The sequence below is a fragment of the Curtobacterium sp. MCSS17_008 genome (assembly GCF_003234185.1).
In the GTDB taxonomy this organism is placed as follows: domain Bacteria; phylum Actinomycetota; class Actinomycetes; order Actinomycetales; family Microbacteriaceae; genus Curtobacterium.
On record NZ_QKSM01000002.1, the window covers coordinates 224,686 to 281,430 of the forward strand.

The following is a 56,745-nucleotide window of genomic DNA, read 5'->3' on the forward strand; positions in this document are numbered from 1 at the left end:
CTCCGCGGACGTTCTTCAACTACTTCCCCAGCAAGGAGCAGGCGCTCCTCGGCGACGACCCCACCCTGCCCCCGGGGCCGGCTCTCGACGACTTCCGCGCCGGTGGGCCGACCGGTGAGCTCCTCGCCGACCTCGGCGCGCTGCTCGTCCACGCGACCGAGGAGCTCGTCGACGAACGGGACCTGCTCTCCGAGCGGCAGCAGGTCCTCCGCGCCGCGCCCGAGCTGTTCAGCAGGCGCATGGCGTCGATGAAGGAGTTCCAGGCAGAGATCGAGGACGCCGTGACGGCGCGCCTGGCGGCGACCGAGCCGGACTTGGCCGTCGAGCGGGACGCGCTGCGGCGCAGGGCACGACTGGCCTCGGTGGTGTCGCTCGCGGCGCTCCGACACGCGTGGTGGGAGTGGTCGGACGGCACGACCGAGACCCTCCTGGTGGACGAGCTCCGGCGGTCGTTCACGGAGCTCGAGGCGCTCGTTTCGCGTTCGCTCGTCTGAACCTGTATAGTCGTCTCCCGTGCCGCTCCGGCAACGGAGGGTCCGCCGCCTTAGCTCAGTCGGCAGAGCGATTCACTCGTAATGAATAGGTCGTCGGTTCGATTCCGACAGGCGGCTCGACAAGAAAGCCCCGTTCGCAACGGTCTCCGGACCGGAGCGAACGGGGCTTCTTCGTGGTGCAGGTGCCGCCAGCAGTACGTCCGGAGCGAGCGGTGCACAGCAGGCGGTCCGGTGCGCATCGCCGTCGCGAGCGCGGCGACCCGGTGTGGTGGTCCGAGCACCCACCCGGGCGGCAGCGGGGCCGCCTGGTAGACAGGAGCCATGACGGTTCGCTGGGGAGTCATCGGCACGGGCGGCATCGCCCACTCGTTCGTGGCGGACTGCACCGCCGCGGGGATCGAGTTCGCCGCGGTGGGGAGCCGCACCCTGGAGGGGGCCGAGGCGTTCGCCGCTGAGCACGGCATCGCCCGGGCACATGCCTCCTACGAGGACCTGGTCGCCGACGACGGCGTCGACGCGGTGTACGTCGCGACGCCGCACTCCCGCCACGCCGAGGACGCCCTGCTCGCGATCGCCGCGGGCAAGCACGTGCTCGTCGAGAAGGCCTTCACGATCACCGCGGCCGAGGCGCGGCGGGTGGTGGACGCCGCGCGCCGTGCCGACGTGGCCGTGATGGAGGCGATGTGGACGCGCTTCCTGCCGCAGATGACGATGATCCGCGAGCTCGTCGCCGAGGGGCGCATCGGTCGTCCGCGCGTCGTCGAGGCGACGCACCACCAGGCCCTGCCGACGGACCCGCACCACCGCCTCAACGACCCGGCGCTGGGCGGTGGCGCGATCCTCGACCTCGGTGTGTACCCGATCTCGTTCGCCGTCGACGTCCTCGGGGTGCCGACCGCGGTGGCGGCGGCCGGCACGCTGAGCGAGCAGGGCGTCGACACGCAGATGGGGATCGTGCTCACGCACGAGGGCGGCGCGCAGTCGATGGTGCACTTCGGGCTCGACCTCCGGAGCCCGAACACCGCGTCGATCATCGGCGAGGACGGTCGCATCGACCTCGACGCGACCTGGTACACACCGACCACGTGGCGACTGCGAGACCGGGACGGCGTCGTGGTCGAGGAGTTCGACGCGCGTGAGGAACGCACCGGCTACGCGCACGAGGTCCGCGCCTTCGAGACGCTGATCGCGTCCGGCACGCACGAGGGCGGCGCGATGGACCCGGAGGAGACGATCGCCGTGATGGCGGTGATGGACGAGGCCCGCCGTCAGGTGGGCGTCCGCTACACGGCCGACCAGGACACCGTCGACGACCCGGTGGACTGACCGGTCCCGCCGGGCGCGGTTCCGGTCTGGAGGCTCCTCCCGCAGCCACGTAGGATCGTCGCGATGTCCGACCAGCAGCCCACGTCGAAGTCCGTTCCCGCGCGCCTCCGCGGTGCGGTCGCTGCCGCCCGTCGGTCCGCGGCCCGACGTCCGGTCCCGTGGATCGCCGGCGGCCTCGCGGGTGTGCTCGTGCTCGGATCGGGTGGCGCCGTCGCCGTCGCGGCAGCGACGATGCCGTCTCGTCCGGTCGCGGCCCCGTCGACCAGTGCCGCCCCGCGCACACCCGCGAGCACGCCCCGTGCGACCCGGACGCCGAGCGCGGCACCGACGGCCGACGCGCGCGCGGTCCCGGACGAGACCACGGGGCCGAAGGCACTCTGCACCTGCACGATCGACGACGCCGCCTCCGCCGCCGGGCTCGGCTCCTTCGAGGGGTTCGTGATGGACGCCGAGACCGGCGAGACCCTGTTCTCGAAGGACGGGGACGAGGCGGCGCAGACCGGCAGCGTGATGAAGACGCTCACGAGCGCCACCGCGCTCGCCGTCCTCGGTGGCGACCACCGGATCCCGACGACGGTGACGAGGGAAGCGGACGGCACGATCGCGCTCGTCGGGCACGGCGACGCCACGCTGTCGGCCGGCGGCGGCACGGTCTACCCGGGCGCGCCGACCCTGGCGCAGCTCGCGCAGCAGGTGAAGGCGCAGCTGGGGGACGCCCCCGTCACCACGATCGTCGCCGACGACAGCTACTGGGACGACGCCGACGCGTGGGACCCGACGTGGCCCGAGAACGAGCGCACGATCGGCTACCAGCCGCGGGTCACGGCGCTGATGGTCGACGGCGACCGCGCGAACCCGTCGGCGGCGACCTCACCCCGTTCCACCGACCCGGTCGGTCGTGCCGGCGCGGCGTTCCGGACCGCCCTGGCGGACGCCGGGGTGGCCGGTGCCGCGGACGCACAGGTCGTGCAGCGTGCGACGACGAGCACCGACACGATCGCGTCGGTGTCCTCGCAGCCCGTCTCGACGCTCATCGGGCAGATGATCCCGAACTCCGACAACACGCTGGCCGAGATGCTCGCCCGCGTCTCCTCGAAGGAGTCCGGCGCGGGTGGTTCCGCCGCGTCGCTCACCGGCGTCTACCAGGACGCGCTCGCCGGGTACGGGGTCGACCCGGCCGGCATCGCGATCAAGGACGGCTCGGGGGAGAGCGCCGCGAACGCCGTGTCGCCGTCGTTCGTCGCCCACCTCATGGTGCGGGTCGCCGCTGGCGAGGAGGGACTCGGCGTGCTGTCCGAGTCGCTGCCGGTCGCCGGGGTCTCCGGCACCCTGGCGAGCCGGTTCACCGGGGCGAACGCGGTCGCGCGGGGCAGGGTGCACGCGAAGACCGGGTGGATCGACAGCGCCAACACCCTGGGTGGCTGGATCGACGCCGCGGACGGCACGCGCCTGACCTTCGCCTTCTACGCGATCGGGTCCTCGCGAGCGGCGGCGCTGCCCGCGCTCGACGCGGTGACCGCGGCCACGTACTCGTGCGGTGGGGACCTCACCTCGTCCTGATCACCACCCGGTCCTGAGCCCCACCCGGTCCTGACCCGAACGTCGTCCGGAGGGTGAGGGTGCAGGATGGATGCATGGCCAGGGCACTGCTCATCGTCGACGTCCAGAACGACTTCACCGAGGGCGGTGCGCTCGGGGTGACCGGGGGCGCTGCCGTCGCGAAGCGCATCAGCGCCTTCCTCGGACGGCACGCCGACGAGTACGACCTCATCGTCGCCTCGCGGGACTGGCACCACGGCGACGACGACAACGGCGGGCACTTCGCCGGTCCCGAGGGACCCGACTACGTCGACACGTGGCCCGTGCACTGCGTGGCCGGGACACCGGGCGCGGACTACCACCCGGACCTCGACACGAGCGTCGTGGACGTGCACGTGTTCAAGGGGCGTGGCCGACCCGACTACTCGGCGTTCCAGGCGAGCACCGACGACGGCACGACGCTGCCGGACCTGCTGGCGGACCGCCGGGTGGTGACGGTCGACGTCGTCGGCATCGCCACGGACCACTGCGTCCGGGCCTCGGCGCTCGACGCCCGTGCCGCCGGGTACGACGTCGCCGTGTACGAGGACCTCGTTGCCGGCGTCGACCCGGACCGCAGCGCCCGTGCCCTGGACGAGATCAGCGCGGTCGGCGGACACGTCGACCGCAGCGACATGGACGAGGGGCTCGCGAACCCCGGAGGAGCAGTACTGTGACCACGACCGAGACCACCACCAGCGGCACCACGACCAGGGTCGCCGACGAGCACGTCTCCGTCGCCGACGTCCCCACCGGGCTCTTCGTCGGCGGGGCGTGGCGGGCGGCGAGCGGCGGCGCGACCTTCCCGGTGCGCGACCCGAGCACGGGCGAGGTCCTCGCCGAGGTCGCCGACGCCACCCCCGAGGACGGCATCGCCGCGCTCGACGCCGCGGTGGCCGCCCAGGAGGGCTGGGCTGCCACCGCGCCGCGGGAGCGGTCGGACGTCCTCCGCCGGGCGTTCGACCTGGTGCACGAGCACGAGGACGATCTCGCGGCACTGATGACGCTCGAGATGGGCAAACCGCTCGCCGAGTCCCGGGGCGAGGTCGCCTACGGCGGCGAGTTCCTCCGGTGGTTCTCCGAGGAGGCAGTGCGCATCTCCGGCGACTACCGCACGAACCCCGAGGGCACCGGGCGCGGCATCGTCCTGCGCCGCCCCGTCGGGCCGGTGTACGCGATCACACCGTGGAACTTCCCGCTCGCGATGGCCACCCGCAAGATCGGACCCGCACTCGCCGCCGGGTGCACCGTGGTGCTCAAGCCGGCGGACCTCACCCCGCTGACGACGCTCTTCCTCGTCGACCTGTTCCGCCGCGCCGGACTGCCCGACGGCGTGCTCAACGTCGTGCCCTCGTCCGACGCCAAGGCGCTCTCGGAGCCGATCATCGCCGACCGACGCCTGCGCAAGCTCACCTTCACCGGGTCGACGCCCGTCGGCTCGGCGCTCCTCAAGCAGGCGGCGGACAACGTCCTCAGGACGAGCATGGAGCTCGGCGGGAACGCCCCGCTGCTCGTGTTCGACGACGCCGACCTGGACGAGGCGGTCGCCGCGGCCATGCAGGCGAAGTTCCGGAACGTCGGCGAGGCATGCACGGCGGCGAACCGTTTCTTCGTGCAGGAGGGGATCGCGGACGCGTTCACGGCGGCCCTCAGCGCGAAGGTCGAGGAACTCCGGGTGGGACGCGGCACCGAGGAGGGCACGACGCTCGGTCCGCTCATCGACGACCGCGCCGTGGACAAGGCCGCCGGGCTCGTCGACGACGCCGTCGAGCGGGGCGCCCGCCTGGTCACCGGCGGGGAGCGCGTCGACCGTCCGGGCACGTACTACGCGCCGACGGTGCTCGACGAGGTGCAGCCCGGGTCGGACATCCTGACGACGGAGATCTTCGGGCCCGTGGTGTCGATCACCCGGTTCGCCACCGAGGACGATGGCATCCGGCTCGCCAACGACACCGAGTACGGGCTCGTCGCCTACGCCTTCACGACGGACCTCCGTCGCGGCCAGCGCCTCGCGGAGCGCCTGGAGACGGGCATGCTCGGCCTCAACACGGGGGTCGTGTCGAACGCCGCGTTCCCGTTCGGCGGCGTGAAGGCCTCCGGGCTCGGGCGCGAGGGCTCCCACGAGGGCCTCGAGGAGTACCTGGAGTCGGTGTACGTGCTGACGCCGGACCCCTTCACCGCCTGACCCCCGCAAGACGCAACGTGGGCGGATCCTCGCAGCGCTATGTCGCTGCGAGGATCCGCCCACGTTGCGTTTCGCGGAACGGGCCGGCCCGACCTGTCGCGGTCAGACCAGGAGCTGGTGCTTCGCCAGGTCCCGGTACAGCGGGGTGGACTGGACGAGCTCGGAGTGCGTGCCCGTCCCGATGACCCGGCCGTGCTCGAGCACGACGATCACGTCGGAGTCCACGACGGTGGACAGCCGGTGCGCGATGACGAGCAGGGTCCGGTCTGACGCGACGGCGTCGATCGCCAGACGCATCTTCTGCTCGTTCACCCCGTCGAGTGACGACGTCGACTCGTCGAGCAGCAGGATCGGGGGAGCGGCGAGCAGCGCCCGGGCGATCGCGAGCCGCTGCCGCTCACCGCCGGAGAGCATCACGCCGTCCTCGCCGACCTGTGCGTCGAGACCGCGCGGGTCGCGGTGCAGGACGTCGCCGAGGTTGACCGCCTCGAGCACCCGGACACAGTCGTCCTCGGAGGCGTCGGGGGAGCCGAGCAGCAGGTTCGCCCGGATCGTACCGGCGAGCACGGGGGCGTCCTGCTCGACGTACCCGATCTGCGCGCGGAGCTCGGCACGGTCGAGCCCGCGGACGTCGACGCCGCCGAGCCGGATCACGCCGGAGGTCGGGTCGTAGAACCGCTCGATCAGAGCGAGCGTCGTCGACTTGCCGGCCCCCGAGGGGCCGACGAGCGCGACCCGGGCGCCGCGCGGCACCCGGAACGAGACGTCGTCCAGCACCACGTCGTCCGCCGGGGCGCCCCCGTCGACGGCAGCCGTGCCTCCAGACCGGTCGGGACCGTCCGCAGCACCCGCGGCGCCGTCGGCCCCCGAGGCGTCGGCAGCCCGCGCGTAGCGGAACGTGACGTGCTCGAAGGCGATGGCGTCGTCGGTCTCGGTCGCGGCGGCGACCCGGACGGCGTCGTCGTCCTGGTCCTCGGTCGGCAGGTGCAGGATCTCCTCGATGCGGCCGAGGGCCCCGAGCGCCTGCGCGACGGCGACGGCGGCGCCGAGTGCCTGCCCGAGCGGCATGACCATCATGAAGAGCAGCAGGATGAACGTGATGAGCGTCGCGATGGTGATCTGGCCCGCGGCGACCTGCGCCCCGCCGACGCCGAGCACGGCGATGAAGGCGACCTGCATGACGATGCTCGCGACCGGTACGACGAACGCGGACATCTTGGCGATGTCGAGCCCGCGGCGGTAGGCCTCGGTGGCGTGCGCGTCGACCTCGGCGACCTCGCGGCCGGTCGCGCCGGCTGCGCGGATGGTGCGGACCGCGCCGATGCCCCGCTCGACCGCGGCGGTCAGGTCGCCGACCTTCTCCTGCGCGCGCTTCGACGCGACGCGGATGCGCCGGCTGAGGCCGCCGACGACGACGATCGCGACGAGCACGATGACGACCGTGATGCCGAGGAGCAGCGGGTCGATGACCGCCATCGCGATGATCGCCCCGACGAACGTGAGCGCTCCGCCGATCGACTCGATGAGCCCCTGCGTGAGCACGGCACGCAGCAGCGTCGTGTCGCTGCCGACGCGGGAGACCAGGTCACCGGTGCGGCGCGTGTCGAACTCGGAGATCGGCAGGTTGAGGATCCGGGCGATCAGCTTCCGGCGGGTGGAGAGGACGACCCCCTCACCGGCGCGCTGGAGCAGGAAGTGCTGGATGCCGTTGAGGAGCCCCGACACGATGACGAGGACGACGAGCGCCCAGACCAGGATCGAGAGCGTCTCGCCGTGCTGCACGGCGGTGACGACCTGGTTGACGAGCAACGGCTGGGCGAGCGAGGCGCCGGCGCCGAGCACGCTCAGGACGATGATCACGGCCATCGCCGGCTTGTTCTCGAACAGGTAGGTCAGCAACCGACCGAAGCTCGCGCGGGGGCCGTCGGTCTTCTTGGGGCGTGCGAAGGGGAGGCTCATCGTTCCTGGTTCCTGCCGCCCGTGCGTGAGGTCGCGGCGGCCACCGTCCAGTCTCCCACCGTCACCCGGCCGCGCGGTGCGTGGACGACGGACGGACGGGAGGCGCTGCACCTGCTGGTGCGGTGCCTCCCGTCCGTCGGCGGTCGCGTCCGTGGCGCGGCGTCAGGCGCGCACGTCGGCCGGCGCGGCGTCGGGCGATCCGGCGGCGTCGGCCTCGTCGAGGCCGGCGCTCTTCGTCTCGCGCACGAACAGCAGCGCGACGAACGTCACGACCGCGGCGATCGTCAGGTACAGGCCGACCAGGAAGATCGTGCCGTCCGGCTGCCACAGCGCCAGCGCGATCGTCGGCGCGAGCGACGCTCCGAGGATCGACGCGACGTTGTACGCGATCGCGGAACCCGTGTACCGGACGTTGGTCGGGAACAGCTCGGGCAGGAGCGCGCCCATCGGCCCGAAGGTCAGGCCCATCAGCGACAGGCCGACGATGAGGAACGTGACGACCGTGATCGGACCGGTGGACGCGGCGAACCAGAACTGGAACGTCAGGCCGAACAGGGCGATGCCGATCGTGGTCGGGATGAGCGTGCGACGGCGGCCGTACTTGTCCGCGAGCCAGCCGGCGATCGGCGTGAAGATGCCGAAGAACACGACGCCGATCATGAGCAGCGTGAGGAACTCGCCCCGGCTGTAGCCGAGCCCGACCTTCGGCACGAGCGGACCGGCCTCGGCCCCGGTGGTGCCGTAGGACAGCGTGAAGGTCGTCATGAAGTAGAAGAGCACGTAGGTCGCGACCATGCCGAAGGTGCCGACGATGAGCGCCTTCCACGAGGTGCGGAACACCCGGCCGAGCGGCACCTTGGCGACCGAACCGGACTCCTGCACGCCGCGGAACACCGTCGACTCGACGAGCTTGAAGCGCACGTAGAGCCCGACGAGCACGAGCACCGCGGAGAGCAGGAACGGGATGCGCCATCCCCACGCCTGGAAGTCGGCGTTCGGGGTGCCGTCCGCGCCGGCGGGCATGGCCGCGTTGATCGCGATGAACAGGCCGTTGGCGAGCAGGAAGCCGATCGGGGCGCCCAGCTGCGGCATCGAGCCGAACACGCCGCGCTTGCCCTTCGGAGCGTTCTCGGTCGCCAGCAGGGCGGCGCCGGACCACTCGCCGCCGAGCCCGACGCCCTGGGCGAAGCGCATCACGGCGAGGAGCACGGGCGCCCAGATGCCGATCGCGTCGAACGTCGGCAGGCAGCCGATGAGGAACGTCGCCGTGCCCATCACCAGCAGCGATGCGACGAGGGTGGCCTTGCGGCCGACGCGGTCACCGAAGTGGCCGAAGACGATCGAGCCCACCGGCCGGGCGAAGAACGCGAGCGCGAAGGTGACGAACGACGACAGCTGCGAGGCCGTCGGGTCCTCGTTGGGGAAGAACAGGGTGGGGAAGACGAGGACGGCGGCGGTCGCGTAGACGTAGAAGTCGTAGAACTCGATGGAGGTACCGACGAGGCTGGCGACGATCACGCGGGAGCGCGGGTTGCCGGTGGGCTTCGTGGCGGCTGGTGCCGGTGCGGCGGTCATGTACGGGGGACTCCGGAGGGAGCGCTCTCATCGAGCGCGGCAGTGTGCCGAAGCTGCGGACACCGGTCGGTCGCGCGGGGTGGCGCGTGCTCGGACCGGGTGCGTTCGGTGGGTGGTGGACCGCTCGTGACGGGACCCACAGCTTACGACACCCGTCGCTCAGCTGGAAATCAGCCGGGAGGCACGTGGCACCGCCCGCGTGCGGCGGACGGTCCGTCAGCTGGCCGCGCCCGCCTCGAGGTGCGCCGGCAGCTGATGTCCCATGCGGTCGCGCTTGGTGTCGAGGTAGCCGGCGTTCTGCGCCGAGACGCCCACGACGAGCGGCACGAGCGCCGACACCGCGATGCCGTGGTCCTCGAGCTGGCGGCGCTTCTCGGGGTTGTTCGACAGCAGCCGCACCCGGGAGATGCCGAGGTCCGACAGGATGCCCGCGGCGCCGCCGTACTCGCGGGAGTCGGCCGGCAGCCCGAGCGCGAGGTTCGCGTCCAGCGTGTCGAGCCCGTCCTCCTGCAGGCGGTACGCCTTGAGCTTGTTGATGAGGCCGATGCCCCGACCCTCCTGCCCGCGCAGGTACACGACGACCCCGCCCTCGGCCGCGATGGTGTCGAGCGCCGCATCGAGCTGCGGCCCGCACTCGCACTTCAGCGACCCGAAGGCCTCGCCGGTCAGGCACTCCGAGTGCACCCGCACGAGGGCATCGTCGCCCGGCATGGATCCGTCGGGCAGCGCGGCGATGATCGCGACGTGCTCGGCGCTCGTGACGAGGTCGCGGTAGGCGCGCATCTCGAAGGTGCCGTGGGTGGTCGGGACGTTCGTCGCGACCTCGAACTGGACCGGGCTGCCCGGGGTGGGGGAGGTGAGTGCGTCGGTCATGGGGTGCTCCGGTCGTTCTGCGCCTGGTCGGCTCCTGCTGCTGCAGCGGTGGGCGTCGCCCCGTCGGTGGGACGGGCGGTGCCGGTCCGGGCGCGGTGGGGTCGGGCACGGACCAGGAGGTCGGGTCCCAGGCTGGTGGTCGATGTTACGTCCAACTGGTGGCGTTCGCCGATGCTTCCCACGCCGACGTCCCCGATGGCGACGCGGGGGCCGCCGAGCAGCACGGGGGCGAGGTACACCAGCACCTCGTCGACCAGGCCGGCTGCGATGAGCGCGGAGGCGACGGTCGGGCCGCCCTCGACGAACACGGAGTGCACGCCGTGGTCGCGGAGGGTGCGCAGGGACGCGGCGAGGTCGTGCCCGGGCAGCGTGAGGACCCCGCGCGGGTGCCGTCGGACGGCGGCGGCGTCGGGGACGGGGCGGTCGCCGACGACGACGGGGAGCGGCTGGTCGGCGAGCAGCTCGCCGGCGTCACCGCGCGCGGTCAGACTCGGGTCGTCGGCGAGGACGGTGCCGGTGCCGACCAGGATCGCGTCGTGCGCGGCCCGCTGCTCGTGCACGTGCTGACGGGCAGCGGCACCGGTGATCCACCTGCTCGTGCCGTCCGCGGCGGCCGCGCGACCGTCGAGGCTCGACGCCCACTTCACGGTCACCCAGGGCCGCCCGGCCCGGACGGACAGCAGCCATCGTTCGAGGAACGCCTCGGCCTCGTCGGCGAGCACCCCGGACACGACGTCGACACCAGCCGCCCGGAGCCGGTCGGCCCCGCCGTGCGCGTGCTCGCCGGGGTCGTCGACGGCGTAGACGACCCGTCCCACGCCGGCCTCGACGAGTGCGACCGCGCAGGGGCCCGTGCGGCCGACGTGGTTGCAGGGCTCGAGGGTCACGACCGCCGTGGCGCCGCGGAGCTGCTCGGCGGGGACCTTCGCCATCGCGTCGACCTCGGCGTGCGGGGTCCCGGCGCCCTTGTGCCAACCCTCGGCGAGGACCGCACCGGTGGGGGAGAGGACGACGGCGCCGACTCGGGCGTGGTCGCCGACGGCAGGTCCGAGCGCGGCGAGCTCGAGCGCACGACGCATCGCCCGGACCTCTGCCGGGCGGGCTGCTGGGACGGGCTTGTTGGTCACGCTCCGACACTACCGACGGCGCGTCGGTGACACGTCACCGTGCTGTCCCCCCTCAGCGAACGACGCGGCCGGCCAGTCCAGGTCGGACGCCGGGGCGCCGTCGGCGCGGCGGCGCCCGGTCCAGGCGGACGTCGGCCCGCCGTCGCGCGCGGGGATGCGGGCGGTGCCGGTGCCGGTGAACGAGAACCCCGCCGCTCGCGCCACCGCGGCGGAGCCGACGTTGCCCTCGTAGCACTCCCAGGACACGTCCGGGGCGCCCTGGGAGAAGGCCCACCGGACGACGAGCTCGACGGCGTCGTGCACGAGGCCCTCGCCGCGTGCGGACGGCGCGAGCCAGAAGCCGAGGTCGCGGTGCTCGGTGCGGAAGGAGACGACGCCGACGAGCCAGTTCGAGCCGGTCCGTCGGATGCCCCACGTGTACTCGCGGTCCGACGCCCAGCCCGGTCCGACCAGCGCGTCGACGAAGGTCTGCGCGTTGCGCTCCGTGTACGGCGTCGGGACCGTGGTCCACCGGACGACGTCGGGGTCCTGGCACCCTTCGGTGATGGCCGCCGTGTCGGACCGGGTGGGCACCTCGAGCCGCACCCGGTCCGACGACAGCGTGACGGGGAGCACGGTCAGCCGCGGGCGCGGGGCACGAAACCGATCCGGTCGTACACGCGGGCGAGGGTCGCCTGCGCGATCGACTCGGCACGCTCGGCCCCGACGGCGAGCAGCCGGTCGAGCTCGGCTGGGTCGTCGAGCAGCTCGAGCGTCCGGGCGCGCACCGGCTCGAGCTCGGCCACGACGGCGCCGGCCACGGCGCCCTTGAGGTCGCCGTAGCCCTTCCCGACGAACTGCTCCTCGAGCGACGCGACCGGGGTCCGCGTGAACGCCGACAGGATCGCGAGCAGGTTCGTCACACCGGGCTTCGCCTGGCGGTCCGCCCGGATCTCGCGCTCGGTGTCGGTGACGGCCGAGCGGATCTTCTTCGCGGTGCGCTTCGGGTCGTCGAGCAGGCGGATGAGGCCGTTGTCGGACGCCGCGGACTTGCTCATCTTGCTCGTCGGGTCCTGCAGGTCGTAGATGCGTGCGGTCTCGGTGCCGATCTGCGCCTTCGGCACGACGAAGGTGTCGCCGAACCGCGAGTTGAACCGGGTGGCCAGGTCGCGCGTCAGCTCGACGTGCTGCCGCTGGTCGTCACCGACCGGCACGACGGCGGTGTCGTAGAGCAGGATGTCCGCGGCCATGAGGATCGGGTACGTGAAGAGCCCGACCGACGCCGCCTCGGCGCCCTGGCGTGCCGACTTGTCCTTGAACTGGGTCATCCGGCTCGCCTCGCCGAAGCCGGTCAGCGTGTTGAGCACCCAGGCGAGCTCGGCGTGCGCGGGGACGTGGGACTGCACGAAGAGCGTCGACTTGGTCGGGTCGATGCCGGAGGCGATGTACTGCGCGGCGGTCGCCCGGGTGCTCGCACGGAGCTCGGACGGGTCCTGCGGCGAGGTGATCGCGTGCATGTCGACGACGCAGTAGATGGCGTCGTGGTCGTCCTGCAGGTCGCGCCACTGCATGAGCGCCCCGACGTAGTTGCCGAGGTGGAGGGACCCGGCCGAGGGCTGGATGCCGGAGAAGATGCGCGTCTTGGTCATGGTGGTGTCCTGGTCGTGCGGTGCGGTGCGGTGCGGTGTGGTGGAGGGCTGGTCAGAGCTCGTAGTCGACGACCACGGGGGCGTGGTCAGACCATCGCTGGTCGTAGGCCGCGGCGCGGTCGACCGTGTACTCCGTGACCTTGGCCGCGAGCTCCGGCGTGGCGACCTGGTAGTCGATGCGCCAGCCGGTGTCGTTGTCGAAGGCCTGTCCGCGCCACGACCACCACGTGTAGGGGCCGTCGACGTCACCGGCCTGGTCACGCCCGACGTCGACCCAGCCGAGGCCCGGTCCGGTCGACCCGTCCGCGCCCTCGACCTGCTCGCCGTCGGCACCGAAGAACCGCGAGAAGTAGGCACGCTCGCGCGGCAGGAAGCCCGCGCGCTTGACGTTGCCCTTCCAGTTCTTGATGTCGCGCTGGTCGTGCCCGACGTTCAGGTCGCCGACGACGACCGCGAGCGGGTTGTGCGCGCGGAGGGCGGGCAGCCGCTCGGTCATCGCGTCGAGGAACTTCCACTTCTCGTCCTGCTTTGGGGTGTCGACCTCGCCCGAGTGGACGTAGCAGGACACGACCGTGACGGTGGTGCCGTCGAGCTCGTAGTCGGCTTCGATCCAGCGGCCGGCCGAGTCGAAGTCGGACGGCCCGAGCTCGACGCGGTGGATGTGCGCGCGGTGCCGCGAGGCGATCGCGACCCCCGCGCGGCCCTTCGCCGTCGCGGGGTCGTGCACGATGTCCCACTCGTCGCCGAGCAGCCCGGCCAGGTCGTCGGTCGAGGCACGCACCTCCTGCAGGGCCAGCACGTCGACGTCGCGGGTGTCGAGCCAGTCGCCCATGCCCTTCCGGAACGCGGCGCGGACGCCGTTCACGTTGACGGATGCGAGGCGCAGGCGTGTCATGCCGACCACCCTACCGACGCTCGCCGACGGGTCCGACGCGGCAGTGCCGTGCTGTTCCGAGGTCGGTGGAGCAGCAACTGTCGGGTGCGGGCCGGCGGCCCGACGTCTTCTGCTCCACGACGGCCGTGGCCGCCCGCTACGACGGACGGGAGGCACGGTGCCAGCTGGCACCCCTCCCTCGCAGGCTCGGTCGGCGCGGCCCGCGTGATGCTGGCGCGTCACCGCTGAGCGGGCCGCGCCCGTCCGTCAGCGGGTCGCGCGACGCGACCGGTGCGCTCAGGCCGCGTCGTGGTCCGTCTGCAGGAACTCGACCAGGCTGTCGGCGGTCGTCTCGGCGTCGTCGCCGCTCACCGTCAGCGTGACCTCGTCGCCGTTCTCGATGCCGAGCCCGAGGAGCGCGAGGATGCTGCCCGCGTTGCCGGACTTGTCACCCTTGGCGATCGTCACCTGGTGGCCGGACGCCGTGACGGTCTGGACGAAGAGGGACGCGGGGCGGGCGTGCAGACCGGACGCGCTGGCGACGGTGACGGTGCGGGTGGCTTCGGACATCGATGGACTCCTGTCGACGGGTGGTGCGCTCATGCTAGCGAGCGCGTGGTGGGCGGTTCCGGGGACGGCGGCGGTCAGTCGCGACCGGGCCAGAGGACCTCGGTGCCGGCGGCCTCGACCTCGCGCACGAGGTCGGCGTTGACGCCGGGGTCGGTGATGATCGTGTCGATCGCGGCGAGCGGCGCGACGCGTCCGAACTCCTCGCGACCGAACTTCGTGTGGTCGGCGAGCAGGATGCTCCGGCGCGCGGACTTGATCATCGCGCTCTTCACGGCGGCCTCGGCCATGTTGTGCGTCGTCAGGCCGCGCTCCGGTGTGATGCCGTTGATGCTGAGGAAGGCGACGTCGACACTGACCATGCCGATGAGCTGGTGCGTCCACGTACCGACCCCGGCGAGCGAGTCGCTCCGGATGTTGCCACCGAGCAGGTGCAGGTCGATGCCGGCACGGTTGGCGACGGCCATGGCCACGGGCAGTGAGTGGGTCACGACGGTCAGGCCGCGGTCGGTGGGGAGCATCTCGGCCAGGCAGATCGTCGAGGTCCCCGCGTCGATCATGACCGAGCCGTTCTCCGGCAGCTCGGCCAGCGCGGCCTCGGCGATCACCATCTTCTCCGCCTGGTTGATGCCACCGCGGTCGCCGACGCCGGGGTGCAGCGTGATGCGCTCAACGGGGATCGCGCCACCGTGCGCCCGTCGGACGAGACCGCGGCGTTCGAGGCTCGTCAGGTCGCGACGGATGGTCTCCGGGGTCACCTCGAGGAGCTCGGCGAGGTCCTTGACGTCGACGCGGCCCTGCGCGCGGGCACGCTCGACGATGCGCTGGTGGCGCTCTGGTGCGTACATCGGACCTCGTCGTCTCGGGTCGGACCGGGTCGGGGCGGTCGGGGCAGAACGGACATGCTCGGGCGCGATCGCGGCGGATCTGTCCGGATCAGTTGGTCCGTCAGACGCAAACGGGCATCTGTTTCTGCATTTTTATCCCCGGATGTGTTTGTTTGTCAACGCGGATCGGGGTATGGTGCTGCCAAGCCGCACGGGCGTGGTCCGTCCGTGCCGCTGCGCACCGAACGAACCACCCCCACCGTCAGCGCGTGGAGATGAAGGAGTCTCGAATGTCCGAACTGCTCGGCACCGGCGTCGGCCGTGGCGTCGCCAACGGCCCCGTGCTCCGCATGGCGGACCCGCTCGGTGAGCCGTCGAAGGACGCGCTGACCGGCACGGCGGACGAGGCGAAGCAGGCGGTGGCCGAGGCGCTGGCCGCGGTGGCGCAGGACCTCACCGCGCGCGGGCAGCTCGCCGGCGGCGACGCCCAGGCTGTGCTCGAGGCCCAGGCGCTCATGGCGAAGGACCCGACCCTCCTCGACGACGTGCACGCCCGCATCGACGGCGGCACCAACGCCGAGCGCGCGGTGTTCGAGGCGTTCAACCAGTTCCGCGACCTGCTCGTCGGCATGGGCGGCTACATGGGGGAGCGCGCCGCCGACCTCGACGACGTGGCCCAGCGCATCATCGCGAAGCTCCGCGGCGTCCCCGTGCCGGGCGTGCCCGAATCGGCCACCCCGTTCGTGCTCGTCGCGCGTGACCTCGCCCCGGCGGACACCGCGCTGCTCGACCTCGACAAGGTGCTCGCGCTCATCACCCGCGACGGCGGCCCCACCTCGCACACCGCGATCCTCGCCCGCGCCAAGGGCATCACCGCGATCGTCGGTGTCACCGGCGCGGACGACCTCGCCGACGGCACCGTCGTCGTCGTCGACGCAGCCGCGGGCACCGTCGTCACGGACCCCTCGGCCGAGCTCGTCGCCGACGTGGAGCGTCGCATCGCCGAGCGCCTCGCCGCCGCAGCGGCGCCGCTCACCGCCGGCGCGCTCGCCGACGGCCACACCGTCCCGCTGCTCGCGAACCTCGGCAGCCCCGCCGACGCCGCGGGCGCCGTTGCTCTCGGTGCGGAGGGCGTGGGGCTCTTCCGCACCGAGTTCCTCTTCCTCGACTCGCCCACGGCACCCACCGTCGAGCAGCAGACCGAGTCGTACCGCCAGCTGCTCGAGGCCTTCCCCGGCAAGAAGGTCGTCGTGCGGGCCCTCGACGCCGGTGCCGACAAGCCGCTGCCGTTCCTCACCGACAAGGACGAGGAGAACCCGGCGCTCGGCCGTCGCGGTCTGCGGGCCCTCCGCAACCACGAGGAGGTCCTGCGCGACCAGCTCACGGCGCTCGCGCAGGCGGACGCCGCGACCGAGGCCGACCTCTGGGTGATGGCCCCGATGGTCGCCGACGCCGAGGAGACCGAGTACTTCGTCACCCTGGCCCGCGAACTCGGCATCCGCACCGCCGGCGTCATGGCCGAGGTGCCCTCGCTCGCGCTCATGGCCGAACAGGTCTTCGCGAACGCCGACTTCGTGTCCATCGGCACGAACGACCTGACCCAGTACACGATGGCCGCCGACCGCATGCTCGGGACCGTCGCGTCGTACCAGGACCCGTGGCACCCCGCCGTCCTGCGCCTCGTCGCCCAGCTCGGCGCGGCCGGAGCCGAGGCGGGCAAGGCCGTCGGCATCTGCGGCGAGGCCGCGGCCGACCCGCTGCTCGCCGTCGTGCTCGTCGGCCTCGGCGCCACCACCCTGTCCATGACCCCCGCGGCCCTCGCCGACGTGCGCGCCGAACTCGGCCAGCACACGCTCGAGCAGGCCCGCGAGATGGCGAAGGCGGCACTCGCCGCGAGCACCGCGGCGGCTGCCAAGACCGCCGCGGCAGCTGCGCACGCCGCCTAGCCGCAGCACCACAGCAGCACCCAACCCACCAGCACCACAGCAGCACCGAACACCCCCTCCACCACTGCAGCACTCACAGAAAGCCAGGCACATGACAACGTCGTCCGTTGCAGCGCCCGACGCTCCCGCGAAGTCGCGGGGCGGCGCACGCGTCGCCGTCCAGAAGTTCGGCACGTTCCTCTCCGGCATGGTGATGCCCAACATCGCGATCTTCATCGCGTGGGGCCTCATCACCGCCTTCTTCATCGAGACCGGCTGGACGCCCGTGGGCATCCTCGGCGGCTTCGGCGAGACGGACGGCGTGGCGAACGTCGGTCTCGTCGGCCCGATCCTGACCTACCTCATCCCGCTCGCGATCGCGTTCCAGGGCGGCCGGATGGTCTACGAGACCCGCGGTGCGGTCGTCGGCGCGATCATGGCCATGGGCGTCATCCTCGGCGCCGCCGGCACCGTGATGATCCTCGGTGCGATGATCTGCGGCCCGCTCGGCGCCTACCTCATCAAGCAGCTCGACCGCATCTGGGACGGCAAGATCAAGCCCGGCTTCGAGATGCTCGTCAACAACTACTCGGCCGGTATCCTCGGCTTCGGTCTGGCGCTGGCCGGGTTCTTCTGGCTCGCCCCGGTCTTCAAGGCCATCGCCGAGGGCCTCGGCGTCGCGGTGGAGTTCCTCGTCAACAACTCGCTCCTGCCGCTCGCCAGCGTCATCATCGAGCCGGCGAAGGTGTTCTTCCTCAACAACGCCATCAACCACGGCGTGCTCTCGCAGCTCGGCGCGCAGCAGGTCGAGGAGTCGGGCAAGTCCATCCTGTTCCTGCTCGAGGCGAACCCCGGCCCGGGTCTCGGCATCCTGCTCGCCTTCACCTTCTTCGGTGTCGGCATCGCCCGCTCGACCGCGCCGGGCGCGATCCTCATCCAGTTCTTCGGCGGCATCCACGAGATCTACTTCCCGTACGTGCTGCAGAAGCCGGTCCTGTTCCTCGCGGTCATCCTCGGTGGTGCCACCGGCGTCGCGACGAACGTGGCGTTCCAGTCCGGCCTCGTCGCCCCGGCCTCCCCGGGGTCGATCTTCGCGGTGCTCACCGCGACGGCGAAGGACAGCTACGTCGGCGTCATCCTCTCGGTGATCCTGTCCGCTGCGGTCTCGTTCGCGGTGGCGTCCTTCTTCCTGCTCGCCAGCCGCAAGCGTGACCTGGCGAACGGCGGTGGCGACATGACCGCCGCGATGGCGAAGCTCCAGGCGAACAAGGGCCGCGAGGCCAACGCCGCGACCGCCGGCCTGCTCGGCAACAACTCCCCGGCCAACGAGGAGGAGGCCGAGGCCTCGCTCGGCGGGGTCGGTTCCGGCACCGCCACGGCGACGCGCGTCGAGAACGTCGTCTTCGCCTGCGACGCCGGCATGGGCTCGAGCGCCATGGGCGCCAGTGTCCTGCGCAACAAGGTCAAGAAGGCGGGCATCGAGGGCGTCACGGTCGTCAACAAGGCGATCGCGAACCTCGACGGCACCGAGGACCTGATCATCACGCAGGAGGAGCTGACGGACCGCGCACGGCAGAAGAACCCGAACGCGCAGCACGTGTCGGTCGGCAACTTCATGAACGCGCCGCAGTACGACCAGGTCGTCGACCAGCTCAAGAACCAGTAACGAAGTGCAGTATCGGAGGGGGTGGACCACGGTCCGCCCCCTCCACCACGTCCTCGATCAGCAAGGAGAACCCCCGATGCCCGTCCTGCAGGAGAGCCAGATCCGCATCCACACCGAGGACACCGCCCCGACCAAGTCGGAGGCGATGAAGGAGGCGGCCGAGATCCTCGAGGCTGCAGGCGCGGTCACGGCGGACTACTACCCGGCCATGCTCGAGCGCGAGAAGAGCGTCTCCACCTACATGGGGAACTTCCTCGCGATCCCGCACGGCACCAACGACGCGAAGGACGCCATCAAGTCCTCGGCGCTGTCGTTCATCCGCTACGCCACGCCCATCGACTGGGACGGCAACCCCGTGCGCTTCGTCGTCGGCATCGCCGGCGTGAACAACGAGCACCTCGACATCCTGTCGAAGATCGCGATCGTGTTCTCCGACGAGGACGAGGTCCAGAAGCTCACCGACGCGGCGGACACCGCCGCGATCCTGTCGATCCTCGGCGAGGTCAACGAGTGACCGGGACCGCCGTCCACTTCGGCGCCGGCAACATCGGGCGCGGCTTCGTCGGGCTCCTGCTCCACGAAGCCGGCTACGAGGTCGTCTTCGCCGACGTCGCCGCCCCGCTCATCGACGCGCTCTCGGCCGCCGACTCGTACACGGTGCACGAGGTCGGCGCCGGCGCGCAGGACCACGAGGTCACGGGCTTCCGTGCCGTGAACAGCGCGCAGGACGAGGCCGGCGTGATCGCCGAGGTCGCCGCCGCCGACGTCGTCACGTGCGCCGTCGGTCCGACGGTCCTGAAGTTCATCGCCCCGGTCATCGCGGCCGCGCTCCGGCAGCGTGACGCCGACGCCGCGCCGCTCGCGGTCATGGCGTGCGAGAACGCCATCAACGCCACCGACCGGCTCCGCGAGTTCATCGTCGACGCCCTGCCCGCCGAGGACCGCGACGCGGCGCTCGCCAAGGCGGTCTTCGCGAACACCGCGGTCGACCGGATCGTCCCGGCCCAGCCCGAGGGTGCCGGTCTCGACGTCACCGTCGAGACCTACTACGAGTGGGCCATCGACCGCACCCCGTTCGGCGGGAACGAGCCGGAGATCCCCGGTGCGCACTACGTCGACGGCCTCGCCGCCTCGATCGAGCGCAAGCTGTTCACGGTGAACACCGGGCACGCGACCGTCGCGTACCACGGCTTCCTCGCCGGGGCGGACAAGATCTCGGACGCCATCGCGATCCCTGCCGTGCGGTCCGAGCTCGAGTCGGTGCTCGCCGAGACGAGCGACCTGCTCGTCCGTCGCCACGAGCTCGACCCCGAGGTGCACCGCTCGTACGTGCAGGCGATCATCGGCCGGTTCGAGAACCCGCACCTGCCCGACACGGTGACCCGCGTCGGTCGTCAGCCGCTGCGGAAGCTGTCGCGCGACGAGCGCTTCGTCTCGCCGGCCGCCGCCCTCGCCGAGGACGGCACCGAGCCGACCGCGCTGCTCGACGCGATGGGTGCCGCGCTGCGCTTCGACGTCGTGGACGACGAGCAGAGCGTGGAGCTGCAGCAGCTGCTGCGTTCCGACCGGTCGGACGCCGACGTGGCGACCGAGATCACCGGGCTGGGTGCGGAGCACCCGCTGCACGCGGCGTTCGCCGACCGGGTGCGCGCAGCCCGCAGCTGACGCGACCAGAGGACGGACGGGAGGCGCGGTGCCGGTTGGCACCGCGCCTCCCGTCCGTTGTGGGGGCGGGCCGCCCTCGAGACGCCGCGCTCCCGGCGAGACGCGGTCAGATATCGCGGTGTCTCGCCGACCAAGGGGCGTCTCGACGAGCGGCCGGCGTCGCGCCGCGGTGCTGGCCCGACCTGGGGACCGGCGCCGCCGACGGCGTACCGTCCACCCCATGACGAAGCACTGGGTCGCCTCACGGTTCGGCGGCAGCGAGGTCCTCGAGTACGTCGACACCCAGGTGCCCGCGCCCGACGGCGGACAGGTCACGATCGACGTCCGCGCCGCCGGCATGAACCCCGCCGACACGAAGCACACCCGGCAGGGCGACCCCGCCGACCTGCCGATCCCGGTCGGGTACGAGGTGTCCGGCGTGATCAGCGCGATCGGCCCGGACACCGAGATCGCCTCCGGCGGGGGAGCGGTCGGCGACGAGGTCCTCGCCTTCCGCGTCGAGGGCGGCTGGGCCGAGCGCATCACCGTTCCGGCCGCGGACGTCTTCGCCAAGCCCACTTCCCTCGACCACCCGCAGGCGGCGAACCTGTTGCTCGCCGGCACGACCGCCGCCGACATGATCCGCGTGACCCGCGCCGAGGGGCGTGACACGGTCCTGGTGCACGGGGCCTCCGGTGCGGTCGGCGTCGCCGTCCTCCAGCTGCTCCGCCCGCTCGGCACCCGTGTGATCGGCACCGCCTCCGAGCGCAACGCCGAGACCGTCCGTCACTTCGGCGGCGAGTGGGTCGCGTACGGCGACGGTCTGGAGGCGCGCATCCGTGACCTCGCACCCTCCGGCATCGACGTGGCCCTGGACTGCGTCGGCACGGACGAGGCGGTCGACGTCTCGCTGGCACTCGTGGCCGACCGCTCGCGCATCGTCACGATCGCGGCCTTCGGCCGCGCGCAGCAGGACGGCTTCCCTGCGGTCGGCGGCAGTCAGCCCGAGAGCCAGGCCTTCCGCGACTCCGTGCGGCAGCGGCTGATCGACCTCGCGGCGGCGGGGCAGCTCGAGGTGCCCGTGGCGCGCACGTACCCCTTGTCCGAGGCGAAGGTCGCCGCCGAGGTCCTGGAGTCGCAGCACCCGGGAGGGAAGCTCGCGCTGCTGCCGTGATCCGCCCCGGTTCTGGTTGACTCGTGGCGTACGTCGCACGACCGAGACCACGAGGGGGAACACGTGAGCGACCACATCCAGTCCAGCCAGCCCTACCCGAGCGCGCCGCAGCAGCCGCACCCTCCGGCGGGCGGGGAACCACCGCGCTGGGCGCCGCGGTACGGAGCGTCCTTCGGGCAGGCGCTCGGCCGCTTCTTCGGCAAGTACGCGACGTTCTCCGGACGGGCGAGCCGCAGCGAGTACTGGTGGGCCTACCTGGTCGTGACAGTGGTGCCGGTCATCCTCGTGACCATCGCGCTCGTCCACCGCTTCTCGACCATCCAGTACGACACCGTCGACTTCGGCGACGGTCAGGTCTACCGGACCTCGAACGCACCGAGTCCGCTCTTCTGGGTGCTCATGACGCTGCCGGCGCTCTGCCGGCGCTCTGGTGGCTCGCGACGATCGTGCCGACGCTCGCACTGGGCTGGCGCCGGCTGCACGATGCCAACCTGCCCGGTGCGTTGTACCTCATCGCGCTCGTCGTCGGCATCGTCGGGATCGTGTTCGGGCTGCTGCCGTCCAATCCGGAGGGTGCGCGGTACGACCGACCGGAGAGCGGACGATGACGAACGACCAGACGCCGCTGTGGGGGCAGCCGGAGCACCCCGGCACCCCAGACCAGCAGTCACAGCAGCATGGGCAGCCGTACGGGCAGCAGCAGCCGGACGCGCAGCAGCAGCCGTACCCGCAGTTCGTCCCGACCGCGCCGATCCCGCGCGACGCCAGCGGCGCACCGCCCCTCTGGGCGCCCTGGTACGGCGTCGGGTTCCTCGACGCGTTCACGCGGTTCTGGAAGAAGTACGCCCGGTTCGACGGCCGCGCCAGCCGGAGCGAGTTCTGGTACTGGATCCTCGCCAACGCGATTGTCACGGTGATCCTGGTCGGTGGGTACACCGCCGGCATGATCGCGTGGGTGGCCTCGTCCACCACTGTCGACGAGTACGGCCGGTCGTCGTCCAACGGTTCGTTCCCCGTCGTCGGCGTCCTGTTCCTCGGCCTGTTCGTCCTGTGGTGGCTCGCGACGATCGTCCCGACCTTCGCCCTGGGCTGGCGTCGCGTGCACGACGCGAACCTGGCAGGACCGTTCTGGCTCATCTCACTCGTGACCGGCATCGCCAGCATCGTGTTCGGCGTCCTGGAGTCGAACCCCGCCGGCGCGCAGTACGACCGTCCGGACGAGCGGCTCCGGGGTGTGGGAACACCGTTCGTGGACGACGGCACGGGGCCGAGAGGCTGAGGGACGGAGCACGGCGTGCGCTCCGTCCGAGTGGGCCGCTCGTGGTGTCCCGGACGCCGCGGCTGGCTACCGATATGTTGGTGGTGACCGGCCACCCGGACCGGCCTGCAGTACAGCACACACAGCTCCCGAGGGGGACCCCATGACCAACGCCCAGCCGTACCAGCCCGCCGCCCCGGCCACGGACCGCTACAACGTCCTCGCCATCGTCGGCTTCATCCTCGCCTTCGTGGTGAACATCGCCGGTCTGGTGGTGAGCATCATCGCTCTCGGGCAGGTCAAGCGCACGGGCGAGCGCGGCCGGGGGCTGGCGCTCGCCGGCGTCATCATCTCGGCGATCTCGCTGCTGTTCTCGGTCATCTCGATCATCGTCGTGATCGTGGCCGCGGGCAGCGCCGGCATGTCCAGCGGCTACTGAACCGCGTCACGCACCTGACGACGCAGAACGGCCCGCCCCTGTGGGGCGGGCCGTTCTGCGTGCTCGGGGCGGATCAGACCACGCGGAGGCGGACCAGCGAACCGTCCACGACCAGGTCGCGCACCGTGACGGACGGATCTGCCGTACGGAAGCGGAGCGCGCCTCCCGGCTGGTCGAACCAGGGCTGTACGAACGTGACCGTGACCAGGAACGGGCGGTCGACGACGTAGCGGTGCACCTCGGGTGCCGCGGCCACGTGCGGCGGCAGCGAGCGCTGGGGGAGCGGGGTGTCGAGCGGGTGCAGCAGGTACCCGTCCGGTCCGCCGACACGGTCGACCGGCACGCCGGCCGGGATCTGGATCGTCAGGCCGTCCGGGCCGGACTGCGCGACCTGCTGCGCGAGCTGCGGGTACGTCGACGCGGCACGGTCACGGAGCCCGTCGAGCTCGTGGCGGGGGATGTCCCGCGGTGCCGGGAACGCACGGTTGAGGAACCGGCGGAGCATCTCCACCGCGTCCTCCTCACCACGGGCGGCGGCGAGGCGTCGCGCGGTGCCGTAGTCGACGACCTCGAGCGCGAAGTCTCCGCGCGTCTCGGTCGGGACGATGCGGAGCGCGCCCTCGACGGGAGGCTCGGTGAGCGCCTCTCCGGGGAGCTGCACGTAGCGGGTCGTGTAGCCGAGCTGGTCGAGGATGGGGCGGGTCTCCGCGAACGTCATGGGCGCGAGCCTACCGGCCGCGACCGTGCTGTTCGCCGAGACACCGCCGCACGTCCGGCGGACGGGCGGATCACGCGCCGCCGCGCATGATCGCCTGCTTGACCTCGGAGATCGCCTTCGTCACCTGGATGCCGCGCGGGCAGGCGTCGGTGCAGTTGAAGGTCGTGCGGCAGCGCCACACGCCCTCCTTGTCGTTGAGGATGTCGAGCCGCACGTTCGAGGCGTCGTCGCGGGAGTCGAAGATGAACCGGTGCGCGTTCACGATCGCCGCCGGACCGAAGTACTGCCCGTCGGTCCAGAAGACCGGGCACGACGAGGTGCACGCGGCGCAGAGGATGCACTTCGTGGTGTCGTCGAACCGGGCACGGTCGGCGACCGACTGCACGCGCTCCTTGCCCTTCTCCGGCTTGCTGGACGCCTGCAGGAACGGCTGGACCTCGCGGTAGGACTGGAAGAACGGCTCCATGTCCACGACCAGGTCCTTCTCGAGCGGCAGGCCCTTGATCGCCTCGACGTAGATCGGCTTCGACACGTCCAGGTCCTTGATCAGGGTCTTGCAGGCCAGACGGTTGCGACCGTTGATGCGCATCGCGTCCGATCCGCACACGCCGTGCGCGCAGGAGCGGCGGAAGGTCAGCGATCCGTCCTGCTCCCACTTGATCTGGTGCAGCGCGTCGAGGATGCGGTCCGTCGGGAGCATCATCACGTCGAAGTCCTGCCAGCGCGGCTCGTCGTCGACGTCCGGGTCGAACCGGCGCACGATGATCGTGACCGGGAACGATCCGGGAGGGGCGCTCTGCACGGTGTCGGTGCGCGGGCTGTCGGAGACCAGGGTGTCGGTCATCAGTACTTCCTCTCCATCGGCTCGTACCGCGTCACGACGACGGGCTTCCAGTCGAGCGTGATGTGGTCGTCGGCGAGTGACGAGTGCGGGTCGCCCGTCAGGTACGCCATGGTGTGCTGCATGTAGTTCTCGTCGTCGCGCTTCGGGTAGTCGTCGCGCATGTGACCGCCGCGGCTCTCCTTGCGGTTCCGCGCGGAGAAGACGACGACCTCGGCCAGGTCGAGCAGGAAGCCGAGCTCGACGGCCTCGAGCAGGTCGGTGTTGAACCGCTTGCCCTTGTCCTGCACGGCCACGTTCAGGTACCGCTCGCGCAGCTGGTGGATCGTCTCGGTCATCTTCGCGAGGGACTCGTCGGTGCGGAACACCTGCGCGTTCTTGTCCATCTCGTCCTGCAGCTCCTTGCGCAGGACGGCGATGCGCTCGGTCCCGGTGGAGGCACGGAGCTGGTCGAGCATGCCGCGGACACCGGCCGCCGGGTCCTCCGGCAGGGGGAGGAACTCGGCGGTCTGCACCCACTCGGCGGCGTTGTTGCCGGAGCGCTTGCCGAAGACGTTGATGTCGAGCAGCGAGTTCGTGCCGAGGCGGTTCGAGCCGTGCACGGACACGCAGGCGCACTCGCCGGCGGCGTAGAGCCCGGGGACGACCGTGGTGTTGTCGTACAGGACCTCGGCGTTGGTGTTCGTCGGGATCCCGCCCATCGCGTAGTGCGCGGTCGGCATGACGGGCACCGGCTCGACGACCGGGTCGACGCCGAGGTAGGTGCGGGCGAACTCGGTGATGTCCGGCAGCTTCGTCTCCAGCACCTCGGCCCCGAGGTGGGTGCAGTCGAGCAGCACGTAGTCCTTGTTCGGGCCGGCACCGCGTCCCTCCGCCACCTCCTGCACCATGCAGCGGGCGACGATGTCGCGGGGCGCCAGGTCCTTGATCGTCGGCGCGTACCGCTCCATGAAGCGCTCACCCGAGGCGTTGCGGAGGATCGCGCCCTCACCGCGGGCGCCCTCGGTGAGCAGGATGCCGAGGCCGGCGAGGCCGGTCGGGTGGAACTGGAAGAACTCCATGTCCTCGAGCGGCAGGCCCTGGCGCCACACGATGCCGACGCCGTCGCCGGTCAGCGTGTGCGCGTTCGAGGTGGTCTTGTACATCTTGCCGAAGCCGCCGGTCGCGAAGATGACGGCCTTGGCGTGGAAGACGTGCAGCTCACCGGTCGCGAGCTCGTACGCCACGACCCCGGCGGGCTGCTGCCGGGTGACCCCGTCGTCACCCGTGACGTCGACCATGACGAGGTCGAGCGCGTAGAACTCGTTGTGGAACTCGACGCCGAGCTTCACGCAGTTCTGGAACAGCGTCTGCAGGATCATGTGTCCCGTGCGGTCCGCCGCGTAGCACGCCCGGCGGACGGGGGACTTGCCGTGGTCACGGGTGTGGCCACCGAAGCGTCGCTGGTCGATCTTGCCCTCGGGCGTCCGGTTGAACGGCAGGCCCATGTTCTCGAGGTCGATGACGGCGTCGATCGCCTCCTTCGCCAGGATCTCGGCGGCGTCCTGGTCGACCAGGTAGTCACCGCCCTTGATCGTGTCGAAGGTGTGCCACTCCCACGAGTCCTCCTCGACGTTCGCCAGGGCGGCGGCCATGCCGCCCTGGGCGGCGCCCGTGTGGGAGCGCGTCGGGTACAGCTTCGAGATGACGGCCGTCTTCGCCTTCGGGCCGGCTTCGATGGCGGCACGCATGCCGGCACCGCCCGCGCCGATGATGACGATGTCGTGCTGGTGGTGGTGGACGGTGGTCTCGCTCACTGGGGCCTTTCAGGGTGGGTCAGCGCGCCGGCGGGGTGGTCGCGGCGTGCCCGTGGGTCTCGTTGCGCGGTGCTCGTGGTCCGGCGTGACCGCGCTGCTACTGCGCGGGGCAGAACGACGGCAGGTCGGCTGCGGCGGCGCCGGCGGGGCACGGGTCGAACGTCCAGCAGACGAGCAGGCCGAGCACGATCAGCGCGACGCAGGCGATGAGCACCGCGAGCAGCAGGGTCTTCCGCACGCCGGGCTTGGCGACGTAGTCGTTGATGATCGTCCGCATGCCGTTCGAGCCGTGCACGAGGGCGAGGACGAGCATCAGGGAGTCCCAGATCTTCCAGAAGGGGTTCGCCCACTTGCCGGCGACGAAGGCGAAATCGATCTGCTTGACGCCCTCACCGGCGACCATGTTCACGAAGAGGTGGCCGAAGATCAGCACCACGAGCAGGACGCCCGAGGCGCGCATGTAGATCCACCCCCACTTCTCCCAGTTGGTGGTGCGGCGGGCTGCGGAGGCCGAACGGGGCGCCTCGACGGTCTGCGTGGTCATCTGCGTGTCCTTCCCTTCGCCTACTGGAAGTCCGCGACGAGGTTCATGAGCTGGCGGGGGAGGAACCCCGCGATGAGGACGGCCCACACGACCATCACGATCCAGAACATCGCGCGCTGGTACTTCGGGCCCTTCGACCAGAAGTCGACCAGGATGATCCGCAGCCCGTTGAGCGCGTGGAAGACGATCGCCATGACGAGCGCGATCTCACCGAGGTTCATGATCGGCGTCTTGTACGTACCGATGACGGCGTTGTAGGCCTCGGGGGACAGCCGCACGAGCGCGGTGTCGAGGACGTGCACGAGCAGGAAGAAGTAGATCGCGACACCGGTGATGCGGTGCAGCACCCACGACCACATGCCCGTGGAACCGCGGTAGAGGGTCCCCTCGAGCTTCCGGGAGGCGCGGGGCGCCTCGATCGTGACGCGCGGTTCGACAACCGTCGTCCCGCCTGCGGTCTGCTCGGCCATGAGCTCGCCCTCCCATAGGACGGGCTCGCCCGATCGGCGAGCCCTTGCCGTTCGTGTTCGTGTGGAACACGACCCATCCTATGCGCGTGCGCTGACGTTCTCGTCCCACCCGACACGGAGGCTGCGAGGAGCGGCCGGCGGAGCGCCGATCGTGCGGGCCGTCTCGTGGTGCGCCAGGAGCTGGTCGCCCACCGCCTCCCACGTCGTGCCCTCGACACGGAGCCGTCCTGCCGAACCCATGCGGGAGGCCGCCGCCGGGTCCTGGACGAGTCCGAGCACGGCACGACGGAGCCCCTGCGGCACGTCGGGGTCGTACAGTTCGCCGTCGAGCCCCGGGGCGACGAGGTCGACGGGACCGCCGGCAGCGGGGGCGACGACGGGCAGGCCGCTCGCGTGCGCCTCCTGCAGGGTCTGCCCGAAGGTCTCGGCCGGACCGGTGTGCACGAAGACGTCGAGCATCGCGTACGCGTCGGCGAGGGCCTCGCCGCGCAGCGGACCGGTGAAGGTCACGTCGAGGTGGCGCAACCGGCGCTCGAGGTACGCCCGCGACGGCCCGCCGCCGGCCACCACGAGCCGGATGCCGGGGACGCCGCCGAGCTCGGCGAGCCGTTCGACCTCCTTCTCCGGCGCGAGCCGCCCGACGTAGCCGACGATCGTCTCACCGGCCGGTGCGATCCTCCGACGTGCGGCACGGACGTGCGCGGACCGGCGACGGTCCGGGTGGAAGAGCACCGTGTCCACCCCCCGGCCCCAGCGGGCGACGCGCGGCACACCGTCCTCGGCGAGCATCGAGGCGGTCGCGCTCGACGGGGCGAGCGTGAGCGACGCCCCGGCGTGGATCCGTCCGAGGATCCTCCGCACCAGCGGGACGGTCGCGGTCAGGCCGTTGCGTCGGGCGAAGCCGGCCACGTCGGTCTGGAAGACCGCGACGGAGGGGATGCCGAGCCTCCCGGCCGCCGTGATGGCGCGACCGCCCAGCAGGAACGGGCTCGCCGCGTGCAGCAGGTCGGCACCGGAGGCGGCGAGGATCGTGTCCAGCACCGGGTGGGGGAGCGCCACGGGGAACTGCCGGTACGCGACCGCGGGCACCCGGTGCACGTCGAAGGAGCGGTAGCGCTCGACCTGGGTCTTCGACCGGAACTGCGCGAGTCCCGGGGTGTCCGGCGCGATGACGACCGCGCGGTGGCCACGGCGCTCCAGGTGGTCGAGGACCGCCAGGACGCTGGTGGTCACGCCGTTGAGGGTGGGCAGGAAGCTCTCGGTCACGACGGCGACGGTCCGCTGGGACGTGCCGCGCTCCACGCTGCGTGCGCTCATGGTGCTGCCCATGGTCCGCGCGCGCCGTGACCGGCCGGGGCGGTCCCGGTGAACGGCCGGCACGCAGGCGGTGAACTCGGCGGGGGTCGCGGGGCCTGCCCGCTCCGCGCCGGTCGGGAGGCTCGGAGCGGCTCCGACGTGCACCCCGCGGCCCGTCCTGCACCGCCGCCGCCCGCGGCGTGCGGAGTTCCGCAAGCGACGTGCGGCGATCGTGCGGGTGGCGTCCAGGTCGCGTCCGGACGCACCGGTACGGTGAGCGGGTGGCAGACGCACTCGAGGACTTCTACGCGATCATCCCGGCCGGCGGCATCGGCTCCCGGCTCTGGCCGCTCTCGCGCGCGGACGCGCCGAAGTTCCTGCACGACCTGACCGGTTCCGGCACCTCGCTCCTGCGGCAGACCTGGGACCGTCTCGCACCGCTCGCCGGGGACCAGCGGATCATGGTCGTCACCGGTCGGGCGCACCGAGCCGCCGTCGAGGCGCAGCTGCCCGGCGTCGCCGACCACAACGTCGTGCTCGAGAGCGAGCCGAAGGACTCGACGGCCGCCATCGGCCTCGCCGCGGCGATCCTCCGTCGTCGCGAACCCGACGTGGTGATCGGGTCGTTCGCGGCCGACCACGTCATCGGTGACGCCCGCGGCTTCCGACGGTCGGTGCGCGAAGCCGTCGCCGCCGCACGGGCCGGGTACGTCACGACGATCGGGATCACCCCGACCGAGCCGGCGATCGGTTTCGGCTACATCCACGCCGACGGCGAGGCGCTCGGCATCGACGGCGCCTCGACGGCGCACGCGGTGCGGTCGTTCGTCGAGAAGCCGGACCTGGACACCGCCCGCGCGTACCTGGAGGACGGCTCGTACCTGTGGAACGCCGGCATGTTCATCGCGCGTGCCGACGTGCTGCTCGCCGAGATCGGCCGGACCAAGCCCGAACTGCTCGCCGGCATCGAGGAGCTCGCTGCGGCGTGGGACACCTCGTCACGCGGAGCCGTCGTCGACGCGATCTGGCCCGGACTCGAGAAGATCGCGATCGACTACACGGTCGCCGAACCGGCCGCGGCCGCCGGTCGCATGGCCGTCGTGCCCGGCGACTTCGACTGGGACGACGTGGGCGACTTCGCTTCGCTCGCGAAGCTGCAGTCCGGCGGGCGGGCGAACAACCTCGCCGTGCTCGGCGACGGCGCGCGGATCCTCGCCGACTCGTCGAGCGGCATCGTCGTGGCGCACAGCCAGCGGCTCATCTCGCTCATCGGGGTCGAGGACATCGTCGTCGTCGACACCCCGGACGCGCTGCTCGTGACCACGAGCGAGAACGCGCAGCGGGTGAAGGGCGTTGTGGACGCGCTGAAGATCAGCGGTCGGGGCGACGTGCTCTGACGCGACGGCACCGGCTGGTGCCGACGCGCTGTCCACGACTGCGGTCATGGACGTGACGTGCGCCGCAGTCGTCCGGTGATGTTCCAGTCGAGGGGAACAGCAACGACTCGGGGGAGTGCTCATGGGGGACATCGCGTTCGACGCGGACGAGGCGAGGTCGGCGGCGCGGGTGGCGCGTCGGGCGGCCGAGACGCTTCGTGGGCAGGCTGGCGCTCGCTCCGGAGCGGTCGAGCCGGGACTCGAGGACTTCGAGGGCTCGTACGCCGAGCGGTTCCGGAGCGCCGCGGTGATCGAGGCCGAGGACCGGGCGCGGCTGGCGGGGGTACTGGTCGACCTCGCCTCCCAGATCGGCTCCGCGGTCGCCGCTGCTGAGCGTGAACGGGAGCGGCAGCGTGCCCACGCGGAGTGGAAGGCACGTGACGCCGACCGGAAGCGGGCGGCGACCGCGGCCAAGGCCTTCGCCGGTGCTGCAGGTCGATCAGCCGTCGACGCGTGGGAGAGCTTCACCGACCCCGAGCCGTCGACCGAACCCGAACCGCGGCCGGAGGTCGACGCCGAGTTCCGGGGACGCGAGCGTGCGCGCTACGGCGACGGGGCGAGTGGTGGCAGGAGCTCTGCCGATCCGAGCAGGCTGCAGGCCTTCGTCACGACGACCTCCGGACTCGACACGACCGCGACGGCCGAGTCCGAGCACTTGCGATCAGCATGGGCGTCGTTCCGGTCCTCCTGCGCCTGGGTCACGGTCGACCGCGCGAGCATGCCGGCGGGCTTCGAACGGTACGTGCGCGAGAACGACGAGGACCGGAGCTGGATCGGCAAGGTCGCCGACGCCTTCGAGGCCGCTGGCGGCGGGGGATCGCCGTCGAACGTCGCCCTCGACATCGCGGCGACAGGGCGGGGCGGCACCGGCCCTCCAACGGCTGTTCGCGGACGACCTGACCGCGGCAGAGGTCGCGGAGCGATGGGCCGCACTCGGGCTGACGAAAGCCGATGCCGGCGTGTTCGACGGACTGCCGACGAACGTGCTCTCGCGACTCGGGAACCTCGAGGGTGTTCCGTACTGGGCGCGGAGCACGGCGAACGCCCTCGTGCTGAACCAGCGACTCGTCGATGTGGAGCGCCAGATCGAGCAGCTGGAGGGGACAGTCGCATCGGCGGGTGACGGCTCACGGGCGTTGGCGCGGGAACTCACAGGACGAGTTGCTCACCGGGACGCGAACTCAGTGACCCGGTTCGACGAAAGAGGAGGCACATGAACGCACGACACCTTGCCTGTCGCACCCTCGCGGCGACGGCGGCGCTACTGGCAGTCGTCGTCGTAACCGCCGGATGTGCCGGGCAGCAGCGTGATGCAATACGACCGACCGAGAGGACGTCTTCCGTGGACGCAGACACTGCGAAGCGAACGATGATCAACATCGTCGATCAGACGACGGCCGCCCTCGGCGGCGAGTGGGAGACGCGGACGTCTCCCGACTACGTCGAGAGCTGCCAGCTGTCGAGCGACGAAGAAGGAGCCCGGTGGGTGTACCGAGTTGCTCGTGCAGAGTCCGGTGACGCCGAGGCGGATGCTGCTGCTGCCTCCGACGTCTGGAGGTCCGCCGGTATGACCGTGGACCGACTCGCTGACTCCAAGGGGCCGGCGATGGTCGCTCGCGGCGGCGATCGCGTCGAGACGATCCGTTTCTTCGCCTTCCCCGGCAACTACAGCATCCAAGCGCTCTCGATGTGCTTCGCTGGCGACGCAGACGAGATCGAGGAGCAGCAGGCCGACGAATGACTCGCGATCTCGGGTTCGTGGTGTCCTGGCCGTGCCGGATCAGGGTGCTCGACGTCGCGAGCCTTGTCGTCGTCCTCGCGCTCGCGGGATTGAGCACCGGGTGCGCGTCCCGAGTGGTCGAGACGAGAACGGCAAGCGCAACGGATCCGACCTTGGACGCAGTGACCGCGAAGCAACAGATGGTCGACGCTGTGGACGACGCCACCGGGCTCCTCGGCGGGGAGTGGACAGCGCGCACCGGACCGGATGCACCGGAGCGGTGCACGCTGCCCGACGGGGAACGCGGAGCGCACTGGAGGTACCTGACCGGGAGCACGATCGAGGGGCGGCCGGAGGAAGACGGCACGGCGATGGCAAACCACTGGCGTTCGCAGGGCATGAGCGTGACCGTGCGCGACACGAGCACCGGGCCAGTGGTGTTCGGCGGGGGAAGCAGGAAGATCGCATCCATCAGCTTCTACGCGGTCTCCGGCAACTCCACGGTCCAGGCCGTGTCGCTGTGCTTCCCCGGTGACGCCGACCGAATGGCCGAGGACGACGTCGACGAGGTCGACTGAGCCGAGGTATGAGCCGCCGGAGAGTCTCGAGAGGATACGGATGTCTGCCGAGCTGATTGTGCGGCGCCTGACGAGCGTGGCCCTGACACCCCTTGCGCTGCTGATCCTCATCAGCGGATGCACTCGACACCCTTCGGCAGGCGAGACGCCATCCGGATACGGAAGGGCGGCCCAGGTGGACCCCGAGACTGCTCGGCGGAAAATGACCGAGCTCGTCGACAGGACCGCGTCGGAGCTCGGGGGCGAGTGGGTCACCACGCAGGGTCCGGACTACGTCGACAGCTGCACACTCCCCGACGGCGGAGAAGGAGCCAACTGGGTCTACCTGGTCACCAGGACGGATGAAGGTGGCAATCCGGACAACGACGCTGCGACGGTCACGAGGTCCTGGCAGTCCGCGCGCATGACCGTCCAACGAGTCGCGGATCCTGACGGCCCGCTCGTCGTCGGACGAGGTGGAGCGTCGACCGCGCTGATCGATCTGTACGCGTTCCCTGGGAACTTCACCTTGGAGGCCGAATCGCTCTGCTTCCCGGGGAGTGCCGACGAGATTGAGGAGGAGCAGAGCAGCGGGTCGTAGTCCGGCAGGTGGCGACCGTCCGCTGGTGCTTCCGCCAGAGATCGACGGACGGATCGTTGCCGGGAACGATGCGGCGACACCCGGAATCCCTGAGCCTCCCATCGAGCGTCACCAGGAACTATCCGAGCGCTTCCCCTCCTTGATCGGAGATCGATGAACGGCACCACCTCGAGGACGACTCGCCGCTCCGCCTCCGGCACCGTCGTCCTGCTCGCGCTCGCGGGACTGCTGAGTGGCTGCGTCTCCAGCGCGCCCGATGCAACGGACCGACGAACGGCGTCCGACCCGGATGCAGCGATCGCGAAGCAACAGATGGTCGACGCAGTGGATGACGCAACCCGACTCCTGGGCGGGGACTGGAAGCCGCGTACCGGCCCGGACTACGCCGAGGACTGCGTCCTGTCCGACGGTGAGCAGGGAGCGCAGTGGCGGTACCTCACGGGGAGCTCGCTCGCGGGCAACCCGTCCGAGGACGGCGCCCGGATGGCGGAGCACTGGCGCGGGCAAGGGCTGAAGGTCATCGTCCGTGACCCGGACGACGGGCCGGCGGTGTTCGGGAGCGGCGGTGAGCAGATCGCTTCGATCAGTGCGTACGCCTACTCCGGCAACTACACGGTCCAGGCGGCGTCGCTGTGCTTCCCCGGCGACGCCGACCGCATGGCCGAGGACGACGCCGACGAGGCCCCGCAGCCGTGAGCCCCGGTGGCGACGGTGTGACCCTTCCGTGCACGATCGCTGAGCCGGACCGACGGGTGTAGCGCTCCACCACGAAATCCCCGGATCGTCCCCCGGGCCGGCTCCCCGGGGGACGTCGGCGTTACGGGCGCGTTTCGTCGGGGTCGCGATCGGGTAACTGATCCCAGCAGTCCCTCAGGGGCGTTCTGTACCGGCCCGACGGTCGTGTACTGTCGCCACGATCGCCCGGAACGCACGTGGTCCGGGCACCGCTCCCCGGAGGAACCAACCCGTGACATCTCGTACCCGTCAGGTCGTGCTCAGCGGCCTCGCGCTCGCCGGCAGCATGGCCGTCCTTGCCGGCTGCTCGGCCGCCCCGTCCGAGGACTCGTCGGCGAAGAAGACCGACTTCCGCCCCTGCATGGTCTCCGACGCCGGTGGCTTCGACGACAAGTCCTTCAACCAGCTCGGTTACGAGGGCATGCTCGACGCGGCGAAGGAGCTCGGCGCCGACACCAACAAGGCCGAGTCGAAGGACCCCACGGTCTACGACTCGAACATCGAGCAGCTGGTGAACCAGAACTGCAACATGATCATCACGGTCGGCTTCAACCTGGCCGACGCCACGAAGAAGCAGGCGGCGGCGAACCCGGACACCGAGTTCGCGATCATCGACGACAACTCGATCGACGCCGACAACGTCAAGCCGATCACCTTCGACACGTCGCAGGCGGCGTTCCTCGCCGGCTACGCGGCTGCGTCGTACTCGAAGACCGGCGTCGTCGGCACCTTCGGCGGCATGCAGATCCCGACGGTCACCATCTTCATGGACGGCTTCGCGGACGGTGTGGCGTACTACAACGAGCAGAAGGACGAGGACGTCAAGGTCGTCGGCTGGAACGTCGAGACCGGCAAGGGCTCCTTCACCGGCGGCTTCGAGGCGGGTACCCAGGCCAAGTCGGTCGCGCAGACGCTGCTCGACCAGGACGCCGACGTGATCCTGCCCGTCGGTGGCCCGATCTACCAGTCGGCCGCCGAGGCGATCAAGGACGCGGACAACGGCTCCGTCCTCATCGGCGCGGACAGCGACCTCTACGAGGCCGACCCCCGCTACAAGGACATCGCCTTCACCTCGGTGATGAAGGGCATGCGCCCGGCGGTCAAGGACGTCGTCGAGCAGGCGGCGGACGACAAGTTCTCCAAGGAGCCGTACGTCGGCACCCTGGAGAACGATGGCGTCGGCATCGCGCCGTTCCACGACTACGAGTCCAAGGTCGACTCGGGTCTGCAGGACGAGCTCGACGAGATCACGTCGGGCATCATCGACGGCTCGATCACGGTCGAGACGCAGTCGAACAAGTAGTCGGGTGAACGCGGGCGGGGGATCGATCCTCCGCCCGCGTTTCCGCGCGTCCACCGACGGGTGACGCGCTGACCAACAGGAACGCAGTAGACAACATGAAGCTCGAGCTCCGCGGGATCACCAAGCGGTTCGGCCCCCTGGTCGCGAACGACCACATCTCCCTCACCGTCGAACCCGGTGAGGTGCACTGCCTCCTGGGCGAGAACGGTGCGGGCAAGTCCACCCTGATGAACGTGCTCTACGGCCTCTACCAGGCGGACGAGGGCGAGATCCTCCTGGACGACGTCGTCCAGGACTTCGACGGCCCCGGTGACGCCATGCGCTCGGGCATCGGCATGGTGCACCAGCACTTCATGCTCGTGCCGGTGTTCACGGTCGCCGAGAACGTCATGCTCGGTCAGGAGCAGACGACCTTCGGCGGACGCCTCGACCTTGCCGGCGCCCGCAAGCGCGTCCGCGAGATCAGCGACCGCTTCGGGTTCGACGTCGACCCCGACGCCCGCATCGAGGACCTGCCCGTCGGCGTGCAGCAGCGCGTCGAGATCATCAAGGCGCTGTCCCGCGACGCGAAGGTCCTGGTCTTCGACGAGCCGACGGCCGTCCTGACGCCGCAGGAGACCGACGAGCTGATGGGCATCATGCGCCAGCTCCGCGAGGCCGGCACGGCGATTGTCTTCATCACGCACAAGCTGCGCGAGGTGCGCGAGGTCGCCGACCGGATCACGGTCATCCGCCTCGGCAAGGTCGTCGGCGAGGCCTCTCCGACCGCGACGAACAACGAGCTCGCCGCGCTCATGGTCGGCCGCGCCGTCTCGCTCGTCGTCGACAAGACGCCCGCGTCCGGCGGCGAGGACGCTCTCGTCGTCGAGGGTGTCACCGTCACCGACCCGTCCGGTGTCGTGCTCGTCGACGACGTCTCCTTCACCGTCCGTCGCGGCGAGGTCCTCGCCATCGCCGGCGTGCAGGGCAACGGGCAGACCGAGCTGACCGAGGCGATCATCGGGCTCGAGCCCGTGCACGCCGGGCGGATCACGCTCGACGGCAAGGAGCTCACCGGTCGCACGGTGAAGCAGGTCCTCGACGCGGGCGTCGGCTTCGTGCCGGAGGACCGCAAGGAGGACGGGCTGGTCGGCGAGTTCACGATCGCCGAGAACCTCATGCTCGACCGCGCCGACCACGACGAGTTCGTCCGCGCCGGCACCATCCGTGCGGCCGAGCGCGACGCGTTCGCCGACGAGAAGATCGCCGAGTTCGACATCCGCACGCCGTCCCGCACCACCGCCGCCGGTCGGCTCTCGGGCGGCAACCAGCAGAAGATCGTCCTCGCCCGCGAGCTGAGCCGTGACCTGCGGCTGTTCGTCGCCGCGCAGCCCACGCGCGGCATCGACGTCGGCTCGATCGAGTTCGTGCACAAGCGCATCGTCGCCACCCGCGACACCGGCGTCCCGGTCATCGTCGTCTCCACGGAGCTCGACGAGGTCGTGGCGCTCGCCGACCGGATCGCGGTCATGTACCGCGGCGGCATCGTCGGCATCGTCCCCGCGGACACCCCGCGCGACGTCCTCGGCCTCATGATGGCAGGGGAACTCCCCGAAGGAACGGAGCTGGCAGCGTGAGCACCCCCACGCCAGACAACACGCAGCCGGCGACCCCGGCCGAGGCGCCCACCGACGACCGACTGCAGGACGTCGAGGGCACTCCGCACCTCATGACGGACTCGGCGGAGGACACCGAACGCCGCGCCGCCGGCGGTGACCGCTGGAGCACGGCGCTGCAGAGCATCGTCAACGGTTCGGTGCTCGTGACGGTCCTCGCCGTCGTCCTCGCCCTCGTCGCCTGCGGCGTCCTGATCGCCGTGACCGACGAGAACGTGCGCGCCGCCGCCGGGTACTTCTTCGCGCGGCCCACCGACACGTTCCAGGCGGTCGGCACCGCGGTCGGTGGCGCCTACGCGTCGCTGTTCCAGGGCTCGGTCGTGAACTTCGGCGCGAGCTCCTTCGCGCAGGCCATCGCGCCGATCACCCGGTCGGTGGACTACGCCGTGCCGCTGATCGCGGCGGGCCTCGGCATCGCGCTGTCGTTCCGCGCAGGCCTGTTCAACATCGGCGGCCAGGGCCAGATCCTCATCGGCGCCGCGGCTGCCGGTTGGGTCGGCTTCTCGTTCGACGGCCCCGCGGCGATCCACATCCCGCTCGCGGTCGTGGCCGGCATCGTCGGCGGTGCGGTCTGGGGTGGCCTGGTCGGTGTCCTCAAGGCCCGCACCGGTGCCAACGAGGTCGTCCTGACGATCATGCTCAACTACGTGGCGCTGTACCTCGTCAGCTACCTGCTGCGCACCCCGGGTCTGCTGCAGGCGCCGGGCAGCTCGAACCCGATCTCGCCCGCGACCGATGAGAGCGCGGTGTTCCCGGCGCTGTTCGGCCCGCGGTACGGCGTCGACCTCGGCTTCGTCGTCGCGCTCATCGCCGTCGTCGTGGTGTGGTGGCTCGTCAACAAGTCGTCGCTCGGCTTCCGGTTCCGCACCATCGGCGAGAACCCGCGCGCGGCCCGGGTCGCCGGCATGAGCGTCCCGGCGCTGACCATCTGGGTGATGGTGATCTCCGGCGCGCTCGTCGGCATCGCCGGCGCGTACCAGGTGCAGGGTGCCGTCACCTCGGGCTTCACCTCGGGCATCGACGCGGGCATCGGCTTCGACGCCATCACGGTGGCGCTCCTCGGCCGCTCGAAGCCGTGGGGCGTGTTCTGGGCCGCGATCCTGTTCGGCGTGCTGAAGAACGGTGGCTACGCCATGCAGGCCGCGAACGACATCCCGATCGACATCGTCGGCGTGATCCAGGCGCTCATCGTCCTGTTCATCGCCGCCCCGCCGCTCGTCCGCGCGATCTTCCGCATCCCGCAGCCGGGTGCGCGTCGCCGCGGTCGTGCCGCGAAGAACTCCCGGAAGGCGGTCGCCGCATGAGCACCACCACCACAGCGGCGCCCGCGCCGGCACTGTCCGACCGCCCGGTCGAGACGACCCGCAGCTGGAAGGCCCCGATCGCGTTCGGCGTGTTCACGCTGCTCGCCCTGCTGTTCTTCGGCGTCCTCCACCGCCCGGGCGACACCACGTTCCGGCTGGCGAACGGCGGTGACTTCTTCGCGCTGCCGAACGTCCCGCTGCCCGCGACCGGGACCGGGATCGTCGTCATCGTGCTGCTCGCCCTCGCGACGGTGTACGCCGTCCTGGAGGTCCGCGGCGCCCGCAGGATCCCGCTCTGGCTCACCGCCGTCTTCGCGATCGTGTTCGTCGTCGGCTTCCTGACCTGGTCGGCCGCGGGGGACACCGTCCCGGTGCCCGGTCTGCTCGTGGGGGCCCTGGGACTGAGCGTCCCGCTCGTGTTCGGTGCGCTCGGCGGCGTCATCTCGGAGCGCGTCGGCGTCGTGAACATCGCCATCGAGGGTCAGTTCCTCGCGGGGGCGTTCACCTCGGCGATGATCGCCTCGCTCACCGGCTCCGCGTGGGTCGGTCTCGTCGGTGCCCTCGTCGCCGGCGTGCTCGTGTCGTTCGTCCTCGCGGCGTTCAGCATCAAGTACCTGGTCGACCAGGTGATCGTCGGCGTGGTCATCAACGCGTTCATCTCGGGCCTGACCGGCTTCCTGTACTCGCAGGTGCTGTCGCCGAACGAGCAGACGCTCAACGTGGGCGTGCGCTTCCCGCGGGTCGAGATCCCGGTCCTGCACCAGATCCCGGTCATCGGTCCGGTGTTCTTCGAGCAGACGGTCGTCGTCTACCTGGCGTACGTCGCGGTCGCGGTCGTCACCTTCGCGCTGTTCAAGACCCGCTGGGGCCTGCGCCTCCGCGCGGTCGGCGAACACCCGCAGGCGGCGGACACGGTCGGCATCAACGTCGCCCGGACGCGCTTCTGGAACGTGTCGCTCGCCGGCGCGATCGCGGGCCTCGGCGGTGCGTACTTCACGCTCGACGCGGTCGGCCCGTTCACGAAGGACATGACCGCGGGCGCGGGCTACATCGCCCTGGCCGCCGTCATCTTCGGGCGCTGGGACCCGATCCGCGCGACGCTCGCAGCGCTGCTGTTCGGCTTCGCGTCGAACCTGCAGAACATCCTCGGTGCCATCGACTCGCCGGTGCCGAGCGAGTTCCTGCTCATGCTGCCCTACGTCGTCACGATCTTCGCGGTCGCCGGCCTGGTCGGGCAGTCGCGGGGACCGGCCGCCGCCGGCAGGCCCTACGTCAAGAGCTAGGCCCGCCGTCCCCTTCCCATCACCGCAGGGCACCGGTGTACGCGCTGGACACCGCCTGTCGCGGGTGTTCGACGAGCGAACACCGGTGTCCTGCCGCAACGTTCCGAACCTGACCGGACCGGACTGGAGGCACGACCTGTGACCGACACCAACGCCGACGGTGACCAGGGGGTCACCGACACCACCGCGGCGGACGCGACCGGGAGCCTCCCGGCCGACGACGTGGACTGGGGCGCCCTGCGGGACGCCGCGACCGCCGCGATGCGGCGCGCCTACGCGCCGTACTCGTCGTTCCCGGTCGGGGCGGCTGCCCTGACGGACGACGGCCGCATCGTCTCCGGCTGCAACGTCGAGAACGCCTCGTACGGGGTGACCCTCTGCGCGGAGTGCTCGCTCGTCTCCCAGCTGCACATGACCGGCGGCGGCAAGCTCGTCGCGTTCACCTGCGTGGACGGCGACGGTGCGACGCTCATGCCCTGCGGACGCTGCCGGCAGCTCCTCTTCGAGCACTCGACCGAGGGCATGCTGCTCGAGACCGTCTCCGGGATCCGCACCATCGACGAGGTCCTGCCCGACGCCTTCGGGCCCCGCACCCTCGCCACCTACCAGCAGGAGCACTGATCACATGTCCGTCGAGCCCTTCGACACCGTCGACCTCATCCGCACGAAGCGCTCGGGCGACGCCCTGGGCACGCCCGAGATCGACTGGCTCGTCGACGCCTACACCCGCGGGTACGTCGAGGATCCGCAAATGGCGGCGCTGGCGATGGCGATCTTCCTCAACGGCATGGAGCGTCGGGAGATCAAGGACCTGACCCTCGCGATGATCGCGTCGGGGGAGCGGATGTCGTTCGGCTCGCTCGGCAAGACCACGGTCGACAAGCACTCGACCGGCGGTGTCGGGGACAAGATCACGCTGCCGCTCGCGCCGCTCGTGGCGTCGTTCGGCGTCGCGGTCCCGCAGCTCTCCGGACGCGGGCTCGGTCACACCGGCGGGACGCTCGACAAGCTCGAGTCGATCCCCGGGTGGCAGGCGTCGATCTCCAACGACCGCATGATGCAGGTCCTCTCCGACGTCGGTGCGGTGATCTGCGCCGCGGGGTCGGGACTGGCACCCGCCGACAAGAAGCTCTACGCGCTGCGCGACATCACCGGCACGGTCGAGTGCATCCCGCTCATCGCGTCGAGCATCATGTCGAAGAAGATCGCGGAGGGCACGGGCGCGCTCGTGCTCGACGTGAAGTTCGGCTCCGGCGCCTTCATGCCGACCTACGAGGCGTCGCGGGAGCTCGCGCAGACGATGGTCGACCTCGGGAACGACGCCGGCGTCGCGACCTCGGCGCTGCTCACCGACATGGAGGTCCCGCTCGGGCTCACCATCGGCAACGCGCTCGAGGTCCGCGAGTCGGTCGAGGTGCTCGCGGGCGGCGGGCCGTCCGACGTCGTGGAGCTCACCGTCGCCCTGGCGACCGAGATGCTCACGCTCGCCGGACTGCCGGACGCGGACCCGGCCGCGGCGCTGGCCGACGGCCGCGCGATGGACACGTGGCGGCGGATGATCGAGGCGCAGGGCGGCGACGCGTCGGCGGACCTGCCCGTCGCACGGGAGCAGCACGTCGTCACCGCGTCGGAGTCCGGCGTGCTGGTGCAGCAGGACGCCCTGCCGTTCGGCATCGCAGCGTGGCGCCTCGGCGCCGGTCGTGCCCGAGCGCAGGACCCGGTGCAGGCGGGCGCGGGCATCGAGCTGCACGTCAAGCCGGGCGACACGGTGACCGCGGGCCAGCCCCTCTGGACGCTGCACACCGACGAGCCGGCGCGGTTCGAGCGGGCGCTCGAGTCGCTCGAGGGTGCGTGGGCGGTCGGCGACGCGGCGGAGACGCGCCGGCCGATCGTCCGCGAGCGCATCACGGGCTGACCCCGCCACGCGCGGACGGAGGCTCCCCACACGACCGTGGGGAGCCTCCAGCGCGTCCGGCACCCCGTTGTCCAAAGGCCCCTGCGCGGAGTCGGCGACCACCGATAGCCTGGACCGCATGAGCGCCGACGCCCCGACCTACCGCCTGCCCGACGCCGGGGCGGTCATCGACGACCTGCCCAAGGTCTCCCTGCACGACCACCTCGACGGCGGTCTGCGTCCCGCGACGATCCTCGAGCTGGCGGACGAGGCGGGCATCGAGCTGCCGACCACCGACCCCGGTGCGCTCGGGCAGTGGTTCGCGGACCAGGCGGACTCCGGTTCGCTCGTGGAGTACCTGAAGACCTTCGACGTCACCGTCTCGGTGATGCAGACCGCGCCGCAGCTCCACCGCGTCGCGAAGGAGTTCGTGGAGGACCTCGTCGCCGACGGCGTCGTCTACGGCGAGATCCGCTGGGCGCCGGAGCAGCACCTGCGCGGCGGGCTCACGCTCGACGAGACGGTCGAGGCGGTCCAGGCCGGCATCACCGAGGCCGTCGACGCCGCGGGTGGGTCGATCCGCATCGGGCAGCTCATCACGGCCATGCGGCACGCCGACCGTTCGCTGGAGATCGCCGAACTCGCCGTCCGGCACCGCGACCGCGGGGTCGTCGGCTTCGACATCGCGGGCGCCGAGGCCGGATTCCCGCCCGCGAACCACCGCGCCGCGTTCGAGTACCTGGCGTCCGAGCTCTTCCCGACGACCGTGCACGCGGGCGAAGCGGACGGCCTGGCGTCGATCCGCTCGGCGCTGGTGGACGGGCGCGCGCTCCGCCTCGGACACGGCGTCCGCATCTTCGAGGACGTCACGCTGTCGGACGCCGGCGACGGGTCGACCCTGGCCGCGCTCGGCGAGGTCGCCTCGTGGGTCCGCGACCGGGAGATCCCGCTCGAGGTGGCACCGTCGTCGAACCTGCAGACCGGCGCGATCGCGGCGTGGGGCGACGACCTCGCCGACCACCCGTTCGACGTGCTCTACCAGCTCGGCTTCCGGGTGACGGTCAACACCGACAACCGCCTCATGAGCCGTACCTCGCTGTCGAAGGAGCTCGCGCTCCTCGCCGGCACATTCGGGTACGACCTCGACGACCTCGCGGCGTTCCAGATCAACGCTGCGCTCGGCTCCTTCCTCCCGCTGGAGGACCGGGAGGAGATCATCGCGACCATCACCGCAGGACACCAGGAGGCCTAGGCGATGCCCCTGCCGCCGCTGCCGGACGAAGCCGTCGTGCTCGGAGCGAGCGCGTCGTCGTGGCGTGAGGCGCTCCGGCTCGCGGGTGGTGCGCTCGTGACCTCCGGGGCCGCAACGCCCCCGTACACCGACGCGATGATCGACCTGGTCGACGAGCACGGGCCGTACATCGTCATCTCACCCGGACTCGCGTTCGCGCACGCCCGACCGGGCCCCGCGGTGCTGCGCGACGGCCTCGCCGTCGTCACGCTCGGCGAACCGGTGGTGTTCGGGCACGCCCACAACGACCCCGTGTCGGTCGTCCTCGGGCTCGCCGTGGCCGAGGTGGGCGCCCACCTCGAGTCGATCGGCGAGATCGCGAACACGTTCAACGACGACACCGTCACCGGACGGTTGACGGCGGCGACCTCGGCGGACGAGGTCCGGGCGATCATGGGGGTGACGGCGTGAAGATCGTGACCATCTGCGGCGCGGGCATCGGGTCGAGCGGGATCCTCAAGGTGAACGCCGAGAAGGCCCTCGACGCCCTCGGACTCTCGGCCTCGGTCGTGGCGGCGGACGTGGCGTCCGTGCGGACCGCGGCCGAGGACGCGAACGTCATCCTCACCAGCGCGGAGTTCGTCGAGGCGATCGGCGACACCTACGCCGAGGTCATCGTGATCCGGAACCACTTCGACCAGGGCGAGATCACCGAGGCGGTCGACCGGGCGCTCGGGGAGCACTGAGCAGCTCCCGGCACTGCCTCTAGAGTTGGGGCATGAGCACGGAGAACCCGCTGAACGATCCCGCTGCCGACCCGTTCGAGGTCGCCCGCGACGCTGCCGCCGTCATCGCCGACCGGTCCGGCATCGAGCAGCACGACATCGCCCTGACCCTGGGCTCGGGCTGGGGCAAGGCCGCAGACATCATCGGCGAGACCGTGTCCGAGATCCCCGCGGCCGAGGTCCCCGGCTTCAGCGCCTCCGCGGTGCCCGGGCACTCCGGCACGGTCCGCTCGATCCGCCTCGAGGACGGCCGGCACGCACTCGTCATCGGCGCCCGCACGCATTACTACGAGAACCACGGTGTGCGCCGTGTCGTGCACAGCGTCCGCACGGCTGCGGCCACCGGTGCCTCGATCATGGTGCTCACCAACGGCGCCGGTGGCATCAAGGAGCACTGGAAGCCGGGCACGCCGGTCCTCATCAGCGACCACATCAACCTGACGGCGGACAGCCCGCTCGAGGGCGCGACGTTCGTCGACCTGACCGACCTGTATTCGGCTCGCCTGCGGGAGGTCGCGCGGTCGATCGACCCGTCCCTCGACGAGGGCGTCTACACGCAGTTCCGTGGGCCGCACTACGAGACCCCGGCCGAGGTCCAGATGGCGAAGACGATCGGTGGCCACATCGTCGGCATGTCGACGGCGCTCGAGGCCATCGCTGCCCGCCAGGCCGGCATGGAGGTCCTCGGGTTCTCCCTCATCACCAACCTCGCCGCGGGCATCCAGAAGACCCCGCTGTCGCACGCCGAGGTCCTCGAGGCCGGCAAGCAGGCGGAGCCGGTCATCGCCGACCTCCTCGCCCGCGTGGTGGCGGCGCTGTGACCCGGCACGACGGCGCCTCGGACGGCGCCATCGCGGACGGTGACCTGAGCGAGGGTGCCGTGGCTGGCGAGGCCGGAGATGGTGCCGGTGCCGGACTGGAGGCCGTGCTCGCCGCCGCCAGGTCGTGGTCGGCCCAGGACCCGGACGACGAGACACGCGCCGAGCTGGACGCGCTCGTCGCGGCCGCGACGTCCGGCTCCGCCGAGGCGGCCGCCTCGCTGCGCGAGCGCTTCTCCGGGCGCCTGGCGTTCGGCACCGCGGGCCTCCGCGCCGAGCTCGGTGCCGGCCCGCAGCGGATGAACCGGGTCGTGGTCACCCAGGCCGCCGCCGGACTCGCCCGCTTCCTCATCGACACGGGCCGCGACCGCAGCGTCGTGATCGGGTACGACGGCCGCGTGAACTCCGACGTCTTCGCCCGTGACTCGGCCGAGGTGATGCGGGGCCTCGGGCTCGACGTCACGCTGCTGCCCTCGGCGTTGCCCACGCCGGTCCTCGCGTTCGCGGTGCGGCACCTCGGGGTCGGCGCCGGCGTGATGGTCACGGCGAGCCACAACCCACCGCGGGACAACGGCTACAAGGTGTACCTCGGCGGCGAGGACGACGGGTCCCAGATCGTCCCGCCGGTCGACGGCGAGATCGCCGCGGCCATCGACGCCGTCGCGGCGGGCGACGTGCGCGACCTCGACCGCGCAACGGACTACACGGTGGCGGACGGCGCCCTGGTGCAGGCGTACGTGGCCGCGACGGCCGCGACCGTGCCGGCCCCGCGCCTCCCGGTCGACGCGCAGCCGAAGGTGGTCTACACGGCCATGCACGGCGTCGGCTGGGAGACCGCACGCGCCGTGTTCGGCGCGGCGGGCTTCGCCGAGCCGGTCGTGGTGCCCGAGCAGATCGAGCCGGACGGCGCGTTCCCGACGGTGTCGTTCCCGAACCCTGAGGAGCCGGGCGCGATGGACCTGGCGGTCGCGCAGGGCGTCGCCGTCGGTGCGGACCTCGTGATCGCGAACGACCCGGACGCCGACCGGCTCGCGCTCGCGATCCCGGACGGAGCCGGTTCGTTCCGTCGGCTGTCGGGCAACGAGGTCGGCTGGCTCCTCGGGTGGCGTGCCGCCGCTCGTGCACAGGCGGCGGGGGAGACCGGCGCGCTGGCCGCGTCGATCGTGTCCTCGCCCGCGCTCGCCCGCGTCGCCGAGCGGTACGGTCTCGAGTACCGCGACACCCTGACCGGCTTCAAGTGGGTCTCGCGTGTGCCCGGGCTGGTGTTCGGCTACGAGGAGGCGCTCGGCTACCTCGTCGACCCGGGGGTCGTGCGTGACAAGGACGGCATCTCGGCGGCGCTCGCGCTGCTCGACCTCGCCGTCGGACTCGCCGCCTCCGGCAAGACCGTCGCCGATCAGCTCGACGCCTTCGCTGCGGAGTTCGGGGCGTTCGCCTCCGGCCAGGTCTCGACACGCGTGGACGACCTGTCCCGCATCGGGGAGGTCATGGCGTCGCTGCGGTCCTCGGCGCCGACGTCGCTCGGTGGTCGCTCGGTCGTCGGCGTGACGGACTACCGGGACGGGGTCGAGGGCTTCCCGCCGTCGGACATCCTGCGCTACGACCTCGACGGCGGTGCGCGGGTGATCGTCCGCCCGAGCGGCACCGAGCCCAAGGTGAAGGTCTACATCGACACGGTCGCGGGCTCCTCTGCCGAGGCCCAGGCGCTCGTCGACGCCCTGGCCGCCGACGTCCGCCCCCTCGTGTCCTAGGGCGCGGGCGGCGCCGTCCCGGACCGCGGCCGCCCCGCAGCGATTGCCCCGCGGCGGATGCCCCGCGGCGGATTGCGCCCCCGCACGGACGTCGCACCTCTGAGCACATGGGTGCGACGTCCGTGCGGGGGCGCGACCGCGCGGCGCTCTCCACAGGGAGCGGTCTCCGGGCTCTTCCGGTGCCGCTGGTCGTGCACGCTGCCGGCATGACGATCGACCCCATCCACACTTCTGGTCTCCCCGACAGCGTCGCAGCCGGTGTCCGTCGGGCAGCCGAGCACGGCGAGCTCCTGCGGCTGCACCGCGGCTCGTACGTCTCGCGTGCCGAGTGGGCGGACGCCTCCGCGCAGGAACGGCACCGCGTGCTGGTCAGGAGCTTCGTCGACGTGCAGGGACCTGCGGCGGTCGTGAGTCACCGATCCGCGGTCGCGATGCACGGGCTGCCGTGGGTGGGCGGCTTCGGGGACCGGGTCGTCGTGACCGATCCGGACCGCGACCGCGGACAGGTGAAGCCGCGGATCCAGCGGGTGGGCGGAGCTGGTCGGAGTCCGGACGCCGTGCTGATCGACGGCGTGCTCGTCGGGACCCTCGCCGAGACCGGGGCCGACGTCGCGCTGTCGGATCATCCGTGGCGCGCCGTGGTCGTGCTCGATGCCGTCCTCCGACGTGGGTGCTCGAAGGCCGACCTGCGCGCAGCCCTCGATGCGCGGTCGAGCAGGAACCACCGCCGGGCGAGGACCCTCGTCGACGCGGCCGACGGTGCCGCCGAGTCGCCCGGTGAGAGCATCACGCGGTGGGGCGGCATCGTGCTCGGTGCGCCGTCGCCCGTGCTGCAGCACGAGTTCCGCCATCAGGGGGTCTTCCGTGACCGCGTCGACCTCTGGTATCCGGAGCACGGGGTCGTCGTCGAGTTCGACGGTCGCCAGAAGTACGCCGTGACGGGACGCGAGACGCTCTGGGACGAGAAGCGGCGCGAGGACCGGATCCGTCGACACCACGAGGTGCGCGGCGTCGCTCGCGTCACCTGGGCGGATGCGCTGCCCGCCGGCCAGCTGCCTCGCCTGCTCTCGGAGGCGGGCCTCCCGCTCGGGCGGAACTGGGCGAGCGCGTGGAGGCTGGCTGCGCGACGCGCCCTCTGACGAACATCGCACCCCGGAGGGCCGGGGTGCGATGTTCGTCAGAGGGCGCGATTCGGGCGTCGCCGGACGTGAGCGGGGCGCGGGCGCCCGCGGGCGGGCGCCCGCCGCGGCGCGCTACGCCAGCTCGAGCAGGACGTGGCCGGACGAGATCGTCTGGCCGACGGGGGCGTTCAGACCGGTGACGACGCCGTCGCGCGGGGCCTGCACGGGCTGCTCCATCTTCATGGCCTCGAGGACGACGAGCAGGTCGCCCTTCACCACGGTGTCACCCTCGGCGACCGCGAGCTTCACGACCGTCGCCTGCATCGGGGACGTGACGGAGCCGGACGATGCCAGACCCCCGCGCACGCCGGAGGCACGACGCTTCGGGGGAGCGGACGGACCGGCCGGACGACGACCGGCGGCACCGGTGGCGCCACCGCCGACGATCGAGGGCATGGTGACCTCGATGCGCTTGCCCTGCACCTCGACGACGACGCTCTCACGCGCGGCCGGGGCCGGGAGTTCCTCGGGCGAACCGCTCCACGCGGGGATGTCGTTCTGGAAGTCGGTCTCGATCCACTGCGTGTAGACGGAGAACGGCTCCGAGTCGGAGGTGGCGAACGCCGGGTCGGACACGACGGCGCGGTGGAAGGGCAGGACGGTCGGCAGTCCCGTGACCTCGAACTCGGCGAGTGCACGGCGTGAGCGCTCGAGCGCCTCTTCGCGCGTGGCACCGGTGACGACGAGCTTCGCGAGCATCGAGTCGAACGAGCCCGAGACGACGTCACCGGACACGACGCCCGAGTCGACGCGGACACCCGGGCCGGACGGCGCGTTGAACGCGTGCACGGGGCCGGGCGCGGGGAAGAAGTTGCGGCCCGGGTCCTCGCCGTTGATGCGGAACTCGAAGGAGTGGCCGCGCGGCGCGGGGTCCTCGTAGTCGAGCACCCCGCCCTCGGCGATGCGGAACTGCTCGCGGACGAGGTCGATGCCCGTGACCTCCTCCGAGACGCAGTGCTCGACCTGCAGGCGGGTGTTCACCTCGAGGAAGGACACGGTGCCGTCGGCGCCGATGAGGAACTCGCACGTGCCGGCACCGACGTAGCCGACCTCGCGGAGGATCGCCTTCGACGACTCGTACAGGCGCTCCTGCTGCGACTCGGTCAGGTACGGCGCCGGCGCCTCCTCGACGAGCTTCTGGTGGCGACGCTGCAGCGAGCAGTCGCGCGTGGACACGATCACGACGTTGCCGTGCTCGTCCGCCAAGCACTGGGTCTCGACGTGCCGCGGCTTGTCGAGGTACTTCTCGACGAAGCACTCGCCACGACCGAACGCCGCGATCGCCTCGCGCGTCGCCGACTCGAACAGCTCCTCGACCGAGGAGCGATCACGCACGACCTTGAGCCCGCGACCGCCGCCACCGAACGCGGCCTTGATCGCGACGGGCAGACCGACCTGGTCGACGAAGTCGAACACCTCGGACACGTCCTGCACGGGCTCGATCGTGCCCGGTGCCAGCGGCGCCCCGACCTTCTCGGCGACGTGGCGTGCGGAGACCTTGTCGCCGAGCCGCTCGATCGACTCCGGCGACGGACCGATCCAGACCAGCCCGGCGTCGATGACGGCGCGGGCGAAGTCGGCGTTCTCGGCGAGGAAGCCGTAGCCCGGGTGGACGGCGTCCGCCCCGGAGCGGCGGGCCACCGAGATGATCTTGTCGATGACGAGGTAGGTGTCGGCGCTCGTGGTGCCGTTCAGCGCGTAGGCCTCGTCGGCGAGGCGGGCGTGGAGGGCGTCACGGTCCTGGTCGGCGTAGACCGCGACCGATGCCTTGCCCGCGTCGCGGGCCGCGCGGATGATGCGGACGGCGATCTCGCCGCGGTTCGCGATGAGGACCTTGCTGATACGGGGCATGGTTCATCAGCGTATTCGTGCGGCGCGACCGGCAATTGACCGGCATCGACAAAGAACGCCGCAGAAGAAGTGTGGATGTCTACAGCGCCCACAGGTCGTGCCAGGCGACGCCGAACCCCCGGATCAACATGGACCGGAGCACGGGCAGCGAGAGTCCCACGACGGCGGAGGGTGCACCGTCGATCCGGGTGATGTACGCGGCTGCCCGACCGTCGATGGTGAACGCCCCCGCGACCTCGAGCGGCTCGCCCGTCGCCACGTACGCGTCGATCTCGTCCGCCGACACGTCGTCGGCGAAGGTGAGCACCGCGCTGTCGACCGCGACCACCCGGTCGCCGGCGACGACCAGCTCGGACCCGCCGGGCGCGACGTGCCCCAGGTGGCCGGCGACGCCGAGCGGCCCGCCGCCCGACGCGTCCACCTGTCGGACGGGAGGCACGGCACCGGTCCGTTCCGCGCCTCCCGTCCGCGACGCCGTGGCGTCCCGTTCCGCGCGCCGGTCCACGACGCAGTGCCCGCTCCACAGCGTGCCGCCGCCGACGGCGAGCATCTGCCGCCAGCGTTCCTTCGCCACCTCCGGGTCGTGCGGCTTGCCGTACAGCACGCCGTCGACCTCGAAGGCGGAGTCGCCGCCGAACACGAAGCCGTCGACGGCGGAGCCCGCGATCCGCGCGTCGGCGACCGCATCCGCCTTGGCGACCGCGAGCAGGCCGACGAGCTCCGGACCGGTCAGGTCGCGCCCGAGCGAGGTCGACGCCGCCGCCACCGCGGCGTCCTCGTCGACGCCCGGCGCGACGAGGACCGGCTCGATGCCGGTCTGGGCGAGGAGCGCGCGACGGGCGGGGGACGTACTCGCGAGGTACAGACGCATGGGAACATCGAACCATGGGTGAATCCGTCGGAACGCTGCTCGAACTCGACGTCACCGGGATCGCCCACGGCGGCATCTCGGTGGCACGGCACGAGGGGCGCGTGGTCTTCGTCTCGGACGCGGTGCCGGGGGAGCGCGTCGTCGCCCGCGTCACCGAGGACCGGAAGAAGTCGTTCTGGCGCGCGGACACGGTGTCCGTCGTCACGCCGAGCGAGCACCGCGTCGACCACGTCTGGCCCGAGGCCGCGCTCGACCGCGACCCCGCGCTGCGCGCCGGCGGTGCCGAGTTCGGGCACATCGCCCTGGCGCACCAGCGCACGCTGAAGCACGACGTCCTGGTCGACGCGTTCGCGCGCTTCGCCCGGACCGACCTGACCGAGGCCCTCGGACACGACGTCACCGTCGAGTCGGCGCCCGGCGACGACGACGCGGACGGCCTCGGCTGGCGCACCCGGGTCCGTCTGCACGTCGACGAGGACGGCACGCCCGGGCCCTTCGCCGCACGCTCGCACACCGTGGTCCCCGTGGCGTCGCTGCCGCTCGCGGCCCGGCGCGTGCAGGACGGCGCACCGCTCGACCGCGGCGCGATGCCGGGTGCGAGCGTCGTCGACGTCCTCGCGCCGAGCGGGGCGGAGGGCGCGCGGCTCGTGATCGACACGCAGACGCCGACCGTGGTCACCGAGGTCGTCGGGGAGCGCTCGTTCGCGGTGGACGACACCGGCTTCTGGCAGGTCCACCGCGAGGCGCCCGCCGTGCTCACCGAGGCCGTGCAGGACCTGCTGGACCGCGACCGGCTCGACCCCGAGGGCCAGCACCTCGACCTCTACGGCGGTGTCGGGCTGCTGGCGGCGGCGCTCGGCGACGTCGTCGGTCCGAAGGCCCGCATCACGAGCGTCGAGAGCGCCGCGCGTGCCACCGAGCACGCCCAGGAGAACCTCGCCGAGTGGATCGGTGCCCGTGCGGAGACCGGTCGGGTCGACCGGTGGCTCGCGCGGACCGCCGCCGACGCGTCGCGTCCGGAGCTGCAGCGCTTCCGCGCCGGCACGGTCGTCCTCGACCCGCCGCGCTCCGGTGCGGGTCGTGAGGTGGTCGTGCAGATCGCCGGGCTCCAGCCGGCACAGGTCGTCTACGTCGCCTGCGACCCGGTCGCCCTGGCCCGGGACGTCGCCACCTTCGCCGACCTCGGCTACCGGCTCGAGGCGCTGCGGGCGTTCGACCTGTTCCCGCACACGCACCACCTGGAGGCCGTCGCACGCCTGGTGCCCGTCGCCTGAGCCCGGGGGCTCCAGTCGCAGTGTGACGCGGTGACCAGGAACTCCGTTGCGGGTCCGGACCTGGGTATCCTTGGTCGGTGATCGCTCCCGGCGACAGGGGCCGGGCGTGCATCGGAACGAGAGGCCACCGTGGCAGCAGACACGAACACCAGCACCGGAGCGACCGGCTTGGCCACCAGGCCCGTCCGCGTCGCGATCGTCGACGACCACGAGTCCGTGCGGCTCGGCATCCAGGCGGCGTGCCAGAACGAGGGGTTCGAGGTGGTGCTCACCGCTGCGAGCGTCCCCGAGTACGTGGCGCAGCTCGACGGTCGCGAGGTCGACGTCGTCGTTCTCGACCTGTCGCTCGGTGACGGCTCCACCGTGACCGCGAACGTGAAGGGTGTGCAGGGCACCGGTTCCGCGGTCCTCGTGCACTCCATCGCCGACCGGGTCGCCAGTGTCCGCGAGGCACTCGCCGCCGGCGCCGCCGGTGTCATCCCGAAGTCGTCGGCCACCAAGACGGTGATGGCCGCGGTCGCGACGGTCGCCCGCGGCGAGGTGCTCAACAACCTCGAGTGGGCGAGCGCCATCGACGCGGACCGCGACTTCGCGAAGGCGCAGCTCGGACGCCGCGAGCGCGAGATCCTGCACCTCTACGCGTCGGGCCTGCCGCTCAAGCTCGCCGCGCAGCAGCTCGGCATCGGGTACTCGACGGCGCGTGAGTACCTCGACCGGATCCGGGTGAAGTACGTCGAGGTCGGGCGGCCGGCTCCGACGAAGGTCGACCTGCTCCGCCGTGCGGTCGAGGACGGCATCCTCCCCGGGCTCGACTCGGGCATCGACCCCGACACCGACGGCCGCTGACGCCGATGGCCACCACGGCCGATCCGGCACGCTCCGCGGGTGCGCCGGTGCCGTCGTCCGCGGGCGTCGGCACCGGTGACGGCGGTCCGTCCGCCGGCGAACCCGCACCGTTCGGGATCGACCCGCTGCGTGGGGTGCGGCCGGCGATCACGCAGGCGTCGGTCGAACGGCTCTTCGCGATCCTCATCGCCGTGACGGCGATCGGGTTCGGTGCGCTGTACGCGCCGTCGGTCGTCCACCAACTGCCGTACCTGGACCCCCTGTGGGGCGCGGTGTCCGCAGTGGCCCTCGGCGCGTCGTTCCTCTTCGTCGGTGCGTCCGCGTTCGTGCAGCGTCTCGCGCAGGCCGCGCAGATCACCTGTGCCCTGCTGTTCCTCGTCGTGCTCGTGACGTGGCCGCTGACCGTCCGCGCCCCGATCCCGGGCGACCAGGCCCCGTGGCCGTGGTGGTTCTGCACCGTCGGGTCGACCGCGGCCGCGATGGGCTTCGCCCCGTGGCGGGCGACCGTGTACACGGCGCTCGTGCCGGCGGTCTACGTGTCCGTGCGGCTGACCCCGCTCGGTGGCGACGCGGGCGTCAGCGCCGTGCTCCAGGGGGTCTTCACCGCGATCCTCAGCGGTGCGGTGCTCGTCATCGCGGTCCTCCTGCGTCGCGCCGCAGCGGCCGTCGACGCCGCGCAGGCCACCGCCGTCCGTCGCTACTCGCACGCCATCCGTGAGCACGCCACCGAGGTCGAACGCGTGCAGGTCGACGCGATCGTGCACGACAGCGTCCTCACCACCCTGCTCTCCGCGGCGAGGGCGGAGACACCGGAGGCCGAGGCGCTCGCAGCCCGGATGGCGCGGAACGCCATCGACCACCTCGAGGCCGCCGCTGCGGACCTGCCCGGTGAGGCGCCACCGGTGACGGTGCACGACCTGCGCGTCCGCATCGTCGACGCGCTCGGGGTGCTCGCCGCTTCCGTCCGTCTGCGGGACGCGCCCGTCGGCGGACTGCGGGTCCCGTCGACGGTCGCCGACGCGCTGGCCTCGGCGGCGCTGCAGGCCTGCGTCAACAGCGTGCAGCACGCGGGCGGCCCCGAGGTCGAGCGCTGGGTCCGGGTCGAGCAACGGGGGAGCGCGGTGCACGTCGAGGTCGGGGACGACGGCGCGGGCTTCGACCTCGCCGCCGTACCCGCGGCCCGGCTCGGGGTCCGTCGGTCGATCATCGAGCGCGTGCAGGCCGTCGGCGGCACCGCGGTGGTGGCGAGCAACCCGGGCGCGGGCACCCGGATCCGGCTCGAGTGGAGCGCGGGAGCGACCGCATGAGGGTCTCGCTGCCCGCCGGCATCGCCATCGGTCTCGCCGCGCTGTTCTCGGTGTTCCACCTGGTGCTCGGCGTCGCGTCGTTCGCGTGGGTGCGTGACGTCGGCCCCGTGCTCGCGTGCATGGCCCTCTACGCCGCGGCCAGCACCGTCGCACTGGTCCTCCCGGGCCGGGTGCTCCCGGTCTGGGCCGCGTGCTTCTCCCTCGCCACCGCGCTCGTGATGCCGGTGATCGCCGCGCCGGTGGTCGACCTCGGCCACAAGGACGACTCGACGACGTGGTGGGTCGCTGCGGTCGGCACGCTCATGGTGGTGCTCGTCGTCCGCGGTCGACGGGCGTTCGCGTGGGTGGGCGTGGGGTTCCTGACGCTCTTCGTCGTCGCGTGGGCGGGACCGGGCGCGTTCGCCGGCCTCGGCGTCGCCGGGAGCGTGACGTGGGTCGCCATCGCGACGGGGTTCGCCGTCGCGATGGACCGCGCGACCCGGGCGACGCGCGACTTCGTCCGCGCCGAGCAGGAGACCGCCGACTGGCAGGCAGCGCAGGACGCCCACGTGTTCGAGCGGCAGTTCCGGCTGAGCCAGACCACGCGCATGGCGCTGCCGATGCTGCAGCGGATCATCGAGCGGGGCGGGGAGCTGACCGACGACGAGCGTGCGGAGTGCCTGCACCTCGAGCAGGCCATCCGGGACGAGATCCGCGGCCGGTCCCTGCTGTCCGACGACGTCCGCGACGAGGTCATGCGTCTCCGCCGTCGTGGCGCCACGGTCCAGCTGCACGACGACGGTGGTCTCGACGACCTCGAGGTGGACGACCTCCGTCGCGTGCACGCCCAGATCGCCGACGCGCTGCGTGGCGCACGCGATGCCGACAACGTGATCGTCCGGACCGTGTCCGAGGGATCGGACTCGGCCGTCACGATCGTCGGACTCCGGCTCGACACGGCGGCCAGCGAATCGGCGGCGCTCGGCGCCGGGCCGGAGGACGAGGACGGCGACGAGGACGACTCGGTCGTGCTCTGGCTCGAGATCCCGCGGCACGTCACCGCGTGACGACGGCCGTCCACGGGCGGCGACCAGGACGGGCCGGGGTGACCAGGACGGACCGCGGCGGCCAGGACGGGCCCCGGAACGGGGAACGGGCCGGTCCCGAGGGACCGGCCCGTTCACGACCCGAGCCTGAGCGGCAACCCGAATGTCGCCCTGGCTCGCAGCTGGTCGACGGCGTCGTACCCTAGTCGGCCACCGACCAACGATGTTCTTCGTAGAAGGACACCGAACACGAACAACTATGCCCGCTGCGCACGGCCGTGTCAGTCATCATTATGGGGGACAGAACAGCCGCATCCGGAGCCACGTCCGCCGTCGTGTCCCCCGAGCGAGGGGAGACCGACCGGGAAGTGCACCCTGCAACGGCCGTCCGACCCCGTCCGTGCTCCCACCCGGAGGGGTACATCCGCGCCCGCTTCCCCCGCTCGTGACGAGAGCCCCGCCGGGTTCGGCGGAGGTCTCGTGGACGCGACGGCGCATGCGGCCGAGCGGGTCAGCGCAGCGACCGGCTCCAGGCACCCTCACCGCGGTCGAGGGGACGCCGGAGGCCTCGAGCCGAGGCGTCCCACCCGGCGCGCGGGGACACCGACACCTCGGCGCGTCCGAGCGCTGCGGCCTCGTCCGCCTGCCGCTGGAGGACGGCGATGACGGCGGCGAGCTCCTCCGGGGACGGGTCGCCCGAGACGACGCGGACGTCCGGGCCGACCGAGCCGGGCTCGTCGACGGGTACTGCGGCGGCGTGACGACCCATCAGAGCGGGATGTTCCCGTGCTTCTTGGGCGGCAGCGACGCGCGCTTGCCACGCAGCGCCCGCAGCGCCTTGATGACGGAGACGCGCGTCGCGTGCGGCTGGATGATGCCGTCGAGCTCCCCGCGTTCCGCCGCGAGGTACGGCGACGCGACGTTGTACGTGTACTCGTTCGCGAGCTTCGCCCGGACCGCGGCGACGTCCTCGCCGGACTCCTCGGCGCGCTTGATCTCGGCACGGTAGAGGATGTTCACCGCGCCCTGGCCACCCATGACGGCGATCTCGGCGGTCGGCCACGCCAGGTTGATGTCGGCGCCGAGCTGCTTCGACCCCATCACGATGTACGCGCCGCCGTACGCCTTGCGGGTGATGACGGTGACGAGGGGCACGGTGGCCTCGGCGTACGCGTAGAGGAGCTTGGCGCCGCGGCGGATCACACCGGTCCACTCCTGGTCGGTGCCGGGCAGGTAGCCGGGCACGTCGACGAGGGTCAGGATCGGGATGCCGAACGCGTCACAGAACCGCACGAAGCGCGCGGCCTTCTCGCCGGCGTCGATGTTCAGCGTGCCCGCCATCGCCTGCGGCTGGTTGGCGATGATGCCGACCGTCCGGCCCTCGACCCGACCGAAACCGACCATGATGTTCGGCGCGAAGAGCGGCTGGACCTCGAGGAACTCGCCGTCGTCGACGATGTGCTCGACGATCGTCGTGACGTCGTACGGCTGGTTCGTCGAGTCCGGGATGACGGTGTCGAGGTCGTGGTCGGCGTCGGTCGTCTCGAGCTCGGGGACGACGTCGTACGCGGGAGCGTCGGACAGGTTGTTGTCCGGCAGGAACCCGACGAGCGACCGGGCGTAGTCGAGCGCGTCGGTCTCGTCCTCGGCCAGGTAGTGCGCGACGCCGGAGACCGCGTTGTGCGTCTGGGCGCCGCCGAGCTCCTCGAACCCGACGTCCTCGCCGGTGACGGTCTTGATGACGTCGGGCCCGGTGACGAACATGTGGCTCGTCTTGTCGACCATGATCACGAAGTCGGTGAGGGCGGGGGAGTACACGGCACCGCCGGCCGCCGGACCCATCACGATCGAGATCTGCGGGATGACGCCGGACGCCTGGGTGTTCAGCCGGAAGATCTCGCCGTACTTGCCGAGGGCGACCACGCCCTCCTGGATGCGGGCGCCGCCGGAGTCGAGGATGCCGATGATCGGCACGCCCGTCTTCAGGGCGTGCTGCATGACCTTGACGATCTTCTCGCCGGCGACCTCGCCCAGGGACCCGCCGAAGACGGTGAAGTCCTGCGCGTAGACCGCGACGTTGCGGCCGTGGATCGTGCCGACGCCGGTGACGACGGCGTCGCCGTAGGGGCGCTTCGCGTCCATGCCGAAGGCGGTGGTGCGGTGGCGCACGAACTCGTCGAACTCGACGAAGGAGTTCTCGTCGAGGAGCTGCTCGATGCGCTCGCGTGCGGTGCCCTTGCCCTTCGCGTGCTGCTTCGCGATGGCGGCCTCGCCCGCGGCGGTCACGGCCTCGTGGTAGCGGTCGCGCAGGTCCGCGAGGCGACCGGCCGTCGTCGAGAGGTCGGGGGTGTCTCCTGTGGTCACCCGCTCACCCTACCGGCGGCCACCACGCGGTCGGTTGGAGGACCCCCACGGTTCCTGCCCGTAGATTTGCGTGCATGTCCACACCCGCGTCGCCGTCCCTCCCGCGCGCCCGTGCCGTCGCCGAGGCCGCCGGCGGGGTGTTCGAGGCCCCGGGCCGCACCGGATCGAC

General features: G+C 71.6%; 54 protein-coding genes, 1 tRNA gene and 1 pseudogene (2 of these 56 cut by a window edge). 37 read left to right on the forward strand and 19 right to left on the reverse strand.

What is annotated here, in order from left to right; all coding sequences use genetic code 11:
* The 6 genes from DEJ23_RS03890 to DEJ23_RS03915 all read left to right on the forward strand — a co-directional run.
* Positions 1-494 carry the 3' portion of a TetR/AcrR family transcriptional regulator gene (locus DEJ23_RS03890; protein WP_111238931.1) on the forward strand. 142 nt of this gene lie to the left of the window's left edge, so the window shows 494 of its 636 coding nt (coding positions 143-636); its start codon lies beyond the left edge, outside the window; its stop codon occupies positions 492-494.
* 44 nt (positions 495-538) lie between these two features.
* Positions 539-611: transfer RNA gene (locus DEJ23_RS03895), tRNA-Thr, on the forward strand.
* Between the two features lie 204 nt (positions 612-815).
* On the forward strand, positions 816-1,820 hold the full coding sequence (locus DEJ23_RS03900; RefSeq protein WP_111238932.1) for a Gfo/Idh/MocA family protein: 1,005 nt from the start codon (positions 816-818) through the stop codon (positions 1,818-1,820).
* A gap of 63 nt (positions 1,821-1,883) precedes the next feature.
* Positions 1,884-3,380, forward strand: a complete 1,497-nt coding sequence (gene dacB, locus DEJ23_RS03905) for a D-alanyl-D-alanine carboxypeptidase/D-alanyl-D-alanine-endopeptidase (RefSeq protein WP_111238933.1) — start codon at positions 1,884-1,886, stop codon at positions 3,378-3,380.
* A 74-nt stretch (positions 3,381-3,454) separates the two neighbouring features.
* Entirely contained in the window at positions 3,455-4,075 is a 621-nt protein-coding gene (locus tag DEJ23_RS03910; RefSeq protein WP_111238934.1) for an isochorismatase family protein, read from the forward strand.
* Positions 4,072-5,583, forward strand: a complete 1,512-nt coding sequence (locus DEJ23_RS03915; protein ID WP_111238935.1) for an NAD-dependent succinate-semialdehyde dehydrogenase — start codon at positions 4,072-4,074, stop codon at positions 5,581-5,583. The genes DEJ23_RS03910 and DEJ23_RS03915 overlap by 4 nt, the downstream gene beginning before the upstream one ends.
* A gap of 102 nt (positions 5,584-5,685) precedes the next feature.
* Here DEJ23_RS03915 and DEJ23_RS03920 read toward each other — a convergent pair whose 3' ends face one another.
* The 9 genes and pseudogenes from DEJ23_RS03920 to DEJ23_RS03960 all read right to left on the reverse strand — a co-directional run bounded on the left by DEJ23_RS03920 (position 5,686) and on the right by DEJ23_RS03960 (position 15,034).
* On the reverse strand, positions 5,686-7,542 hold the full coding sequence (locus DEJ23_RS03920; RefSeq protein WP_111238936.1) for an ABC transporter ATP-binding protein: 1,857 nt from the start codon (positions 7,540-7,542) through the stop codon (positions 5,686-5,688).
* Positions 7,543-7,704: 162 nt separating this feature from the next.
* Positions 7,705-9,117 (reverse strand): MFS transporter, encoded by a 1,413-nt coding sequence (locus DEJ23_RS03925; protein WP_111238937.1) that lies wholly within the window; start codon positions 9,115-9,117, stop codon positions 7,705-7,707.
* 216 nt (positions 9,118-9,333) lie between these two features.
* Positions 9,334-9,957, reverse strand: a pseudogene (ribA, locus tag DEJ23_RS03930) (GTP cyclohydrolase II); the annotation flags it as partial.
* Positions 9,958-9,986: 29 nt separating this feature from the next.
* Positions 9,987-11,069 (reverse strand): bifunctional diaminohydroxyphosphoribosylaminopyrimidine deaminase/5-amino-6-(5-phosphoribosylamino)uracil reductase RibD, encoded by a 1,083-nt coding sequence (ribD, locus tag DEJ23_RS03935; RefSeq protein ID WP_111238939.1) that lies wholly within the window; start codon positions 11,067-11,069, stop codon positions 9,987-9,989.
* A gap of 57 nt (positions 11,070-11,126) precedes the next feature.
* Positions 11,127-11,732 (reverse strand): GNAT family N-acetyltransferase, encoded by a 606-nt coding sequence (locus DEJ23_RS03940; protein ID WP_181429099.1) that lies wholly within the window; start codon positions 11,730-11,732, stop codon positions 11,127-11,129.
* A gap of 2 nt (positions 11,733-11,734) precedes the next feature.
* Positions 11,735-12,745 (reverse strand): tryptophan--tRNA ligase, encoded by a 1,011-nt coding sequence (trpS, locus tag DEJ23_RS03945; RefSeq protein ID WP_111238941.1) that lies wholly within the window; start codon positions 12,743-12,745, stop codon positions 11,735-11,737.
* Between the two features lie 52 nt (positions 12,746-12,797).
* Complete coding sequence (locus tag DEJ23_RS03950; protein ID WP_111239049.1) at positions 12,798-13,640, reverse strand: exodeoxyribonuclease III; 843 nt, start codon at positions 13,638-13,640, stop codon at positions 12,798-12,800.
* A gap of 276 nt (positions 13,641-13,916) precedes the next feature.
* On the reverse strand, positions 13,917-14,189 hold the full coding sequence (locus tag DEJ23_RS03955) for an HPr family phosphocarrier protein (protein ID WP_111238942.1): 273 nt from the start codon (positions 14,187-14,189) through the stop codon (positions 13,917-13,919).
* 74 nt (positions 14,190-14,263) lie between these two features.
* On the reverse strand, positions 14,264-15,034 hold the full coding sequence (locus DEJ23_RS03960) for a DeoR/GlpR family DNA-binding transcription regulator (protein WP_111238943.1): 771 nt from the start codon (positions 15,032-15,034) through the stop codon (positions 14,264-14,266).
* Between the two features lie 269 nt (positions 15,035-15,303).
* Between DEJ23_RS03960 and ptsP the strand changes: the two genes are divergently transcribed.
* The 8 genes from ptsP (at position 15,304) to DEJ23_RS04000 (ending at position 23,119) form a co-directional block, all read left to right on the forward strand.
* Positions 15,304-16,959 carry a phosphoenolpyruvate--protein phosphotransferase gene (gene ptsP / locus DEJ23_RS03965; RefSeq protein ID WP_111238944.1) on the forward strand — a complete coding sequence of 552 codons (1,656 nt, stop codon included), beginning with the start codon at positions 15,304-15,306 and terminating at the stop codon, positions 16,957-16,959.
* Positions 16,960-17,050: 91 nt separating this feature from the next.
* Positions 17,051-18,604: a PTS mannitol transporter subunit IICB gene (locus DEJ23_RS03970; protein ID WP_111238945.1), complete on the forward strand. Its 1,554-nt coding sequence runs from the start codon at positions 17,051-17,053 to the stop codon at positions 18,602-18,604.
* A 76-nt stretch (positions 18,605-18,680) separates the two neighbouring features.
* Positions 18,681-19,118: a PTS sugar transporter subunit IIA gene (locus DEJ23_RS03975; protein ID WP_111238946.1), complete on the forward strand. Its 438-nt coding sequence runs from the start codon at positions 18,681-18,683 to the stop codon at positions 19,116-19,118.
* The gene (locus tag DEJ23_RS03980) at positions 19,115-20,269 is read left to right on the forward strand and encodes a mannitol-1-phosphate 5-dehydrogenase (RefSeq protein ID WP_111238947.1); all 1,155 of its coding nucleotides are present in this window, start codon (positions 19,115-19,117) and stop codon (positions 20,267-20,269) included. The genes DEJ23_RS03975 and DEJ23_RS03980 overlap by 4 nt, the downstream gene beginning before the upstream one ends.
* 220 nt (positions 20,270-20,489) lie before the next feature.
* A complete protein-coding gene (locus DEJ23_RS03985; RefSeq protein ID WP_111238948.1) occupies positions 20,490-21,422 on the forward strand; it encodes an NADP-dependent oxidoreductase in 933 nt (310 codons plus the stop codon).
* Positions 21,423-21,868: 446 nt separating this feature from the next.
* Entirely contained in the window at positions 21,869-22,030 is a 162-nt protein-coding gene (locus DEJ23_RS16060; RefSeq protein ID WP_375342260.1) for a DUF805 domain-containing protein, read from the forward strand.
* Complete coding sequence (locus tag DEJ23_RS03995) at positions 22,027-22,701, forward strand: DUF805 domain-containing protein (protein WP_111238949.1); 675 nt, start codon at positions 22,027-22,029, stop codon at positions 22,699-22,701. Before DEJ23_RS16060 ends, DEJ23_RS03995 begins: the two co-directional genes overlap by 4 nt.
* A gap of 142 nt (positions 22,702-22,843) precedes the next feature.
* Positions 22,844-23,119, forward strand: a complete 276-nt coding sequence (locus DEJ23_RS04000) for a DUF4190 domain-containing protein (protein ID WP_111238950.1) — start codon at positions 22,844-22,846, stop codon at positions 23,117-23,119.
* Positions 23,120-23,192: 73 nt separating this feature from the next.
* On the opposite strand, the gene DEJ23_RS04005 is transcribed toward DEJ23_RS04000, so the two are convergent.
* From DEJ23_RS04005 to DEJ23_RS04030, 6 genes are all read right to left on the reverse strand, one after another.
* Complete coding sequence (locus DEJ23_RS04005; RefSeq protein ID WP_111238951.1) at positions 23,193-23,837, reverse strand: TNT domain-containing protein; 645 nt, start codon at positions 23,835-23,837, stop codon at positions 23,193-23,195.
* A 70-nt stretch (positions 23,838-23,907) separates the two neighbouring features.
* Positions 23,908-24,681: a succinate dehydrogenase iron-sulfur subunit gene (locus DEJ23_RS04010; protein WP_058728874.1), complete on the reverse strand. Its 774-nt coding sequence runs from the start codon at positions 24,679-24,681 to the stop codon at positions 23,908-23,910.
* Entirely contained in the window at positions 24,681-26,474 is a 1,794-nt protein-coding gene (gene sdhA / locus DEJ23_RS04015) for a succinate dehydrogenase flavoprotein subunit (protein ID WP_111238952.1), read from the reverse strand. Before sdhA ends, DEJ23_RS04010 begins: the two co-directional genes overlap by 1 nt.
* 97 nt (positions 26,475-26,571) lie before the next feature.
* Entirely contained in the window at positions 26,572-27,018 is a 447-nt protein-coding gene (sdhD, locus tag DEJ23_RS04020; RefSeq protein WP_111238953.1) for a succinate dehydrogenase, hydrophobic membrane anchor protein, read from the reverse strand.
* 20 nt (positions 27,019-27,038) lie between these two features.
* Positions 27,039-27,488 (reverse strand): succinate dehydrogenase, cytochrome b556 subunit, encoded by a 450-nt coding sequence (gene sdhC / locus DEJ23_RS04025; protein ID WP_111238954.1) that lies wholly within the window; start codon positions 27,486-27,488, stop codon positions 27,039-27,041.
* 78 nt (positions 27,489-27,566) lie between these two features.
* Positions 27,567-28,805, reverse strand: a complete 1,239-nt coding sequence (locus DEJ23_RS04030) for a glycosyltransferase family 1 protein (protein ID WP_258375239.1) — start codon at positions 28,803-28,805, stop codon at positions 27,567-27,569.
* Positions 28,806-29,065: 260 nt separating this feature from the next.
* Here DEJ23_RS04030 and DEJ23_RS04035 point away from each other — a divergent pair, with 260 nt between their 5' ends.
* The 18 genes from DEJ23_RS04035 (at position 29,066) to DEJ23_RS04120 (ending at position 46,996) form a co-directional block, all read left to right on the forward strand.
* The gene (locus DEJ23_RS04035) at positions 29,066-30,181 is read left to right on the forward strand and encodes a mannose-1-phosphate guanylyltransferase (RefSeq protein ID WP_111238955.1); all 1,116 of its coding nucleotides are present in this window, start codon (positions 29,066-29,068) and stop codon (positions 30,179-30,181) included.
* Positions 30,182-30,302: 121 nt separating this feature from the next.
* Entirely contained in the window at positions 30,303-31,343 is a 1,041-nt protein-coding gene (locus DEJ23_RS15345) for a hypothetical protein (RefSeq protein ID WP_146240181.1), read from the forward strand.
* Between the two features lie 90 nt (positions 31,344-31,433).
* A complete protein-coding gene (locus tag DEJ23_RS04045) occupies positions 31,434-31,961 on the forward strand; it encodes a hypothetical protein (RefSeq protein WP_146240182.1) in 528 nt (175 codons plus the stop codon).
* Positions 31,962-32,005: 44 nt separating this feature from the next.
* Positions 32,006-32,518, forward strand: coding sequence for a hypothetical protein (locus DEJ23_RS04050; protein WP_146240183.1), 513 nt, complete (start codon positions 32,006-32,008; stop codon positions 32,516-32,518).
* 40 nt (positions 32,519-32,558) lie between these two features.
* The gene (locus DEJ23_RS04055; RefSeq protein WP_111238959.1) at positions 32,559-33,098 is read left to right on the forward strand and encodes a hypothetical protein; all 540 of its coding nucleotides are present in this window, start codon (positions 32,559-32,561) and stop codon (positions 33,096-33,098) included.
* A 324-nt stretch (positions 33,099-33,422) separates the two neighbouring features.
* Positions 33,423-33,794, forward strand: coding sequence for a hypothetical protein (locus DEJ23_RS04060; RefSeq protein WP_146240185.1), 372 nt, complete (start codon positions 33,423-33,425; stop codon positions 33,792-33,794).
* 271 nt (positions 33,795-34,065) lie between these two features.
* Positions 34,066-35,136 carry a BMP family protein gene (locus tag DEJ23_RS04065; protein ID WP_111238961.1) on the forward strand — a complete coding sequence of 357 codons (1,071 nt, stop codon included), beginning with the start codon at positions 34,066-34,068 and terminating at the stop codon, positions 35,134-35,136.
* Between the two features lie 95 nt (positions 35,137-35,231).
* Positions 35,232-36,752: an ABC transporter ATP-binding protein gene (locus DEJ23_RS04070; RefSeq protein WP_111238962.1), complete on the forward strand. Its 1,521-nt coding sequence runs from the start codon at positions 35,232-35,234 to the stop codon at positions 36,750-36,752.
* Complete coding sequence (locus DEJ23_RS04075) at positions 36,749-38,095, forward strand: ABC transporter permease (RefSeq protein WP_258375240.1); 1,347 nt, start codon at positions 36,749-36,751, stop codon at positions 38,093-38,095. Before DEJ23_RS04070 ends, DEJ23_RS04075 begins: the two co-directional genes overlap by 4 nt.
* The gene (locus DEJ23_RS04080) at positions 38,092-39,378 is read left to right on the forward strand and encodes an ABC transporter permease (protein WP_111238963.1); all 1,287 of its coding nucleotides are present in this window, start codon (positions 38,092-38,094) and stop codon (positions 39,376-39,378) included. The genes DEJ23_RS04075 and DEJ23_RS04080 overlap by 4 nt, the downstream gene beginning before the upstream one ends.
* Before the next feature lie 222 nt (positions 39,379-39,600).
* On the forward strand, positions 39,601-39,999 hold the full coding sequence (locus DEJ23_RS04085; protein WP_123339066.1) for a cytidine deaminase: 399 nt from the start codon (positions 39,601-39,603) through the stop codon (positions 39,997-39,999).
* Positions 40,000-40,003: 4 nt separating this feature from the next.
* On the forward strand, positions 40,004-41,293 hold the full coding sequence (locus DEJ23_RS04090) for a thymidine phosphorylase (RefSeq protein WP_111238965.1): 1,290 nt from the start codon (positions 40,004-40,006) through the stop codon (positions 41,291-41,293).
* 118 nt (positions 41,294-41,411) lie between these two features.
* Entirely contained in the window at positions 41,412-42,524 is a 1,113-nt protein-coding gene (locus DEJ23_RS04095) for an adenosine deaminase (RefSeq protein WP_111238966.1), read from the forward strand.
* Positions 42,525-42,527: 3 nt separating this feature from the next.
* Entirely contained in the window at positions 42,528-42,974 is a 447-nt protein-coding gene (locus DEJ23_RS04100) for a PTS sugar transporter subunit IIA (RefSeq protein WP_111238967.1), read from the forward strand.
* Positions 42,971-43,249: a PTS sugar transporter subunit IIB gene (locus tag DEJ23_RS04105; protein WP_111238968.1), complete on the forward strand. Its 279-nt coding sequence runs from the start codon at positions 42,971-42,973 to the stop codon at positions 43,247-43,249. Before DEJ23_RS04100 ends, DEJ23_RS04105 begins: the two co-directional genes overlap by 4 nt.
* Before the next feature lie 32 nt (positions 43,250-43,281).
* Positions 43,282-44,109, forward strand: coding sequence for a purine-nucleoside phosphorylase (locus tag DEJ23_RS04110; protein ID WP_111238969.1), 828 nt, complete (start codon positions 43,282-43,284; stop codon positions 44,107-44,109).
* A 59-nt stretch (positions 44,110-44,168) separates the two neighbouring features.
* A complete protein-coding gene (locus tag DEJ23_RS04115) occupies positions 44,169-45,857 on the forward strand; it encodes a phospho-sugar mutase (protein ID WP_375342261.1) in 1,689 nt (562 codons plus the stop codon).
* Between the two features lie 206 nt (positions 45,858-46,063).
* Entirely contained in the window at positions 46,064-46,996 is a 933-nt protein-coding gene (locus tag DEJ23_RS04120) for a hypothetical protein (RefSeq protein WP_146240186.1), read from the forward strand.
* A 114-nt stretch (positions 46,997-47,110) separates the two neighbouring features.
* Here DEJ23_RS04120 and DEJ23_RS04125 read toward each other — a convergent pair whose 3' ends face one another.
* Together DEJ23_RS04125 and DEJ23_RS04130 are read right to left on the reverse strand one after the other, a co-directional pair.
* Positions 47,111-48,889 (reverse strand): biotin carboxylase N-terminal domain-containing protein, encoded by a 1,779-nt coding sequence (locus DEJ23_RS04125; RefSeq protein ID WP_111238971.1) that lies wholly within the window; start codon positions 48,887-48,889, stop codon positions 47,111-47,113.
* 79 nt (positions 48,890-48,968) lie between these two features.
* The gene (locus DEJ23_RS04130; protein WP_111238972.1) at positions 48,969-49,760 is read right to left on the reverse strand and encodes a nucleoside triphosphate pyrophosphatase; all 792 of its coding nucleotides are present in this window, start codon (positions 49,758-49,760) and stop codon (positions 48,969-48,971) included.
* A 14-nt stretch (positions 49,761-49,774) separates the two neighbouring features.
* Here DEJ23_RS04130 and DEJ23_RS04135 point away from each other — a divergent pair, with 14 nt between their 5' ends.
* The 4 genes from DEJ23_RS04135 to DEJ23_RS04150 all read left to right on the forward strand — a co-directional run bounded on the left by DEJ23_RS04135 (position 49,775) and on the right by DEJ23_RS04150 (position 54,233).
* Entirely contained in the window at positions 49,775-51,034 is a 1,260-nt protein-coding gene (locus DEJ23_RS04135; RefSeq protein ID WP_111238973.1) for a class I SAM-dependent RNA methyltransferase, read from the forward strand.
* Positions 51,035-51,163: 129 nt separating this feature from the next.
* The gene (locus DEJ23_RS04140; protein ID WP_111227052.1) at positions 51,164-51,880 is read left to right on the forward strand and encodes a response regulator transcription factor; all 717 of its coding nucleotides are present in this window, start codon (positions 51,164-51,166) and stop codon (positions 51,878-51,880) included.
* A gap of 5 nt (positions 51,881-51,885) precedes the next feature.
* A complete protein-coding gene (locus DEJ23_RS04145) occupies positions 51,886-53,187 on the forward strand; it encodes a sensor histidine kinase (RefSeq protein ID WP_111238974.1) in 1,302 nt (433 codons plus the stop codon).
* Entirely contained in the window at positions 53,184-54,233 is a 1,050-nt protein-coding gene (locus DEJ23_RS04150) for a hypothetical protein (RefSeq protein ID WP_111239053.1), read from the forward strand. The genes DEJ23_RS04145 and DEJ23_RS04150 overlap by 4 nt, the downstream gene beginning before the upstream one ends.
* 490 nt (positions 54,234-54,723) lie before the next feature.
* Here DEJ23_RS04150 and DEJ23_RS04155 read toward each other — a convergent pair whose 3' ends face one another.
* On the reverse strand, positions 54,724-54,981 hold the full coding sequence (locus DEJ23_RS04155; protein ID WP_111238975.1) for an acyl-CoA carboxylase subunit epsilon: 258 nt from the start codon (positions 54,979-54,981) through the stop codon (positions 54,724-54,726).
* Entirely contained in the window at positions 54,981-56,576 is a 1,596-nt protein-coding gene (locus DEJ23_RS04160) for an acyl-CoA carboxylase subunit beta (RefSeq protein WP_111238976.1), read from the reverse strand. The genes DEJ23_RS04155 and DEJ23_RS04160 overlap by 1 nt, the downstream gene beginning before the upstream one ends.
* A gap of 74 nt (positions 56,577-56,650) precedes the next feature.
* On the opposite strand from DEJ23_RS04160, the gene DEJ23_RS04165 reads away from it, so the two are divergent.
* Positions 56,651-56,745, forward strand: partial view of a biotin--[acetyl-CoA-carboxylase] ligase gene (locus DEJ23_RS04165; RefSeq protein WP_111238977.1) — the 5' portion only. The gene runs 769 nt beyond the window's last position; 95 of the gene's 864 nt are visible here — the first part of the coding sequence; its start codon is at positions 56,651-56,653; the stop codon falls past the right edge of the window.

Bases quoted from the DNA above. Each gene is read 5' to 3' on its own strand.
- ptsP (WP_111238944.1), top strand. From the start codon at position 15,304: ATGTCCGAACTGCTCGGCACCGGCGTCGGCCGTGGCGTCGCCAACGGC.
- DEJ23_RS04045 (WP_146240182.1), top strand. From the start codon at position 31,434: ATGAACGCACGACACCTTGCCTGTCGCACCCTCGCGGCGACGGCGGCG.
- DEJ23_RS03985 (WP_111238948.1), top strand. From the start codon at position 20,490: ATGACGAAGCACTGGGTCGCCTCACGGTTCGGCGGCAGCGAGGTCCTC.
- DEJ23_RS04010 (WP_058728874.1), bottom strand. From the start codon at position 24,681: ATGACCGACACCCTGGTCTCCGACAGCCCGCGCACCGACACCGTGCAG.
- DEJ23_RS04070 (WP_111238962.1), top strand. From the start codon at position 35,232: ATGAAGCTCGAGCTCCGCGGGATCACCAAGCGGTTCGGCCCCCTGGTC.
- DEJ23_RS03910 (WP_111238934.1), top strand. From the start codon at position 3,455: ATGGCCAGGGCACTGCTCATCGTCGACGTCCAGAACGACTTCACCGAG.
- DEJ23_RS03955 (WP_111238942.1), bottom strand. From the start codon at position 14,189: ATGTCCGAAGCCACCCGCACCGTCACCGTCGCCAGCGCGTCCGGTCTG.
- DEJ23_RS04145 (WP_111238974.1), top strand. From the start codon at position 51,886: ATGGCCACCACGGCCGATCCGGCACGCTCCGCGGGTGCGCCGGTGCCG.
- DEJ23_RS04000 (WP_111238950.1), top strand. From the start codon at position 22,844: ATGACCAACGCCCAGCCGTACCAGCCCGCCGCCCCGGCCACGGACCGC.
- DEJ23_RS04130 (WP_111238972.1), bottom strand. From the start codon at position 49,760: ATGCGTCTGTACCTCGCGAGTACGTCCCCCGCCCGTCGCGCGCTCCTC.
- DEJ23_RS03925 (WP_111238937.1), bottom strand. From the start codon at position 9,117: ATGACCGCCGCACCGGCACCAGCCGCCACGAAGCCCACCGGCAACCCG.
- sdhC (WP_111238954.1), bottom strand. From the start codon at position 27,488: ATGGCCGAGCAGACCGCAGGCGGGACGACGGTTGTCGAACCGCGCGTC.
- DEJ23_RS04135 (WP_111238973.1), top strand. From the start codon at position 49,775: ATGGGTGAATCCGTCGGAACGCTGCTCGAACTCGACGTCACCGGGATC.
- DEJ23_RS04120 (WP_146240186.1), top strand. From the start codon at position 46,064: ATGACGATCGACCCCATCCACACTTCTGGTCTCCCCGACAGCGTCGCA.
- DEJ23_RS04125 (WP_111238971.1), bottom strand. From the start codon at position 48,889: ATGCCCCGTATCAGCAAGGTCCTCATCGCGAACCGCGGCGAGATCGCC.
- DEJ23_RS04090 (WP_111238965.1), top strand. From the start codon at position 40,004: ATGTCCGTCGAGCCCTTCGACACCGTCGACCTCATCCGCACGAAGCGC.
- DEJ23_RS04110 (WP_111238969.1), top strand. From the start codon at position 43,282: ATGAGCACGGAGAACCCGCTGAACGATCCCGCTGCCGACCCGTTCGAG.
- DEJ23_RS03970 (WP_111238945.1), top strand. From the start codon at position 17,051: ATGACAACGTCGTCCGTTGCAGCGCCCGACGCTCCCGCGAAGTCGCGG.
- dacB (WP_111238933.1), top strand. From the start codon at position 1,884: ATGTCCGACCAGCAGCCCACGTCGAAGTCCGTTCCCGCGCGCCTCCGC.
- DEJ23_RS03920 (WP_111238936.1), bottom strand. From the start codon at position 7,542: ATGAGCCTCCCCTTCGCACGCCCCAAGAAGACCGACGGCCCCCGCGCG.
- DEJ23_RS03950 (WP_111239049.1), bottom strand. From the start codon at position 13,640: ATGACACGCCTGCGCCTCGCATCCGTCAACGTGAACGGCGTCCGCGCC.
- DEJ23_RS03995 (WP_111238949.1), top strand. From the start codon at position 22,027: ATGACGAACGACCAGACGCCGCTGTGGGGGCAGCCGGAGCACCCCGGC.
- DEJ23_RS04095 (WP_111238966.1), top strand. From the start codon at position 41,412: ATGAGCGCCGACGCCCCGACCTACCGCCTGCCCGACGCCGGGGCGGTC.
- DEJ23_RS03975 (WP_111238946.1), top strand. From the start codon at position 18,681: ATGCCCGTCCTGCAGGAGAGCCAGATCCGCATCCACACCGAGGACACC.
- DEJ23_RS04005 (WP_111238951.1), bottom strand. From the start codon at position 23,837: ATGACGTTCGCGGAGACCCGCCCCATCCTCGACCAGCTCGGCTACACG.
- DEJ23_RS04055 (WP_111238959.1), top strand. From the start codon at position 32,559: ATGTCTGCCGAGCTGATTGTGCGGCGCCTGACGAGCGTGGCCCTGACA.
- DEJ23_RS04100 (WP_111238967.1), top strand. From the start codon at position 42,528: ATGCCCCTGCCGCCGCTGCCGGACGAAGCCGTCGTGCTCGGAGCGAGC.
- DEJ23_RS04080 (WP_111238963.1), top strand. From the start codon at position 38,092: ATGAGCACCACCACCACAGCGGCGCCCGCGCCGGCACTGTCCGACCGC.
- DEJ23_RS15345 (WP_146240181.1), top strand. From the start codon at position 30,303: ATGGGGGACATCGCGTTCGACGCGGACGAGGCGAGGTCGGCGGCGCGG.
- DEJ23_RS03960 (WP_111238943.1), bottom strand. From the start codon at position 15,034: ATGTACGCACCAGAGCGCCACCAGCGCATCGTCGAGCGTGCCCGCGCG.
- ribD (WP_111238939.1), bottom strand. From the start codon at position 11,069: ATGCGTCGTGCGCTCGAGCTCGCCGCGCTCGGACCTGCCGTCGGCGAC.
- trpS (WP_111238941.1), bottom strand. From the start codon at position 12,745: ATGACCAAGACGCGCATCTTCTCCGGCATCCAGCCCTCGGCCGGGTCC.
- sdhD (WP_111238953.1), bottom strand. From the start codon at position 27,018: ATGACCACGCAGACCGTCGAGGCGCCCCGTTCGGCCTCCGCAGCCCGC.
- DEJ23_RS03900 (WP_111238932.1), top strand. From the start codon at position 816: ATGACGGTTCGCTGGGGAGTCATCGGCACGGGCGGCATCGCCCACTCG.
- DEJ23_RS04030 (WP_258375239.1), bottom strand. From the start codon at position 28,805: ATGAGCGCACGCAGCGTGGAGCGCGGCACGTCCCAGCGGACCGTCGCC.
- DEJ23_RS04155 (WP_111238975.1), bottom strand. From the start codon at position 54,981: ATGGGTCGTCACGCCGCCGCAGTACCCGTCGACGAGCCCGGCTCGGTC.
- DEJ23_RS04150 (WP_111239053.1), top strand. From the start codon at position 53,184: ATGAGGGTCTCGCTGCCCGCCGGCATCGCCATCGGTCTCGCCGCGCTG.